Below are 56,560 nucleotides of genomic sequence, written 5' to 3'. Positions count from 1 at the left end.
CCAGGTCTTCGTAGTACAGGTCCAGCACGCACCAGGTGCAGCCGCTGTGGCAGCAGTCGTCCGGGCCGGGTTCGGCCGGCGGTTGCGGCTTGGGGTCGTCTTGCGTGTCCATGCGTATCATTCGTCCATCGCCAGCAAGGCCTGGTTGCGGCCGCGCTGCTTGGCGCGGTACAGCGCTTCGTCGGCCAGGCGCACCAGCTGTTCGGGGCGGCTGTTTTCGGTTGGTACCAGTACCGCTACGCCGATACTGATGGTCACATGGCCCAGCGGCGATGCGTCGTGCGGCAACTGCAGGCGTGCCAGTTCGCTGCAGATGGTCTGTGCCACGCCGATCGCGTCGGCGCCCGCCGTGGCCACCGACAACAGGGCGAATTCTTCACCGCCATAGCGCGCCACCAGGTCGGAGCTGCGCCGGCCATGCTCGGTAATCAGGCGCGCCACCGCGCGCAGCGTGGCATCGCCGGCCAGGTGCCCATAACGGTCATTGTATTTCTTGAAGTAGTCCACATCCAGCATCGACAGCGCCAGCGGCTGGCCGGTGCGCTGGGCGCGCCGCCATTCCGCTTCCAGCGCCAGGTCAAAGCCGCGCCGGTTGCTGACGCCGGTCAGGCCGTCGGTCTGGCTCAAGGCTTCGAGCTTGCGGTTGGAATCTTCCAGCTCGACGGTACGGGCGGCCACCTGCTGCTCCAGCACTGCCTGCAGGCGGGTCAGGCGCCGGATGCGCCAATGGTACAGGCTCCACAGCCCGCCCAGGATCATGGCTGCGGCAGCCACGCGGAACCAGGTGGTCTGCCAGAACGGTGGCGTAATCGTCACATCCAGCGAGGCCGCCTGTTCGCTCCAGCTGCCGTGATGGTTGGCGGCCCGCACCCGGAATACATAGCGGCCCGGGTCGAGGTTGGTGTAGGTGGCCACGCGGCGCTCGGCGTCGGTTTCCTGCCAGTCGGGATCGAAGCCTTCCAGTTGATAGGCGTAGCGGTTCTGCGACGGTTCGGTGAAGTGCAGGGCGGCAAACTCGATGGTGAAGGCGGTGGCCTGCGAGGACAGTACCAGGCCGGTGGGCGCCGTCAGCGGTCCTTCCAGCCAGGCCTGGTCGCGGAAGCGCCCTTCGCTCAGCGAGTGGCTGAACAGCTTGATGTCGGTGATGGCCACCTGCGGCGGCACCGAGTCGCTGCGCACCTGTTCCGGCTCGACGCCGGTCATGCCGTGCACGCCGCCGAAGTATAGCTTGCCATCGGCGCCGGGCGCCGAGGCATTGGTGGTGAAGCCATCGGTCATGCCGTCGGCCACGGTGTAGAGCTGGGTCGAACCATTGCCGGGGTTCAGGCGGAACAGGCCGGCCAGCGTGCTGACCCAGATCTTGCCCTTGGCGTCGGATTGGATCGACAGCGTTTTCAAGTGCTGCACGGCGGCGGCATGCGAGCGCAGGCGCAAGCCGCCGCGCGCCGTTTCTTCCAGCTGCACCAGGCCGCGCGAGGTGCCGATCCACAGCCGGCCTTGCGCGTCTTCATGCAGCGAGGTGACGTTGTCGTCGATCATGCCTTCCGGGCCGCCGGCGCGCAGGTGGCGGAACTTGCCGGTAGCCGGGTCCAGCAAGTCGAGCCCGCCGCCGTTGAATTCCGAACCCATCCACACGCGGCCCTTGCTGTCTTCCAGCACCACGCTGGTGCCGCCGACGCTGCGGCTGTCCGGGTTTTGCGGGTCGTGGTAGAACAGTAGCGAGCGGTCGCGCAGCGTGTCGTAGCGCACCAGGCTGTTGCCAGTGCCCAGCCACAGCACGCCATCCTTGCCCGGCGCGATGGAGTTGATGAAGTCGCTAGCGGTATTGCCGAAGCGAACCAGGGTGAACTTCCCGCCAGGCTGGTCCAGGCGGTTCAAGCCGTTGGCCGTGCCTACCCACAATGGGCCGCCGGGCTGCTGGTACAGGCTGTACACGATATTGCTGTTCATCGAACCGGGCCGGCCGTCGGCCTGGTAGCGCCGCAGCACCTCGCCTTTGGTCGGGTCGAACAGGCCCACGCCAAGGTTGCCGCCCACCCAGACCGTGGCGTTCGGGCCAGTCTCCAGACTCAGCAAGGCATTATTGGCGCGGCCGTGACGCCCATCCAGGCGGTAGGGCAGGTAGCGCGTGAAGCCGCTGCTGCTCAGGTTGACCAGGGCAATGCCGTCGGTAAACGAAGCGATCCACAGCATGCCGCCACGATCCTGCAACATGGCGCGCAGGTTGTCGCCCGGCAGCGAATACGGGTCGTCGCTATTGTGGCTGTACTGGTCGAAATGCTGCGCCGCTGCGTCCCAGCGCAGCAGGCCGGCCGACAGGGTGGTGGCCCACAGCGTGCCGTCGCGGTCGAAATAGAAACTGGTGACGCGGCTGTCGGGCACGGCCACGCTTTCGCGCGTGTCCCAAGGCTTGCTGCTGTCCCAGCGCCAGACGCCGCCTTCGGTGCCGATCCACAGCACGCCATGGCGGTCGAATTGCAGGGCGCGCACGATGTTGGCGCGCGCGTTCGGGTCCTGGCTCTTGTCCACGCGGCGGTGCTCGAATTCGCTGGCACCGGCTGGCAGGTAGTCCAGGCCGCCGGGCCAGGTGGCGGCCCAGACGCCGCCCTTGTCGTCGACCGCCAGCGCGTTCAGGTCGTTGCCGCCCAGGCTGCCCGGACGGGCCGGATCGTGCAGGTGGATGGTGAATTTGCCGCTGCCCGGGTCAAAGTGCTGCAGCCCGCCCCAGGTCGCCAGCCACATGCCGTCTTTTCCATCCGATACGATGGCGCGGATGATGCGGCCATTGTTTGGCGCATTGCTTGCCACGAAGGCGGTGAAATCATTGGTTTCGGGGTTGAAGCGCGCCAGGCCGTCCTGGGTGCCGGCCCACAGCCGTCCATGCCCATCCTCAAACAGCGCCGCCACCCGGTCATGCGGCAGCTTGCGCAGATCGCCCCCCTTGCTGCGGTATTTGGTGACGCGGTAGCCGTCGTAGCGGTACAGGCCGTTCGATTGGGTGCCGATCCACATGAAACCGCGCTTGTCTTGCAGCAGCGATAACATTGACGGTTCATCATTACCCAGCGGCCCGAGCTTGCGGAAGCGCAAGGAAGGGGCGGCAGCCTGGGCGGCAGCCGCAAACAGGCTGCCTGCCAGGACGATCAGCAAAATAAAGCGGCTCAGGTGCCAGCCGCGAGCGTTGATAGCATTCATTTAGTTACATTATAGCTTCCATCTCGGCAATAATTTCCGCTCCGGAGCCCCAATCCATGCGCTTTGCCACAGTTCTCGGGTATCATGCGGGGTTGGCCGCTGTTAATTAAAGAATTGTATGTCTGACATTGAGAATATCCCTGAGCAAGTAAAGTTCGCCGATTTCGGCTTGGCGCCGGAAATCCTGCGCGCACTGACCGACCAGGGTTACGTGCACCCGACGCCGATCCAGGCGAAAGCGATCCCGATCCTGTTGCAGGGCCGAGACGTGATGGGTGCTGCCCAGACCGGTACCGGCAAGACGGCCAGTTTTTCCCTGCCGATCATCCAGCTGCTGCTGGCCCACGCGAATTCATCGATGAGCCCTGCGCGCCACCCGGTGCGCGCCCTGGTGCTCGCGCCGACCCGCGAACTGGCCGTGCAGGTGGCGGAAAACGTCGCAGCCTATTGCAAGCACACCCCGCTGCGTTCCACCGTGGTCTTCGGCGGCATGGACATGAAGCCGCAGACCGAAAAGCTGCGCAGCGGCGTGGAAATCGTGATCGCCACTCCTGGCCGCCTGCTGGACCACGTTGAGCAGAAAAATATTTCGCTGGGCCAGGTGCAGATGCTGGTCATGGACGAAGCCGACCGCATGCTGGACATGGGCTTCCTGCCCGACCTGCAGCGCATCATCAACCTGCTGCCGAAGAAGCGCCAGAACCTGATGTTCTCGGCCACCTTCTCGCCGGAGATCAAGAAGCTGGCTTCCAGCTTCCTGACCGACCCGATCACGATCGAAGTGGCGCGCTCCAATGCCACCGCCGAACGCGTGACCCAGGTGGTGTACAAGGTCAACGAAGATCACAAGCGCGATGCCGTCGCCCATATCCTGCGCCAGCGCGAGCTGAAGCAGGTGATCGTGTTCTCCAACACCAAGATCGGCGCTTCGCGCCTGGCGCGCGGTTTGGCTGCGGAAGGCATGAAGGCCGCCGCCATCCACGGCGACAAGACGCAGCAGGAGCGCATGCAGGCGCTGGACGCTTTCAAGAAAGGCGAGATCGATGTGCTGGTCGCCACCGACGTGGCGGCGCGCGGCCTGGATATTTCGGACCTGCCGTGCGTGATCAACTTCGACCTGCCGTACAACGCGGAGGACTATGTGCACCGCATCGGCCGCACCGGTCGCGCCGGGGCTTCCGGCGACGCGATTTCGATCTACTCGGACAAGGATGAACGCCTGTTGACCGACATCGAAAAGCTGATCAAGCAGACCGTCCCGCGCGGCACACTGGAAGGTTTCGTGCCGGGCGGCTTCCGCAGCGATGAGCGCCACGGCGACCGCCGCCGCGACCGTACCCAGAGCGACCGCGCACCGCGCAGCGGCGAGCGCCGCGAAGGCGCCCCGCCGCCGCGCCGCGAAAAAGTCGACCCATGGTTCCTGAAGCCGTATGAGCCGGCCCGCAGCAATGGCGTCGCGGTTGGCGCCGCTCCTGCGGCGCCGGCCAAGCCGAAGCAGAAGGTTGCCGCCCTGCTGGGCGGACTGCCGAAAGGCTAAGACGAAAAAAGGCCCGTTGAACACGGGCCTTTTTTTCGTGGACGTTGGTGTCTGACCCTGCGGGTCGGACACCGGTTTACCGGTTCTCGCAGGTGCCGTTCACTGGCTCAATGCTTGCCGAAACAGGACGGGCACGACACTCCCGGCACATACTCAGGTGCCAGTTGCTGGCGCGGGGTCACCACGGCGCGGCAGGCGAAGCACTGCTTGGTTTCGGTCGGCTCGAGCTGCGGGTTCAGCGCAGTGCGGTAGTCGAACACGAAGCAATCGCCGGTGTAGTGGGCGCCGCCGACTTCCTCGAAGTACTTCAGGATGCCGCCTTCAAGCTGGTACACATTGTCGTAGCCGATGTTCTGCATGTGGATCGCGGCTTTCTCGCAGCGGATGCCGCCGGTGCAGAAGGTGACCACGGTCTTGCCTTCAAAGTCAGCCTTGTGCTTCTCGATGATTTCCGGGAATTCGGTGAACTTGGTCAGGCGGTAGTCGACGGTGTTGTTGAAGGTGCCCACGTCCACTTCATAGTCGTTGCGGGTTTCCACCATGACGACCGGCTTGCCGTTGTCGTCGTGGCCCTGGTCCAGCCAGCGCTTCAGGTCTTTGGCTTGCACATGCGGTGCGCGGCCGTCTTCCGGACGGATCAGCGGATGACGCATGGTGATGATTTCTTTCTTGATGCGCACCAGCATGCGGCGGTGCGACTGCTCGGCCGACAGGCTTTCCTTCACTTCCAGGTCCGCCAGGCGCGCGTCGCTGCGCACCCAGGCCAGGTACTCGTCGATATTGGCGCGGGTGCCGGACAGGAACATATTGATGCCTTCCGGGGTCAGCAGGATGGTGCCCCTCAGGCCCAGGCGGGCGCAGATGTCCTGGTATTGCGGGCGCAGTTCGTCCAGCTGCTCGAGCGTGATGAATTTGTAGGCCGCGATGTTGACGTAAACGGCTGGTGCCGCGCCGGGCGTTGCAGGCGCGTTTTCAATGGTTGCTTGCATGGGATTGGTAATCGATTGAATCCGGAACAGCCAACATTATAGCCGCACTCGGCGGAATGCCCAAATAATAGGCAGGGATTGCCAAATGGTTAAATGGTCTGGAATAATTGCTATCAAGTGATGCAAGACAGAAAGGTCGATTCAATGAAAGATAGTGGAGCACCCAATCCCGGCATCGATTTCCTGACGCGTGCCGTGGCGTATTCGAAGGGCGGTTGCGAAACCGATGGCTTGGCTGCGAAAGAAATGGTGGAGCGCGTCCATCAGAATGGCGATCACCTGATCAGCAAGAACACTTTCCGTATCCGCAAGCCTGCATGACGCCATTGCCGCTTCCTGCCGCCGGTCCCGCGATGCTGTTGCGCGCGCTGTTCAAGGGCGCGCGGGCTGCGCAGCCTTCGTCAGCGATCACATCGCGCTACCTGCTCGAACGCCTCGATGCCGGCCAACTGGCGCGCTACAACGCCTTGCTGGGATTTGCGGCGGACGCCTTGCCTGTTTCGTTCTATTACCTGCCCGCCCAGCGCGCGCATATGGCGACGATGCTGGAGGACGTCTTCCCCTTCCGCCTGGTGGGCATGATCCATGTGGCGAACGATATCCGCGAATTGCGGCAAGCTGACCGCGCGCTGCCGATGGAACTCGCAACGCAGGTGGTCATCGAGCCGGCCGCTGCGAACGGCGCACGCTATTGCGAACTGCTGACAACAGGCAGCCAATCGGGGCAGGGCGTATTTGAATGCCGCAGCCGTTACCTCGCGGTGCGCGGCAAGCGCCGCGCCGACGGTGGGCCGCAGCCTGGCGACCACGCTACCCAGGAGGCTGGGCAGCCGGCGGGTGAGTGGTCACTTGCGGCGGATGCGGGACGCCGGTATGCATCGGTATCGGGCGACTGGAACCCGATCCACTTGTGGCGATGGTCGGCCCGCCTGCTTGGCATGAAACAGCCGATCATTCACGGCATGCACACCGTCGCCAAAGCCTGTGCTTTGCTGGAACAGCGGGAAGGGCGGCGCCTGACCGCGATTTCTGCCCGCTTCAAGGCGCCGATTCCGCTCGGGGCGAAAGCTGAATTGCGGCTGATCGAGCCGGCCGGCGGCTACCAGGTTTGGGCCGCGGGCAAACTGGCGGTGGAAGGCTGCCCCGGTTAGCGCTTACTTCTGCGCCAGCACCCAGCGCACCAGCTGATGCGCTTCGGCGTCGGTCACCTGGTTAGGCGGCATCGGCACAGCGCCCCAGACGCCGGAGCCGCCCTGCAACACCTTCAGGATCAGTTTATCTTCGGCGCCCTTGTCGTTTTTGTATTTCGCCGCGACGTCCTTGAACGATGGCCCAACCAGCTTCTTGGCCATGGCGTGGCAGGCGAAGCAGCTCTTCGATTTAGCCAACTGCTCAGGTTCTTCCGCATAGGCCGCCAGCGAGGCGGTCATCAGCAGGGCAGCAGCAACAATTTTCATCTTCATCTCCAAGGGTGGATTGGTAACGCTGATTCTAGCCGCGCCATGCGGCCGTGGCAGGCTCATTTGTAAGCAATTATGGCGCGTCCTATACTGAACTAGCCAGCAATCTAGTTCACCAGGAGGCGCCTCATGTACAAAGAAGTCGGCGCATTTGACGCAAAGGCAAGATTTTCAGAGTTGTTGCGAGGCGTCAGCGAAGGCCAGCGGTATACGATTTCGGTCCGCGGCAAACCGGTGGCGGATCTTGTTCCATCGCAAGCAAGTCCCTTGGCCGATGCCAGGCTCGCCATGGAAGCATTACGCAAACTTCCAAAGGTTAAGGGCATAGCCGACGCCGAAATCGCGGCCATGATCCGTGAGGGCCGAGAGTGAACGTCGTGCTTGACGCGTCCATGGCATTGGCCTGGATTTTTGAGAGGACTTCGCCGCAAGAGCGGCTACTTGCCGACCGGCTGCTTGAACCTTCACGCGCCTGGCAGTTCCAGGTACCACCGCTTTGGCATCTGGAAGTGGCAAACGGCTTGCTTGTCGGGCTGCGGCGCGCGCTCTTGTTGGAGGCACAGGCGGTCAACTTCCTGCATCATCTTTATTGCTTGCCAATTACGACCGACAGGACTGAGCCCGGCCTGCAGGGAAGGCAGGCCTTCATGCGCGGCCAAGCCATCGGGCTCACCGCTTATGACGCCTGCTATCTTGACCTGGCCCTGCGCCAAGGGGCTGCCCTGGCGACCTTTGAGCGCCAACTGGCGCAAGCCGCGCGGCAGGCGGGCGTGCAGCTAGTGGAATAGGAGCGGAGGCAGCTCAGGCGTTAAAATAGGGGATATTCGACTCACAATCCGCCTGCCCCCATGAGCATTGAAACAATCGACCAGCCAGTCGACGCCACGCCAGCCGCCGCGCCCGCGGGACCGCAATTCGTCCACCTGCGCGTGCACACGGAATATTCGATTGTCGACGGCCTGGTGCGCTATGACGACATGATCAAGAAGGCGGTCAAGGATGGGCAGGGCGCCCTGGCCATTACCGACCTGGCCAATATGTTCGCCATGGTGCGCTTCTACAAGGCGGCGCGTGGCAAGGGCATCAAGCCTATCGTCGGCGTCGACGCCTGGATCACCAACGACGAAAACCGCGACAAGCCGCACCGGATCATGCTGTTCGCGAAGAACCGCATGGGTTACCTGCAGCTGTGCGAACTGTTGTCGGAAGCCTGGTTGAACAACCAGTGGAAGGGCCGCGCCGAAATCCGCGCCGAGTGGCTGCGCGACTTGCCGAACAAGCAGTACCCGCTGTTGCCGAACGAAGATCCGCGCAACTGCCTGATCGCCTTGTCCGGCGCCCATTTCGGCGACATCGGCCAGGCCATCGACAACGGCAACCTGGAACTGGCGGAAGCCAATGCCCGGAAATGGGCCGAGATTTTCCCGAACGGTCATTTCTACGTCGAGATCCAGCGCGCCGGCCAGGCCAACCAGGAAGTGCAGGTACGCCAGTCGGTGGCGATCGCAGCCAAGCTTGGCCTGCCGGTGGTGGCAACGCATCCGGTGCAATTCCTGTCGCAGGAAGAATATATCGCCCACGAAGCGCGCGTCTGTATCGCGGAAGGCGAAATGCTGGCCAATGCCAAGCGCGTCAAGCGCTTCAACGAGCAAATGCGCTTCCTCACGCAGGCGGAAATGGCGGAGCTGTTCCACGACTTGCCGGCCGCTCTGCAAAACTCGGTGGAAATCGCCAAGCGCTGCAACCTGACCCTGGTGCTGGGCAAGCCGCAGTTGCCGAACTTCCCGACGCCGGGCATGACCATCGATGAATTCCTGGTTGCGGAGACCACCAAGGGCCTGGAAGAGCGCCTGATCCAGCTGTTCCCCGATCCGGAGAAACGCGAAAAGGAGCGCCCGCGCTACGAGGCGCGCTTGAAGTTCGAGAACGACACCATCATCAAGATGAAGTTCCCGGGCTACTTCCTGATCGTTGCGGAATTTATCCAGTGGGGCAAGAACAACGGCGTGCCGATTGGACCGGGCCGAGGCTCCGGTGCAGGCTCGCTGGTGGCATATGCGCTGAAGATTACCGACCTCGATCCGCTGAAGTACAACCTGCTGTTCGAACGTTTCCTGAACCCGGAACGGGTATCGATGCCCGACTTCGATATTGACTTCTGCCAGGAAAAGCGAGAGCTGGTGATCCAGCACGTGAAGGACCTGTACGGGCGCGAAGCGGTGTCGCAGATCGCCACCTTCGGTACCATGGCGGCGAAAGGCGCGATCCGCGACGTCGGCCGCGTGATGGACTTCGGCTATAACTTCTGCGACGGCGTGTCCAAGCTGATCCCGTTCAAGCCGGGCAAGCCGGTCTCGATTGCCGAGGCGATCGAAGAAGAACCGTTGCTGAAAGAGCGCCAGGAAAACGAAGAGGAAGTGCGCCAGCTGCTCGACCTGGCGCAGCAGGTGGAAGGCATTACCCGTAACATCGGCATGCACGCCGGTGGCGTTTTGATCGCGCCGGGCAAGCTCACCGACTTCTGCCCGCTGTACACCCAGTCCGGCGATACCGGCGTGGTGTCGCAGTTCGACAAGGACGACGTGGAGGCGATCGGCCTGGTGAAGTTCGACTTCCTGGGCTTGACCACGCTGACCATCCTGGACCGCGCCGTCAACTACATCAAGGATCTCGATCCGGAAGGCGCCCAGGATTTCGACCTGGCCAAGCTGCCGCTGAACGACCGCCCGACCTACGAGCTGCTGACCAAGGCGAAAACCGTCGCCGTGTTCCAGCTTGAATCGCGCGGCATGCAGGGGATGCTGAAGGACGCGCGTCCCGACCGCTTCGAAGACATTATTGCGCTGGTGGCGCTGTACCGCCCGGGCCCGATGGACCTGATCCCGGACTTCTGCAAGCGTAAGCACGGCGAGAAATTCGATTACCCCGATCCGCGCACCGAGGGCATCCTGTCCGAAACCTACGGCATCATGGTTTACCAGGAACAGGTTATGCAGATGGCGCAGATCATCGGCGGCTACTCGTTGGGCGGCGCGGACATGCTGCGCCGTGCGATGGGTAAGAAAAAAGCCGAAGAGATGGCGGAGCACCGCGAGATCTTCCGCAAGGGCGCGCAGGAGGGCGGCCTGACCGTCGAGAAGGCCGACGAGATCTTCGACTTGATGGAGAAGTTCGCCGGCTACGGCTTCAACAAGTCGCACGCGGCCGCCTATGCGCTGCTGTCGTACCACACCGCCTACCTGAAGCATCACCACACCGCAGCGTTCATGGCAGCCAACATGTCGCTGGCCATGGACGATACCGAGAAGGTCAAGATCCTGGTCGAAGACTCGATCGATGTCTGCGGCCTGACCATCCTGCCGCCGGATGTCAATCAATCGGCATACCACTTCCGTCCGGACGGTGAACCGGGCAAGAAGGCGACCAGGATCCGCTACGGCCTGGGCGGCGTGAAAGGTGCTGGCCAGAACGCTATCGAGGCAATCATTGCCGCCCGCAAGGCTGGCGGCCCGTTCACCAGCCTGTTCGACTTCTGCAAGCGCGTGGACAAGAAGCAGATGAACCGCCGCACCATCGAAGCCCTGATCCGCGCCGGCGCCTTCGATGGCTTCGGGGTGGACCGCGCGGTATTGTTTGCCTCGGTCAGCTTCGCCATGGAATACGCCGACCAGGAAGCCAAGTCGGCCAACCAGGTCAGCCTGTTCGGCGGCGACGATTCCGACCTGGTGGCGCCGCCGGACTACGTGCAGGCCACCCCTTGGACCGACCGCGAGAAGCTGGCGGAAGAAAAGATCGCGCTGGGCTACTACCTGTCCGGCCACATGTTCGACTCCTACCAGCAAGAAGCGCGCCGCTTCGCGCGCACCAAGCTATCCGAACTCGAACCGTCGCGCGAACCGCGCATGATGTGCGGCGTGATTTCCGGCATCCGCACCCAGATGACCCAGCGCGGCAAGCTGCTGATCGTCACGCTGGACGACAAGACCGCCGTGGTCGAAGTCACCGTCTACAACGAGGTCTTCGAACCGAACAAGCATATGTTCAAGGAAGACGAATTCCTGTGCGTGACGGGCAAGGTGTCGGAAGACCGCTTCTCCGGCGGCCTGCGCATCTCGGCGGAAAAGGTCTACAACATCACTGCCGCGCGCATCCAGTTCGGCCGCCAGATCGGCATGGCGCTGCCAAAAGCCGTGCCGTCCGCCAAGCTGGCCGAGATCCTCGGCCCGCACCGCGACGAATACGGCTTGCCGGTGTCGATGCGGGTCAAGCCGCAAGGCATCGACTGTGTGTTGCAACTTGGCGACGACTGGCGCCTGGCGCCGTCCGATGCACTGAAAATCGCACTGGAACAGGGCTTGGGAGCGCAGGAAGTAGCGATCGAGTATTGATGTGTTATTGCATGGGTGATAACATTTTCAACCATGCTATTTAACTCATTCAGCTTCCTGCTAGGCTTCCTGCCGGTGACCCTGATCGGCTATTTCCTGCTTGCGCGGCGCCGCCCGGCGTGGGGCGTTGCGTGGCTGGCGCTGGCGTCGATCTTTTTCTACGGCTGGTGGGACGTGCGTTATGTGCCGCTGCTGCTCGGCTCCATCGTCGCCAACTACGGCTGCGCACAGGCGATTCGCCGCGCACAGGGCAGCGCGCGCAAGTGGTGGCTGGCGGCTGCGGTGGCAGCCAACCTGGTGCTGCTTGGCTACTACAAGTACGCCAACTTCTTCTACACCAGCCTGACTGGCCAGCACGCCGACATGCTGCAGGTGGTGCTGCCGATCGGCATCTCGTTCTTCACCTTCACCCAGATTGCCTTCCTGGTCGATACTGCGCGCGGCTTCGTGCAGGAGGGGCGCTTCATCCACTACCTGCTGTTCGTCACCTACTTCCCGCACCTGGTGGCCGGCCCCGTGCTGCACCACAAGGAAATGATGCCGCAGTTTGCCGACCCGCGGAATGCCTTGCCGCGGGCAGAGAATTTCTCGGTAGGGACCACCATTTTCATCATTGGCCTGGCCAAGAAAACGCTGTTGGCCGATACGCTGGCGCCGTATGCCAATGCCCTGTTCAGCGCCCCGGGCGAACCGACGCTGCTGACGGCATGGGGTGGCGTGCTGGCATATTCCTTCCAGCTTTACTTCGATTTCTCGGGCTATTCGGACATGGCGATCGGCCTGTCGCGCATGTTCGGCGTGCACCTGCCGCTGAATTTCAACTCGCCCTACAAATCGCTCAATATCGTCGAATTCTGGCGGCGCTGGCATATGACCCTGTCGCGCTTCCTGCGCGACTACCTGTACATTCCGCTGGGCGGCAATCGCCACGGTGCTGTGCGCGCCAAGGCGAACCTGATGGTGACCATGCTGCTGGGCGGCCTGTGGCACGGCGCAAGCTGGAACTTCGTGCTGTGGGGCGGCCTGCATGGCGCCTACCTGGTGATTGCGCACGCGTGGCAGATGCTCAAGGCGCGCCTCGGCTGGCAAGGCTCCGGCAAGGCCGGCTCGTTCGCGGCATGGGCGTTGACCTTCATCGCCGTGGCCTACGCCTGGGTCTTTTTCCGCGCGGCGGACCTGCCTTCGGCGCTGCGCATCGTGGCCGGCATGTCCGGCCAGTATGGCGTGGCGCTGCCGGATGCCATCGGTGCCCGCCTGGGCGGGCTGCACGATGCATTGGCCGCGCTGGGAATCAAATGGACGCTGGGCGGCGCCACCCAGTTCATCGAAACCTGGTGCTGGGTTGTGGTCGCCGCGCTGGTGGCGTTCCTGGCGCCGAATACGCAGCAAATCATGCATCGCTTCGAACCTGCGCTCGATCATGATGGCACGGCAGCGCCAGCGCGCCTGGCCTGGCTGCCGGCGCCGCGTCCTGCGCTGGTGACCGGTATGCTGGCCGTGTTCTGCCTGCTGGCCCTGTCGCGGCCGAGTGAATTCCTCTACTTCCAGTTCTGATCATGTCCAACGCTTCGCATCACCATTACTTGCGCAAACTGGGCCTGGTCATGCTGGCCGGCGTCCTGCTGGTGGCCAGCGTGGTCGTGCTGGCCGACCCCTATGGCCTGTACGGCGTGGTGCGCAAGCCCGGCCTGAACGCGGACAAGCCGGTGCCGCAGTATTTCCGTAACAGGATCAAGCTGTCCGGCGCGCAGCGCCTGGGCGCTACCCAGTTCCTGCTGGGGAATTCGCGGGTGGAGGTCGGTTTCGACCCGGACAGTCCCGTGCTCGGCGGCGGTGCCTACAACCTGGGCCTGGCGGGTACCGGCACCATGGTGGCGGTCGGGCAGTTGCAGTATTTGCGCGGCCTGGGCGTGAAGCCGTCGCGCGTGATCGCCGGCGTCGATTTTCACGATGCCTTGCTGGCGCCGGGGCAGAAGGGCGGCGTGCGCCCGGTTCCGAAGGCGGGAGTCGAGAGCCTGGGCTGGCGCGTGGAGAGCCTGTTCTCGCTGGCCGCCTTGCATGACGCCGCCACCACCTTTGCCATGCAGGGCGACCGCGAAGCCGAGACCATGACGGAGCGCGGGCTGAATCCCCTCAACCAGTACAAAAAATTTGCGCGCTATGACGGGTATTACAAGATCTTCCGCCAGCGCGCGGAAGAGAGCGCGGCGTCGCTGGTAAGGAAAGCGCCGGGCGGCCTTGACCGCGACGGGCTGCGGGCTGAATTGCGCGGCCTGTTCGATGGCGCGGCAAGCGATAATCCGGGCGTCGACGTGCGCCTGATGGTGTACGCTTACCATGCGCAGCTGCTGGCACTGTACGAGGCAAGCGGCATATGGCCGCGTTTTGAGGAGTGGAAGCGTATTGTGCTGGAGGAAGCGGAAGCTGCACGCGGCCGCTATCCGCAGGCACATATCGTGGTGCATGACTTCAGCGGCTTCGGTGAATTCAATTGCGAGACGATTCCAGGGCCGAATGAGAAAGGCAGCACGCACTGGTATTGGGAGGCTGGGCACCAGAAGCCCGCGCTGGGCGAGGAAATGTTGCGGCGCATGCTGGGCGGGGCGCCGGAAAGCGGCTTCGGCATGGCGCTGACCTTGCAAAACCTGGAGCAGGACCGCCAGCGTATTGCCGCCGAGCGCGCCACTTGCGCGGCGGCGCATCCGGCACTGTTCGCGGAAGCGCATGAGCTGGTGGCGCGCGCGGCGAGCCGACAGTAAAAAGGGGGCAATGAAATGGAAATGAAACGCATCAATGCAGGCAAGCTGCGCGCCATCGGCTATGACGAGCGCGCACGCATGCTGCGCGTCGAGTTCGACGACGGCAGCGCCATCGATTACGAGGGCGTGGGCCGGGACGTCTGGCAGCGCCTGTCCACCTCGGGCAGCGCATGGAGCTTTTACCGCGACAATATCGAGGAAGAGTTTACCGGTCGCAAAGGGCGCGCCAAGCCGCAGGCGGGAACGCGTCCCGCCGGCCTCGACGAGCTGTTCGGCGACTGAGGCCGCCGGCTTGAACTACATGTCTTTCAGCGCGGTGATGGCGTAGCCTTTGCTGCCCATCTGCTGGGTCAGGCGGTCGATGTGGTAATCAGGCAGGCCTTGCACATCATCATCGACTTCCAGCGATTGCTCGGCTGGCAGCCAGTCGGTGTTGATGGCTTCCTGTGGGATGGGTTTGCCCTCTGGCACGGCGAGGTAGGAAAAAATGCCGTCATGTTCGGCACGGCGGTAGATATCCAGGCGCATCTTCATCTCCCTTCAACTAGTCCTACGCACAGGCTGGCGTAACGCTTTGATTCTACTCCGCTTGGGGGGCTGTGGCCACGCAAGATTGCCGGCCCAGTGAACTGAGCACGGCAAAATTAAGCTGGGTCATCAAATCGTGGCGGCGGCGCGCTTCCGCGCGTTTCTTCGATGGAATTTCTTCCATATCCGGCGCCTTCAGCGGCGCGCAACCCATCTGCCAGTCGCCGTCCGGACGCCGGCTGGCGCCCAATTCCTGCCACAAGCTGTCATAGCATGCCATGACCTTGCCCTTGCGCATTGATTTGGCGCACACGGTGCGATTGTGGTTGCCGACCAGTAGCAGATGCTCGCAGCCGCAGGCATGGCCAAGCTGGCTGGCCAGGCGCACCAACAGGTTCTTGGGCCGCAAGCCGTGCAGGTCGCGCGTCGCTTCGCGCCCCAGGTCGAGACCGCTACCGCTGTGCGGGCCTTGCACGCAGCCCACGCCGACCTGGCGCAACAGGCCTTCCAGTACAAAGGAAAACGCCAGCGAATACACCAGGGTACCCTGGCACATGAGCTGCAGCACCAGTTCGCCCTCGCGCTCCATCGGGACGACCGCCCGTAGTTCGATGGTATAGTGGGCGCCCGATTTTCCCGTGAAACCGGCAAGCCGCAAACCGCCGCGCGCCGCCTGCACCACGGCCTGGCCCATGCCTTGCTGGACGATGAAGCGGTAGTGTTCGGCCAGCGCCGCCGAACGGCGCTGCGCACACAGCCGTTTGCTGAGCCAGGGGCGGTAAATCTTGTGGATCAGGCGCGGTTGCAGGGCAGCCAGTTCGCGCAGGGCAGGATCGGAGTTGAGCAATTCCAGCCAGCCGCGCGTGCGGCGCGGGGCAGCCATGGCGCGACAATGCAGTTTCAGTGCTGCGGTGATGCGGGACAGGCGGGATTTGTGTTCGAGGCCGGAGTGCAGCGTAATTGCTTGTTGATACATTGTGTTATGGGTTTGTAACATTACGTTACAATATGCTAATGCCAATTGCATAGGCTTGGTGCAACGATATTGTCGTTTTACTTATGTGGGGCTGATACATGTTGTTACATGCCAACACATATTGCTAGTTTCACGATCTCCTTATGCGCTTTTCGTTTTTGCTGCCGGCCGCCGGATTTCTCGCCACCTACCTGCTGTTTGACTGGATCACTTATGTCGAGCCGCTGCTTGGCCTGAACATCACGCCGTGGAACCCGGATACCGCGCTGGGCCTGGTGTTCTGGCTGGTATATGGGCGGCGCGCGGCGCTGCCCTGGTTCGTGGCCCTGCTTGCGGGCGATGTGCTGGTGCGGGGCATGCCCGGCGGCTTGTCCGGCACTCTGCTCACGGCCGCCTGGCTGATTTGCGGCTACGGCCTGCTGGGTGAAATCCTGCGCCGCGCGCTGGGCGGTGGCACTATCTTCAGCTCGCGCGCGAGCTTCTACCGCTGGCTGATCATTGTGGCGGCGGGCACCATGCTGAATGCCTTCGGCCATATCAGCCTGCTGGCCTGGCTTGGCCTGGTGCCGTGGGACGACTGGCTGCGTGCCGTGTGGCGTTTCGGTTTCGGCGACATGGTGGGGGTAGTGGTCAGCATGCCGCTGCTGTGGAAGCTGGCCAACCCGCAGGAACGGGCGCGCCTGCGCGAAGCAACCTGGAAGCCGGAGACCCTGGCCTACCTGGCACTGGCGATTTTCGTGCTGTGGGCGGTGTTCGGCTACATCATGACCGCCGAATTCAAGCATTTCTATTTCCTGTTCCTGCCCCTGATCTGGGCCGCCTCGCGCCAGGGCGTGCATGGCGCGGCGCTGGTGGTCTTCGTGCTGCAGCTTGCGATCGTGGCGCTGGTCAGGGCCAATAGCGCCAACAACATCACCGTGTCCGAACTGCAGATGCTCGATGCGGTGCTGGCCTTGGTGGGCTTCTTCATCGGCATCGTGGTCGACGAACGGCGCCAGGTAGCGGAGGAGTTGAAGCAGACCTTGCGCCTGGCCGCGGCAGGCGAGATGGCAGCCGCGCTGGCCCACGAACTGAACCAGCCGATGACGGCGCTGGCAGTGTACGGCAAGGCCTGCGAGCACCTGCTGGCGCGCGGCGATGCCGGCGAACTGCTGAAGAACGCGATCGGGCAGATGATCAATGAATCGGCGCGCGCGGCGGAAGTGGTGCGCCGCCTGCGCGACTTCTTCCGCACCGGCGCCATGCAGCTCGAGACGGTCGGCGCGGCGGCCCTGCAGGCCGGCATCGTGCAGCAATTTCGGCCGCAGTTTGCCGAGCATGGGGTGGCAGTCACGGTTGCGGAGGCACCGGCGCTGGCCGTGCAGGTCGATCGCCTGCAGGTTGAACTGGTGCTGCGCAACTTGCTGGCCAATGCCCTGGACGCGGTGCGCATGCGTCCCGCGGGACAGCGCAGCATCCGGCTCACAGCGGAAAATATCGGCGGCAGGCTGCGCTTCACGGTGGAAGACAGCGGCGACGGCCTGACGCAGCAGGCGGCCGGACGCCTGTTCGAGCCTTTCGTATCGACCAAGGCCAGCGGCATGGGCCTGGGACTGGTGCTGAGCCGCTCCATCGTCGAGGCGCACGGCGGAACTTTATGGGCCGAAGTTGCCGATCACGGCGTCTTTCGATTTATACTGCCGGCGCTGGACTCTGGAGAATAGCCTTGTCAAACCTTACCGTTTTCATCGTCGACGATGATCCTTCGCTGCGCGATGCCCTTGGCCTGCTGCTGGGCGTGCGCGGCTACCGCACCGCCGTTTTTGCCAGTGCCGAAGCCTTCCTGCAGGCCTGGCTGCCCGAATGGGCCGGCTGCCTGGTGGCCGACATCCGCATGTCCGGCATGGACGGACTGACCTTGCAGCGCAAGCTGAATGAGATGAACTGCCTGCTGCCGGTGATTATCGTCACCGGCCATGGCGACGTGAGCTCGGCGCGCGAAGCCTTCAAGGCGCGCGCCGTCGATTTCCTGGAAAAGCCGTTTGACGACGACAAGCTGATCGCCGCCATCGAGGAAGCGTTCTCGATGCAGTTGCGCCAGCGCCAGGACCAGGACCGCCGCCAGCAGCGCGAGCAGCTGCTGGCCGAGCTGACCCCGCGTGAACGCGAAGTGTTCGAGCTGGTGGTGATGGGGCGCCACAACCGCGAAATCGCACCGCAGTTGAACATCAGCGTGCGCACCGTGGAAGTGCACAAGGCGCGCCTGATGGCCAAGCTTGGCGTGGATAACGTAGCCGACCTGGTGCGCGTCGCGCTGCGCGATTAAGCGTTAGTGAATCAAGCGGCGCTTTCGCGCAGCTCGCGCAGGCCGGCCACGGCTTGCGTGGTCTTGTCTTCTGCCCGCTGCAGCACTACCGAGCGGTTGCTCGATTCCTGGTCGCGTTTTGCTTCGCGGTGCCACAGGTGATACACCTCGGTGGCAAAGGCGCCGCTCTTGCGCATCACGCCGGCGTTGAACAGGCGTACCACCAGGTCGGAATCTTCATGGCCCCAGCCGGTGAAGCTCTCGTCGAAGCCGTTCACCAGGTCCAGGTCGCTGCGCCATACAGCCATATTGCAGCTCTTGATGCGGCGCCAGGTAAAGCGATTGCTCTCGCGGGCCAGGTCCGGCAGGGGCAGCATCGTTTGCAGGAATTTATTGGCGTTGCCGGCCAGGTAAAGCTTGAGCTTTTCCAGTGTGCCCAGGCGCTGGATGTCGAGATGCTGTTCCAGCACGCGGCGCGTATAGCCTTCGCTCAGCAGCACCCGGCTGCCCGTCACCACATAGCCGCGTTTGGACAGGCGGCGATGGTTGGCGATGAAGTCTTTTTGCGGCACACAGTCGCCATCGATGAAGATGATGTATTCGCCCTGTGCTGCCAGGGTGCCAAGGTTGCGTGCCCGCGCGGCGCGAAAACCAATATCTTCCTGCCACACGTGCTTCATCGGCACCGGCGAGCGGGCCTGCAAGGCCGCTACGGTTTCCCGCGTGTTGTTGGTCGATCCGTCATCGGCGATAATGATCTCGAAGTTCTTGTCGTCCTGCCCAAAACAGGCTTCCACCACGGCCGACAGGGCGTCCGGACGATTGTAGGTGGTGATAATTAACGAGATGGTTGAAGCTTGTTGCATGGATGCTAAAAAATTAATAAGAAATGCCAATGTAAGAACAGTCCGTGCGCATAGCCTCGTCTCCCTCCTGCTGGCGGGCGCCAATGCGGCAGTATACCAGTGCTGGGTCGCCGGCACCGAATGCGCCGGGCAAGGGGCCTGCCGGTGAGGACCCTGGTCATTTCCCCCAACTGGATTGGCGACGCCGTGATGGCGCAGCCGCTGCTGCAGCTGCTGAAGGCTGCCCACCCTGACCGCCCGATCGACGTGCTGGCGCCGCCGGCCGTGTCGCCGGTCTGGCGCCAGATGGCGGAAGTGGCGGAGGTGCTGGAAACCCCGTTCCGCCACGGCGCCTTGCAGCTGAAGGAGCGCTGGCGCTATGCGCGCCTGCTGCGCCAGCGCGGCTATGCCGACGCTTACATCCTGCCGAATACCCTGAAATACGCCCTGATCCCCTGGCTGGCCGGCATTCCGCGCCGCGTCGGATACAAGGGCGAGAGCCGTTATGGGCTGGTCAACGTAATGCACCACGACGACACGCCGCCGCGGCCAATGGTGCCGTTCTACGCCGCGCTGGCCGATGCGCCGGGCGCAGCGCTGCGCGGCAAGCTGCCCAAGCCGCGCATGGTTGCCAGCGACGAGCAGGTGGCTGCTGCCTGCGCCAAGGTGGGACTGGACCTGGCGCGCCCGTTGGTGGTTTTTGCGCCAGGTGCCGAGTTTGGCGGCGCCAAGCGCTGGCCGCCGGCGCATTTCGGCCAGTTGGCGCAGCACATCCTGGCGCGCGACCCGCAAGCCCAGGTTGCGCTGCTCGGTTCGCCCAAGGACGGCCCGAGCTGCGACGAAGTGATTGCCGCCGCCGGTGCGCCGGCTGGCCTGGCCAGCCTGGCTGGCAAGACCAGCCTGTCCGATGCCGTGGCCTTGATTGCCCGTTCGGCGGCGGTGGTCAGCAACGACTCCGGCCTGCTGCACGTGGCTTCCGCGCTGAACCGGCCGGTCATTGCCATTTATGGCCCGACCGATCCCGATCATGCACCGCCGTTTTCCGACCTGGCTGCCTCGATTTCGCTGCGCCTGGAATGCTCGCCATGCCGCCAGCGCGAATGCCCGCTCGGCCACCAGAACTGCATGCACGGCATCAGCGCCGGCCAGGTGTGGCAAACGCTGGAGCCAATGCTCAGCCGTTGACGATAGGCTGGGCAATGATCCAGAGGCTCAGCTGGGTGTAAGCCGCCATCAGTTGCCCGGGGTTATACTCGCGGCATGACACCGCTGGTCCTGATTCCCGGCTATATGCTGGACGACGCCTTGTGGGATGGCATGCTGCCTTTCCTGCCGCCTGAACTCCCGCTGCATTTTGCCAGCCTGGCAGAAGGCGATTCCATCGCCACCATGGCGCATGCCGTGCTGGCGACGTGCCCGCCGCAATTTACCCTGCTTGGTTTTTCGATGGGCGGCTATGTAGCACGTGAAATCGTGCGCATTGCGCCGCAGCGCGTGCAGGCGCTGGCGCTGGTTGCCACTTCCAGCAGGGCCGATTTGCCGCTGCAGGTCGAGCAGCGTAGCAAGGCTGCCCGCGCCGCGCCGCTTGGCTCATTCCGAGGCCTGGGCCGCGCCGCCATAGCGCAATCGCTGCACCCCGATAATGCTGCCAACGAAGAGCTGGTGGCGCAGGTGCGCGCAATGGGTGAACGCCTGGGACGCGAGGTCTTTATGCGCCAATCGCTGATCGTGCGTGGCGCCGATACTGACCGCCTGTCCGGCATCCAATGCCCTACGCTGGTGGTCGCGGCAGCCGAAGACCAGTTGCGCAGCCCGGCCGAAGCACGCGAACTGGCCGATGGCATTCCCGGTGCAAACCTGGTGACGGTGCCCAATGCCGGGCACTTGATTCCACTCGAACAGCCGCAGGTGCTGGCGGCTGCCATCGCTGTGATTTTTCGATAGCTTATTATCGAAAACTTAACGCTATACTCGGCCCATATGGGCTATCACATTTCAATTTTGCGCACGCACGCCAATCCGATCGGGACCGGGGAGCTGATGCAGGCAATCGGCCGGATGTCCGGCCGCCTCGCCGTCGACCAAGATGCGCAGCCCGACCCGCAGGTCTACCAGCCGGCCAAAGGCGAGGAGAGCGAGATCATGCTGCTGGAGGATGGTGAACTGTGGGCCCGGAACCCCAGCCAGGAATTCCTTGGCCTGATGATTGAGCTTGCCGGCTTGCTGGGGGCCCGGGCACGCGGCGATGAACTCGAAACCTATCGCTCGCTGGACGAAACTTATCATCATCCCGACGACAGGGAATTGATTGCCGAAGCGGAGGAACGCTCGCGCAAGCTGGCCAGCGATTTGCGCCGCAAGGACTGGCTCGTCCGCTTCGCGACAGTCGGCGTATCTGCACTGATCGGATGGATCTATGCCCGCTTTATCAAGTAAGGCGCAGGCATGGATGACTGCTCTGCGATTGGCGATTGCGCTGTGTTCTATCTCGCTGACCTCCTGCGCATTGTTCGCACCAAACGATCTACGGCTCAAATCAGTCGAAGTGGCGTATCTGGGGCGCGCTAACTTCAACCCTGAGGAAGCAGATGAGGTGAACTCCGGCTCGGCGGAGGGGCAAAACGCGATCGAGGTCCTGAAGGTCAGTTTTTATTCGAGCAAGAATCTGTTCGAGCTCCGGCGAACTATGGGATTCAATATCGGGGCGCAGGCCGCATCCTGTCAGCCAATCAGGGGCAAGTCGCTAGAAATTCCGGTCGGGTATGTGTATTGGAAGGGGCGCTCGGTCAATTTGAAGCGTGAAGGGCTGGTGGAATTGGCCGGGACGCAGGACGTCACATATTCGGTGTACATGCCAGTCGGGCGCGAAGCGTCGATCGCAGCGCGAGTACGGGAGCCGGAATTTGACTTGCAGCGCGAGCCGTTTGACATGTGCTTGGCGGTACATGGAGGCAATATGCTCGGCATGGGATTCACATCGAACGTGCTGCAGATTCCGCAGGACCAGATTTCCTCCGCATTCCGCAAAAAATTACCCGGCGGTAAGGACCGCCGCTTCAACGGCTACTTCAGCGTAGGCACTGCAATCGCATCGCCGCCGGCGCGGGAGCAGTAGTCAAGCCAGCTTGAAGCGGCCGACTTGCCCGGTCAGGCGCCCCGCCTGGTCCTGCATGGCGCTGGCCGCTGCCGCCGCCTGTTCCACCAGCGCGGCATTCTGCTGCGTCACATTATCAAGCTGCACGATCGCCTGGTTGACCTGCTCGATGCCGACCGTCTGCTCGCTGCTGGCCGAGGCGATTTCCGACATGATGGAGGTGACGCGCTGGATGCTGGCCACCACTTCGTCCATGGTGCTGCCGGCCTGGTTCACCAGCTCGCTGCCGGCCTGCACCTGCTGCACCGTATTGTTGATCAGCTCCTTGATCTCGCCTGCCGCCTGGGCGCTGCGTTGCGCCAGGCTGCGCACCTCGCTTGCCACCACCGCAAAGCCGCGCCCCTGTTCACCGGCGCGCGCCGCCTCCACCGCCGCATTCAACGCCAGGATATTGGTCTGGAATGCGATGCCGTCGATGACCGCAATAATGTCGACGATCTTGGTTGAAGCGGCATTGATCGAGCCCATGGTGTGAACCACCTCGCTCACCACGCTGCCGCCGCGCGTCGCCACGTCGGAGGCGGTGGCTGCCAGCTCACGCGCCGTGCGGGCATTATCGGCGTTGGTGCGCACGGCGGAAGTCAATTCCTCCATCGACGATGCGGTTTGCTCCAGCGTGCTGGCCTGGTGCTCGGTGCGTGCCGACAGGTCGTGGTTGCCGGAGGCGATCTGCTGCGAAGCGGTGGCGATGCTCTCGGTGCCGTGCCGCACCTCGCTGACGATGCCGGCCAGGCTGTCGTTCATCGATTTCAGGGCCTTCAGGAGCTGGCCCGCCTCGTCCTCGCCTTGCGCCTCGATGCGGCGGCTCAAATCCCCGTCCGCAACGGTCTGGGCGATCTGCACTGCTTCATTGAGCGGTTTGACAATGGAGTGGGTGGTCAGCCAGGCAAAGCCCACGCCCAGCGCGACTGCCGCCACGCCCAGCAAGATCAGCAGGTTGCGGCCGCTTTGGTTGCTGGCCTGGATTTCATCGGCCAGCGCGTCGAGGTTGCGATGCTCGGCTGCCGTGACTTCATCGAGCGCGCCCAGGTAGCTCACGCGGCGCGCTTCCATATCGACGAACAGGCGCTGCGCGGTTCCCATGTCGCCGTCGGCCTTGGCCTTGTAGACCGCCTTGCGCTGGTCGACATAGGCCTTGCGGTTGTCCAGCACTTTTTCATAAGCGCTGCGGGAGGCGGGGTTGGTAAGGATCTTGGCCAGCAGGTCCTGGATTTCGGTCGCGCGGCCGGAGGCGGCCTTCATTTGCGCTTCGATGGATTTCTGCTGTTCCGGGTCGGACACCATGTACGCCGCCGTGGTACGGGCGGCGTTGACTTCGACCACCTTCTGCCACTCGGCGACCAGGCGCTCATTGCGCACGTTTTCGGCCACCAAGGCTTCGGTCTTCACGCTGGCGCTTTGCAGGCGCATGATGCCCACCACCGTCATCACTGCCAGCAGCACCAGCACGACAGCAAAAGCCAAACCAAGACGCGCCCCGATTTTCAGGTTCTTCATGATGATCTCCCCAGTTTCGTGACAGTTCGTTGCTGCCTTTATTTCACGATGGTAGCTCCAATTACTTGCTTTGAGCTAAATAGTTTTGGCGGGCCAGTACGATGGCGAGCACAAGCAAGCATTTGCTGTACAATTGGAAATACTAATATCCACAATGCAACTTTCCATATGCAAGAAGCTAGCGCCCCATCTGCATCCTCGCTTCCTCGCCAATTGATCCTGTTTGGCTCTCCCGGTACCGGCAAGAGCAATAAAGTAGACAAGGTCATTGCGCCATCCCTGCGCAAGGCATCAATGGTGAAAACGATATTTCATCCGGAATATACATACGGCGACTTTATGGGCCGGTTGATGCCGCTCAGCCAGCCGGATGGGCGCGTCAGCTATTGCTATTACCCGGGGCATTTCATGCAAGCGCTGGCAAAGGCGTTGATGTTGCACCGTCAGGCAACGCAGGCGAGTCCGCCCGAACAGGCCGACGATGTGCTTCTGGTAATTGACGAAATAAATCGCGGCAACAGTGCCGCAATTTTTGGCACTGCTTTTCAGTTGCTGGATCGTGACGAGAATGGCTGGTCCAGTTATGACGTCAACATTTCAGATATGGAGCTGGAGGGCCTGTTGCAACTGATGGGCATCCATCGGTGTACCAGGTACCCAGGACTCTACGAGACGGAGCAGGGGGGGCGGAAAGCACTCGCAGAATTGTTTGAGGGCGATCTTGATTTCCTGGCCCAACGTCGTATCAAGATCCCCCCCAATCTGCATCTGGTGGGAACGATGAATACATCGGACGAGTCAATCTACTATATGGACAGCGCGTTCAAGCGCCGCTGGTCATGGGAGTATATGCCGCTTGATGGAAGTAATCCGCCTGCTCCGCCAACCGACTTGAGCGAAAAAGATTGGCTTGCATTCGTAGCCCAGCTAAATGCGTTCATTTGCCGCCATGCAGCGTCGGTCCGCAAAGTTGAAGACAAGCTAATCGGACATTTTTTTATCAGGATACGCAATGGCGTGATTCCGGGGAGCGAGATCCAGAACAAACTGATGTTCTTCCTCTGGGATACAGTCTTTGCTCGCGACAAGCGACCTTTGGAAGACTTGCTGGCTGATGGCAGCAAGTTGTTGACGTTTGGCGATTTCAGTGCCCAAGCCAGCCGCTTCGTCGAGCGCGTTGCTTCACCGGAGGCGTAGTGATCGATTTTTCCTCGCTACACGCCCTGGCAGGAAATGACAGTGATCGAACGTTTTCGTTTGTCGGTATTCGCGACGGAATCCTGCACCTTCCAAAAGGTTGTGATGACTGGGCCGCAAGAATTAACGGTGCCGTCCCTGCGCAGCGTTATGCCTTGTCGAAGGAAGCATTTCGCCTGTTGTTTCATGCGCTAGAGGCATTTCGAGCCGCCAGCAATTCCAGGCTTAAAGGTGATCGCGACTCAGCCCAACGAGGCCCAGACGGTACTGAGTTGCTCGGCCAGTGGATTGAGGACGAACCAATCATTTATTACCGCCAGCTGGACATTCTGGACGGGATTCTCGAGCGCTTCGATGAACTGGAAATATTGACGCTTGCCCAGCGCCAAGGCCGTAGCGAACGCGTTGACGGTTCACGCCTGTACCGCGAGCTGGAACGGGCCACGTTTACCGACGATCACAGTTTCTTTGTCGACGGGATGACGCTCCCAAGCTTGCAGCTAAGTTATGAACCTGTTGAACTGGTTCAGATGTACTGCTTTGCCTTGCTGGAAGTGAAGCGCTGGCTGGGTGAGGCTGAGGACGTTCACCGTGACATTCAAGTCCTGGCTGCACAGTTTGTGGAGCTGCATCTGAAGGCCGGAGACAGCTTGTTTGAATTCGACAGCTGGAAAATAACTCGCGCCTTGATGTTGGAGCGTCTGGATGCCATTGACCGGACCACTGCCTACAAAGATCCCGACTATTTTGATTTTTATGATGCGCTGGAGCGTTTCCTGCGAGGTGGTGAGCAACTTCCTGGAGCCGGTTTGCAATGGGGGATCAGTACTTTTGCCCCGGTCTGGGAGGCGATGTGTATCGAGGATTTGATGCATAGGTATGCAGCGGAACTGGCAGCGTGCGATGTCAGTAATGTCAGGCCCTCACTTGTCGTGTCGTCGAAGCAGCTGCAAGAGGTCCAGTCCATCAGGTCTGGCGCCGACTACTTTGTCTTGCGTAGTATGCCTTTGCTAAAAGGGGCATTTGAGGCCAATGAAGATACTGGCCCCTTGTTTCCCGATGCGGTGCTGCTTTTCTCAGAAGACGCGTTCAAGCAGTCTGCTTATCTTCATTACGGGGTTAAAACGTTGGCAGATGATGTGCTTCCGTCTTCGATTCCGGCCGATTTCAGGGCATCGTTCGAGAAGCTCAGGGAAACGACGGATGGCTACATACAGAATGATGGAGCCGATCTGCTGCGGGAATTGCTGAAGCACACGCAGCCCGATGGTCTCACTGCGTTCTACATGGGACGAACGCTGTCCAACAGCTACCAGGTACAAATGTCCGAGTCCTGGTCCAGGCAGCGGCTAACCAAGGCCTTGCTTGCCCGGCCTGATGCTGCCTACTTTGCCGACTTCATTCGCGGCATGCTGTGGGAGATAGTTTTTGACAAGAGCGACGCTCGGCGCAGCGAAGACGGCTTATATCATCGAAAGCGGCTAGATTGTTGTGCGCAAGTGCTGGGGGCAGTGAAGAGCTATCGTGGGACGCTGCCTGAAATGGCCTCACTGGAGCGCTTCTACGAAGCGTGTATCGCCGGTGCCACGGAAGCGCTGGTCGTTGACATGAAATACCACACATCCGGCCATATGCTAGATGCCGGCAAGGTCGCGGAACTGCGCGAGCGATCTGTACGCAAACAATTCGTGTATGAATATCGCTTGCAGAAAACGCTCGCGCAGGGCGCATCGATCGCCAGCGAATTCTGCTTGCCTGCATATGACCCCGAGGAAAAAAAGACCGTTGTTTCAGTCGACGGGGCAAGTTTTGCGGGAGGCTTTATCTCCCTGCGCTACTTGAACGTCAGGGCGCTATTGGCTCGCTACGGAACTGAGCTCACTACATCAGGATGACGTCGTACTGTTCCTGGTGGTAGCTGGTTTCGACCTGCAGCGAAATCTTCTTGCCGATAAAGTCGCCCAGCATCGCCAGGTGCTGCGATTCCTCTTCCAGGAACAGGTCGACCACTTCCTGCGAGGCGAGGATGCGGAATTCGCGCGGGTTGAACTGCTTGGCTTCGCGCAGCAGCTCGCGCAGGATCTCGTAGCAGATGGTGCGCGAGGTCTTGACCTGGCCCTTGCCTGCACAGGCGGGGCAGGGCTCGCACAGGATGTGGGCCAGCGATTCGCGCGTGCGCTTGCGGGTCATTTCCACCAGGCCCAGGGCGGAGAAGCCGGACACCGACACCTTGGTGCGGTCGCGCGCCAGGGCTTTTTTCAGCTCCGTGAGCACGGCATTGCGGTGCTCGTTGTTCTCCATGTCGATGAAGTCGAGGATGATGATGCCGCCCAGGTTGCGCAGGCGCAGCTGGCGCGCGATGGCGTGCGCCGCTTCCAGGTTGGTCTTGAAGATGGTGTCGGCAAAATTGCGGCCGCCGACGAAACCGCCGGTGTTGACGTCGATGGTCGTCATGGCCTCGGTCTGGTCGACGATCAGGTAGCCGCCGGATTTGAGGTCGACGCGGCGGCCCAGCGCACGGTGGATTTCCTCTTCCACGCCGTACAGGTCGAACAGCGGGCGTTCGCCGGTGTAGTGCTGCAAACGCGACAGGACCGACGGCGTGTAGACGCGGCCGAACTCCGTCAGCGACAGGAAGTTTTCACGCGAGTCGACCTGGATGGTTGCGGTCTCGTCGTGCACGAAGTCGCGCAGCACGCGCTGCGCCAGGCTCAAATCCTGGTGCAGCAGGGAGGTCGGCGGGCGGGTGCGCGCGCCATGGCAGATCGCGCCCCAGGTCTTGCGCAGGTATTCGATGTCGGCCTGCAGGTCGCTGTCCGAGGCGTCTTCGGCCTGGGTGCGCACGATGTAGCCGCCTTTTTCATCTTCCGGCAGCAGGCCTTGCATGCGCGCGCGCAAGGCTTCGCGGTCGGCTTCTTTCTCGATCTTCTGCGAGATGCCGATATGGCCGTCCTGCGGCAGGTAGACCAGCATGCGGCCGGCGATCGAGATCTGGGTCGACAGCCGTGCGCCCTTGGTACCGATCGGGTCCTTGATCACCTGCACGGTCAGCACCTGGCCGTCGAACAGCAGTTTTTCGATCGGGGTCGGGGTGGCGTTCTGGGCGCCGTCATGCGGGCGGGCTTCCCAGATATCGGCCACGTGCAGGAAGGCTGCGCGCTCCAGGCCGATGTCGATGAAGGCCGACTGCATGCCGGGCAGCACCCGCACCACTTTGCCGGAATAGACATTGCCCGCCAGGCCGCGCGTCAACGTGCGCTCGATATGCAGTTCCTGCACGGCGCCCTGCATGATGAGGGCAACGCGGGTTTCCTGGGGGGTGATATTAATGAGGATATCTTCGTTCATCAGGGGAGTTTCAATCCTGCCTGGCGCAACAGTTGCGCCGTTTCGTACAGCGGCAGGCCCATGATGCCGGAGTGGCTGCCTTCGATGTGTTCAACGAACAGGGCGGCCAGGCCCTGGATGCCATAGCCGCCGGCCTTGTCGTAAGGCTCGGTGGTGGCGCAGTAAGTCTTGATCTCTGTCTCCGTCAGCTTGCCGAAGCGGACGTCGGAGACCTGGGTGATATGGCCGGAAAAGTCTTGCGAATGCACAGCGACCGAGGTCAGGACCTGGTGGGTACGGCCGGACAGCTTGTGCAGCATGTCGGTAGCCTCGCGCACATTGGCCGGCTTGCCGAGGATTTCGCCGTCGATGGTGACGGTGGTGTCGGCGGCCAGGATGGGGCGCAGGATCAGGCGGCGACGCTGGATCATGTCCCAGGCGAAATCGGCTTTTTCCTGGGCCACGCGGCCGACGTAGGCCAGCGGCTCTTCGCCGGTATGGACATCTTCGCTCACGTCCGGCCCGCGCGGGCCGTCGTTACGCAGCAATAGCAACTCGAAGTCCACGCCGATCTGGCGCAGCAATTCGCGCCGGCGCGGACTCTTGGAAGCCAGGTAGATCTTCTTTTCGACCAGTTTCATCGTTTGCCTTAAGGGTTAGACACGATGATAAGGGTGGTTTTGCGTTATTGTCCACGCCCTATACAACTGTTCGGCCAGCATGACGCGTACCATGCCATGCGGGAGGGTCAGGCTGGACAGGCGAATCAGGCCTTCCGCCTTCGCCTTCAGCCCCGGATCAAGGCCGTCGGCACCGCCGATCAGGAAGGCGGTATCGCGGCCATCCTGCTGCCAGGCTTCCAGCTGCTGGGACAAGCCCACGCTGGTCAGGTCCTTACCGCGTTCATCGAGGGCGATGATGCGCACCGCTTTCGGCAAGGCCGCCTCGATACGCTCCCGTTCCAGGGCCATGGCGGTGGCGGCGGTCTTGCTGCCGGAACGCTCAACGGGCTTGATTTCCTTCAGCACGATGCGCAATTCCGGCGGCATGCGCTTCACGTATTCGGTGAAGCCATTCTCGATCCAGGCCGGCATTTTATGGCCGACCGCAGCGATGATCAGCTGCACTGGGCTTACTCAGCCGCAGCAGCCTTCTTCAGGCGCTTGATGACGGTCTTGACCGGCGTTGCGGCTGCAGCAGCGGCTTTCTTTTCCTTGGCGGCCTTGGCGGATGCCTCGGCGGTCTTGGTGGAAGCGACCTTCACTTTCTTGCCTTCCGGCGCGACGACTTTCGGTGCAGCTTTCTTGGCGGCGGCTTTCTTGGCCACGGCGCCCGCTGCGGCGGTTGCCTTGGCGGTTCCCGGCTTCTTGGCTGCCGGCTTTTTCTCGATCACGGCTTCGGCGGCTTTGGCGGCCTTGGTGGCAGCCAGGTGGCCGGACTTCTTCGGCGCGGCTTCCTTCTCGGCCGCTGCCTTGCCTTCGGTGGTGGACTTGCGCTTGGCGGCGCCCAGTTTCACCGGCTTTTCGCCCCAGATTTCTTCCAGGCGGTAGTAAGCGCGGATCGGCGCCTGCATGATGTGGACGATCATATCGCCCAGGTCCACCAGCACCCATTCACCGGTGTCTTCACCCTCGATGCCGATCACGTCGCCGCCGGCTTCCTTGACCTTGTCGCGCACCGAGGCAGCCAGTGCCTTGGTCTGGCGGTTGGAGGTACCGGAAGCAATGGCGATGCGGTCAAAGAGGCTGGTCAAGCCGGTGGTGTCGAATACGACGATTTCCTGGCCCTTCACGTCTTCCAGGGCGTCCACGACGAGGGTTTGCAGTTTTTTGATATCCATTATTTAGTTCTTATACAAATTATGTTGTTCAATATAGTCTAGCACTACCGGTGGCAGAAGCGAGTTCGCCCCATCCCCCCGTTGTAATGCAGCACGAATGGCAGTGGCCGAGATGTCGACGGCCAAATCGGCCGCCAGCATGGTCCTGCCCGCCGGGGTGTTCCTGACCTGCTCCGGCGTGGCCAGGCGGCGCTGGAATTCAGCTGCCACCTCGGCCGGCACGTGGGCGTTGTCCAGCTCGAAGCCGGGCCTGGCCGCCACGCAAAAGTGGGCCAGGTCGAACAGGTTGCGCCATTCGTGCCAGGTATTCAGTCGCTGCAGCTGGTCGGCGCCCATCAGGAAGGCCAGCGATACATCGGGCCCCACGTCGGCGCGGATTGCCCGCAGCGTTTCGATCGTATAAGTGGCGCTGCCACGCGCCAGTTCCTGCCAGTCGATCGTGACCGGGCAGGGCAGGCCGGTAAAGGCCAATGTCAGCATGTCCACCCGCTGCTGCGGCGTTGCGACCAGCACGCCCTTTTGCCAGGGCAGGGCTGGTATCACGAGCAGTGCATCGGCATTGAGCAGTTGGACAAATTGTTTGCCAAGCGCGACGTGGCCTTTGTGCACCGGATCGAAACTGCCTCCCAGCAGTGCGATGCAGCGTTTCACTCGGCCAGCCAGTCGCGGTGCGGGAGGAAGTCGGTGGTCAGCGCCGCTTCCGCGCTGCCGTCTTCCGGATGCCAGTCATAACGCCATTTGACGACCGGCGGCATGGACATCAGGATCGCTTCCGTGCGGCCGCCGGACTGCAGGCCGAACAGGGTGCCGCGGTCGAACACCAGGTTGAATTCGACGTAACGTCCACGGCGGTAAGCCTGGAAGTCGCGCTCGCGTTCACCGTAGGGGGCGTCCTTGCGGGCTTTCACAATCGGCAGGTAGGCGGCCAGGAATGCGTCGCCTACGCTGCGGGTCATTTCAAAACTCTTTTCGAAGCCCAGCGCGTTGAAGTCATCGAAGAAGATGCCGCCCACGCCGCGCGCTTCCTTGCGGTGCTTCAGGTAGAAGTACTCGTCGCACCATTTCTTGAACTTTGGATGCAGCTCGTCGCCGAAGGGCTGCAGCGCATCGCGGCAAGTTGCGTGGAAGTGCTTTGCGTCTTCCTTGTTGCCGTAATACGGCGTCAGGTCCATGCCGCCGCCGAACCACCAAACCGCCTTGCCGTCGGCGGTGGCGGTGCTGAAGAAGCGCACGTTCATGTGCACTGTCGGCGCGTATGGGTTGCGCGGGTGCAGGACCAGGCTCACGCCCATGGCTTCCCATGGCTGGCCGCCCAGCTCCGGGCGGTGCGCCGAGGCCGATGGCGGCAGCTTGGCGCCGGTTACGTGGCTGAAGTTGCAGCCGCCGCGCTCGAAGACATTGCCTTCTTCGATCAGGCGCGAAATGCCGCCGCCGCCTTCCGGGCGCTCCCACGCATCGCGCAGGAATGGCTTGCCGTCCACATCCTCCAAGGCGGAGATGATGCGGTCCTGCAGGCCAAGCAGCCAGGCTTTGACGTCTTGTGGGGCGGGGGCGGTCATTTCTTTTTCTTGCTCTCTACTTTAAACCGGTAAACCAGTGTCTGACCCGCAGGGTCAGACACTGATACGCGGCGGTCGCAGGCCAAGGTGTCTGACCCTGCGGGTCAGACACCGGTTTACCGGTTTTAGTGCTTCAACCCGCGCCAGCCGATATCGCGGCGGAACTGCACGCCTTCGAAGCCGATCCGCTCGACCACTTCGTAAGCCTGCTTCTGCGCCATCTTCACACTGTCGCCCAAGCCAACCACGCACAGCACGCGGCCGCCGGAGGTCACCAGCTTGCCTTCCGCATCGTCGGCTGTGCCGGCGTGGAAGGTTACCGAATCAGGCGTTTCAGCCGGGATGCCGTGGATATGGTCGCCCTTGCGCGGCGCGTCCGGGTAGCCGGCGGCTGCCAGCACCACGCCAACGGCGGTGCGGCGGTCCCATTCCAGCTCCACCTGGTCCAGGGTGCCGTTGACAGCGTGCTCCATCACGCCCAGCAGGTCGGTCTTCAGGCGCGACATGATCGGCTGGGTTTCCGGATCGCCCATGCGGCAATTGAATTCCAGCGTCTTCGGATTGCCGGCAGCGTCGATCATCAGGCCCGCGTACAGGAAGCCGGTGAACTGGATGCCGTCTTTCGCCATGCCCTGGATGGTAGGCATGATGATCTCGCGCATCACGCGCGCATGCATGGCCGGAGTCACGATCGGGGCCGGGGAGTAGGCACCCATGCCGCCGGTGTTCGGGCCCTGGTCGTTGTCCAGCAGGCGCTTGTGGTCTTGTGAGGTAGCCAGCGGCAGCACGTTCTTGCCGTCGCACATGACGATGAAGGAGGCTTCTTCGCCGGCCAGGAACTCTTCGATCACGATGCGTGCGCCGGCGTCGCCGAAGGCGTTATCGGACAGCATGTGGTCCACGGCGCCATGCGCCTCTTCCAGGGTCATGGCAACCACCACGCCCTTGCCGGCGGCCAGGCCGTCGGCCTTGATCACGATCGGCGCGCCCTTGGCGTCCACATAAGCGTGGGCAGCCTTGGCATCGGCGAAGGTTTCGTATTCGGCGGTTGGAATGCCGTGGCGCTTCATGAAGGCCTTGGCGAAATCCTTGGACGACTCGAGCTGCGCCGCTTCCTTTGTCGGGCCGAAGACTTTCAGGCCGCGCGCGCGGAACAGGTTGACGATGCCGGCAGCCAGCGGCACTTCCGGGCCAACCACGGTCATGCCGATATGCTCTTGCTCGACGAACGCAGCGAGTTGCTCCAGGTCGGTGATCGGCACGTTTTCCAGGCGCACGTCGCGTGCGGTGCCGCCGTTGCCAGGCGCAACATAGACCATCTGTACGCGTTCCGATTGCGCCAGCTTCCAAGCCAAAGCGTGTTCACGGCCACCCGAGCCGACTACCAGGATCTTCATAAGGATTATTCTTCGATGACAGCGTTGGTATAGATTTCCTGGACGTCGTCCAGGTTTTCCAGTGCATCCAGCAGCTTTTGCATCTTGGCCGCGTCTTCACCGGTGAATACGGTCTCGGTGGCCGGCTTCATGATCACTTCCGCCACTTCGGCCTTGAAGCCGGCCGCTTCCAGCGCATCTTTCACGCCCGGGAAGTCATGCGGGCCGCACAGCACTTCGATGCCGCCTTCTTCGTCGGTCACCACGTCTTCGGCGCCGGCTTCCAGCGCGGCATCCATCAGCCTGGCTTCATCGGTGCCCGGTGCGAACAGGAACTGGCCGGTATGCTGGAACATGAAGGCCACCGAGCCTTCGGTGCCCATATTGCCGCCGTATTTGTTGAATGCATGGCGCACTTCAGCCACGGTACGCACGCGGTTGTCGGTCATGCAGTCCACGATGATGGCTGCGCCGCCGATGCCGTAGCCTTCGTAGCGAACTTCTTCATAGTTGGCGCCGTCACCGCCGCCGGTGCCGCGCGTAATGGCGCGGTTCACGTTGTCCTTCGGCATGTTGGCGTCAGCGGCCTTGTCGACTGCCAGGCGCAGGCGCGGATTGGAGTTCAGGTCGCCGCCGCCCATGCGTGCAGCCACCGTGATCTCCTTGATCAGGCGCGTCCAGATTTTGCCGCGTTTCGCGTCCGTTGCAGCCTTTTTGTGCTTAATATTGGCCCATTTGCTGTGTCCAGCCATGTTCAATCTTCCTTAGACGGTATGCAATCGAGGGCGACATTCTAGCATACCGGTACCTCTCTGAAATTGTCGCGCCGACGCGACCAAATGGGCATCCGCAAGCCCTGTACACATGTTTAGTAGCTTTCCTCAGGGTTATTTCATCTGCTTGTAAAGTTAATATCGTAAAACAATAAACTTTAATCATGAAGGAGACCTATGGATCGTCGGCAATTTATCAAATTGGGCGGCTTTATCACTGTATCGGCCGCTACCGGCGGCCTGGCAGGCTGCGGCGGCGGCAGCGATTCCCCCGCGCCGGCCCCTGGCGTGCCGCCCGCGACCGGCGCCAACTGGAAATTCCCGCAAAGCGTCGCCTCCGGCGATCCGCGCTCCGACAGCATCATGCTGTGGACCCGTGTGGTGCCGACTTCCCTGGACGACGTGGCCACTGTCACCGTCAAGAGCGGCGTGACCGTGCGCGTGCAAGTCACCGCGGCCGACAATACAGCCTCCCTGGGCAGCAACAAGGCGCTCGATGGCAGCACGGTGGTCGATGTCCAGCTCGAACTGAATGCCGATTTCGATAACACGATCCGCCACAAGGTCACCGGCCTGCAGCCGAACACCGTTTACTTCTACCAGTTCACTGCCGGCGAGGTGCGTTCCAACGTGGCCCGCTTCAAGACTGCACCGGCAGCCGAGGCCAGCGTGTCGCAACTGCAGTTCGCCTACCTGACATGCCAGGACTGGAGCATCAACCACTGGGGCGCGCTGGATCATATTGCCAAAAATGAAAAACTGGACTTCATCGTCCACCTTGGCGATTACATTTACGAGACCGTGGGCGAAACTTTCCAGGTCGGCTCGGTCGAAACCCGCCACGGCGCCCTGACCCTGCCGGATGGCACCTTCAAGAACGGCAGTTCGGGCGCGAAATACGCGACCACCCTGGCCGACTACCGCTACCTGTACAAGAAATACCGCACCGATACCCGCCTGCAGGCCGTGCACGAGCGCTTCGCCTTCATCGCGATCTGGGACGACCACGAATTCAGTGACGACTGCTGGGGCGATACCCAGACCTACGCCGAAGGCGAGAAGCACGATACCCCGCGCCGTCGCAGCGCCAACCAGGCCTGGTTCGAATTCATGCCGGCCGACGTCGCCCTCGACAGCGCAGCCACGGGCTTCCAGAACATCAAGATCTACCGCGATTTCCAGTTCGGCAAACTGATGCAACTGGTGATGACCGACGAGCGCCTGTACCGCGCCGACCACGTGGTGCCGGAACAGATGGCCAACCCGGCTACCGGCCTGCCGCTGGGCAGCATCGGCGCGCGCTACCTGGTGGCGCAGGACTTGTACAGCGGCGTCGAAGCACAGAAAGTGGCAGCCGTTGGCGGCACCGACCCGCTGGCGGCCATCAGCATGCTGGGCGCCACCCAGCGCGACTGGTGGAAGTCCACCATGAAGGCTTCGACTTCCACCTGGAAGCTGTGGGGCAATGAAGTGTCGCTGCTGCGCATGGGCCTGGGCGGCACCGATGCCATCGCCACCCTGGTGGCGCTGCAGGCGGTAGCCAAGCTGGCCACCGATATCGGCACCACGGCAGTCAACTCGACCGGCGGCAACGTGCCGGTCGCCAGTGCGATTGTCGGCGCCATGACCGCCGGCGCCTCGGTGTCGGTGGCGGCGGCTGCCGCGACTGCCATTGCCGCTTCCGCAGCCGGCGGCGGCGATACCAGTGCGCGCTTGACGGCTGCCGTCGGCGCCGGCCTGACCTCGGTCCAGGCTGGTGTAGCGGTGCTGGCATTCGGCCAGGCGGAAAACGCGGCCAAGTCGGGCGGCAACGCACTGGCCCAGGCTACCTCGGCGGCCCAGGGCATCGCCATCGGTTATATCAAGCCGGACGTGCAGGCCAATAAAGCGGCATCGGTGTTCGTGGTGGCTTCGGGCCAGGCTGCCGCGCTGGCGCCTTACTTCCGCAAATTCCTGATCAACTGCGACCAGTGGGACGGCTACAACGCCGAGCGCAAGGCCCTGATGTCGCACCTCAAGTCCAACAGCATCGGCAACGTGGTGGCCCTGACCGGCGACATCCACTCCTTCTTCGCCGGCACTGTCAACGACGATTACGACGCAGCCGGCGGCGGTACGCCGGTGATGGTGGACCTGGTATCGGCCGGCGTCAGCTCCGATTCCTTCTTCACCTACCTGCGCGAAGCCTCGGCCAGCCTGGGCAGCCTGGGCACGCTGGTGTCCCTGCCGTTGTCGGTGCCGGTGCCGAACGTGGGCACCCTCGCGCTGAACGTCAACCTGCTGGACTACACCATGGGCAAGGTGTCGCCGACCGCCGATTCGCTGGCGACCTCGCTGATGATCCAGTTGCGCGGCGCCCTGGGCGCGAAAGGCGTGCCGGAAGCCTTGCTGGACGCCACCATGGATGCTGTGCTGTCGGCCATCAAGGCCGATGCCAATTTCGCCACCCTGGTCGGGCTGGCGCAGCAATTGGCTAGCCTGAACAGCAATCCATGGCTGCGTCACGTGAACACCGATGCGCAGGGCTTCACCGTGGTGACGCTGACCCCGGGTTCGCTGGTTGCCCAGTTCAAGCAGGTCAACAAGCTGGTGGGCGGCAATGCGCCGGCGACCGTGATCGCCAGGGTCACCACTGCCACGGTGACTGCTGGCCAGGCCGCCGTAGTCGTCTCGTAAAGCAAAACCGGCACCCGGCACGCGGCCGCCGCAGACCAGTGCCTGACCCTGTGGGTCAGGCACTGCATTACCGGTTTTAAGGGGGCCGCCAGCAAACCTGGCGGCTTGCCGCTACAATGGTGGCATGGAGATAGCCACACCGGACCCGCAAGGCAAACGCGCCGCCTACCTTGGAGGGCTGGCCATCGCTATTGGCGGGGCTGTCCTGTTTTCCACCAAGGCCATCGTGGCCAAGCTGCTGTACCGGTATCACCTGGACGCCGTGACGGTGATCGCCTTCCGCATGTTGTTCTCCTTGCCCGTCTTCGCTGCCATCGCACTGTGGAAGATGCGCACCGAACCGCCCTTGAGCCGTGCCGACGCCTGGCGCCTGATAGGACTGGGCCTGGTTGGCTACTACCTGTCGTCCTACCTCGATTTCCTCGGGCTGCAATTCATTACTGTCGGCCTGGAGCGCCTGATCCTGTTCCTGACGCCCACTTTCGTGCTGCTGGCCTCCGCGCTGTGGCTGAAGAAGCATATCGGGCGCAGCCAGTGGCTCTCGCTGCTGACCGCTTACGCCGGCATCGTGCTGGTGTTCTTCCACGACCTGCGCGACGGCGGCAGCAACGTCGCCCTGGGTTCGCTGCTGGTGCTGGGCTCCGCGATGGCATACGCCCTGTACCTGCTGGCTTCCGGCGAAATGGTCAAGCGCCTTGGCTCGTTGCGCCTGGTGTCGTATGCCATGTGCGTGTCGAGCGCGGCCTGCATTGGCCAGTTCTTTATCCTGCGGCCCGCCGCGCTGCTGGTGCAGCCGATGGAGGTCTACGGCCTGTCGCTGGTGAATGGCATCCTGTGTACGGTGATGCCGGTTTTCATGACCATGATCGCTGTGCAGCGCATTGGTGCCGGACCCGCTTCGCTGGCGGGTATGATCGGTCCTGTTTCCACGCTGTTTTTTGGCGCCGTCATCCTGTCCGAACCCGTCACCAGTTGGCAACTGGCGGGAACGGCCCTGGTGCTGGCTGGTATCTACCTGCTGTCGAAAGTGAAAGGTAAAGAGAAATGACGCCCCGCATTGCCCTGATTGCCCACGACAAGAAAAAAGACGACATGATCGCGCTGGCACGCGAGTACGCTGCCTTCCTGCGTACCTGCAAACTGTGCGCGACTGGTACCACGGGCGGCCGCCTGATCGCGGAAGTGGGACTGACGGTGGAGCGCAAGCACTCCGGACCGCTGGGTGGCGACCTCCAGATCGGCGCCCTGTTGGTGGATGGGCATATCGACGCCATCATCTTCCTGCGCGACCCGATGACGCCGCAGCCGCACGAACCGGATATCAATGCACTGGTGCGCGCCTGCGACGTGCACAACGTTGCTTGCGCTACCAACCTGGCCAGCGCCCACCTGGTGCTGTCCCAATTGCAGGCTGATGCCGCAAAATCGCAGCCTGTCGCATGAATCTTGGCCGGCGCGCCTTGCGCTGGCAATGTAGCGCCCTCATAAGAAATAGGGGAGAGCCTGCATGAAGAACATCCTGGGCGGCGTCGCCGCCATCGCGATCATTGCTGCCGCTAATGCAGCCAGTGCCAAACCAGCCGCTCCCGACCTGGCCGGCCATTGGGTCGGCACCTACGGCGTCGGGAACGACGTCAACTTCCTGCGGCCGCATTTTGGCGCCGATGGCAAAGCCACCGTCGACATGCCGGCCTTCGAAAAAAAGGGCCTGCCGCTCGATGCCGTTACGCAGCAGGGCGCCCAAGTGCGCTTCTCCCTGCCCGGCCCGGAAGGCGTCCTGCAATTTGACGGCAAGCTGCAAGGCGGCCTGCTGGCAGGTACGGTAAGCCTGAATGGCAAGGACGGCAAGTTCGCCTTCCGGCGCACCCTGGCCGATGATCCCGCACGGCACCAGCCGCTGCTGGGCGCTTACGAATTCCCCGGCAAGCGCGTGGTCGTGCTGTCCGAATGGGGCGACTTTCCGCAAATGTTTTACAGCGACATGAGCACTGGCCGCTACGCTTCCATGTTCGCCGAAAGCGGGAACGTGTATTACGCCGGCGCCGGCAACCTGAATCCCGCCGTGCGCCAGAGCACGATGCGCTTCGAAGGCAACAAGATGGTTTGGCAGCAAGCCGGCAGGAAGGAAACCGGGCGCCGCCTGCAATTCCGCTCCGAAGAAGTGACGTTCAGGAACGGCGACGTGACCTTGTCCGGCACGCTGGTGCTGCCGGAAGGGAAGGGGCCATTTCCCGCCATTGTCCTGACGCAGATGTCCAGTCCCGCGCCGCGCGGCGCCTACGCGCTGCAAGCCTATTATTTCGCCGCCTACGGCATGGCCGCGCTGATGTACGACAAGCGCGGTGTCGGCAAATCCAGCGGCGAATTCAACAAGGCCACCATGGAGCAGTTAGCCGACGATGCCGTTGCCGGCATCGAGCTGCTCGGCAAGCGCAGCGACATCAAGGCCGATGCCATCGGCACCTGGGGCCATAGCCAGGGTGGCTGGCTGGCGCCGCTGGCGGCGGTCCGTTCGCAAAAGGTCGCTTTCGTGATCGCGCAAGCCGCATCGGCCGTGCCGCCGGCCGAGCAGGAGGTGTACCGCATCGAAAATGCCTTGCGCGCGCAAGGCTTGAGCGAAGGCGAGGTGCAGGCGGGCACGGCCTACCAAGAAAAACTGATGCGCTGGGTGACCAGCCGCGGCGCCAACCGCGCCGAATTGCTGGCTGCCGCGCGCGCCGGCGAGAATACGCGTTGGGCCAGCCAGGTTGAAATCGTGCCCGATACGCTGAAGGAACAGCCGAGCGAAACCAGCACCGCCTTTTACAGCTACGACCCGCTGCCGGACCTGAAGAAGCTGAAGGCGCCGGTGCTCTATATCCTTGGCGAGAAGGATGCTTTCGTGCCGGTGCATAAAAGCGCCGCGCTGTTCCGGCAAACGCTGGATGCGAGCGGCCACCAGGACCACCAGGTGTGGATGCTGCCGCATGCGGCGCACGGCTTGTGGGAGACCGATCTCGATGGCGGCAGCGCCTACATCAACTCCACGCACTGGGCGCGCGAACATTATCCACGCATGACACAATGGCTGCGCGAGCGCGGCTTCATCACACACTAAAGGAGTATGCAATGGTCAAGGCGATACGCATGTCCCGCACCGGCGGGCCGGAAGTGATGGAATACGTCGATGTTGACGTCGGGGCGCCCGGCCCTGGTGAAGCGACGGTGCGGCATGAGGCGATCGGCCTTAACTTTATCGACGTGTATTTCCGCACCGGCCTGTATCCGCAACCGCTGCCGGGAGGCCTGGGCCAGGAAGGCGCGGGCGTGGTGGAGGCGGTGGGCGAGGGCGTCAGCCATGTGCGCGTGGGCGACCGCGTGGCCTATGCAGGGCGTCCTAACGGCGCCTATGCGCAGGCGCGCAATATGCCGGCCGGCTTGCTGGTGAAGCTGCCGGACGCCATCGGCAGCGACACCGCAGCCGCCATGATGCTGCAGGGAATGACGGTGCAGTACCTGTTCCACAGCGCGGCGCCGCTCAAGGCTGGCGATACCGTCTTGTTCCATGCGGCGGCCGGCGGTGTTGGCCTGATTGCCTGCCAATGGGCGCGAGCCCTTGGCGTCAACCTGATCGGCACCGCCGGTTCGGACGAGAAGGTGGCGCTGGCGCTGCGGCATGGCGCCGCCCATGCGATCAACTACAACACGGAGAATTTCACGGAGCGGGTGCGCGAGATCACGGGCGGCAAGGGCGTCTCCACGGTGTTCGATTCGATCGGCAAGGACACCTTCACCGGTTCGCTCGATTGCCTGCAGCCGCGCGGCATGATGGTCAGCTTCGGCAATGCTTCCGGCCCTGTGGCCAACTTCTCGCTGGGCGAACTGGCCTCGCGCGGCTCGCTGTTCCTGACCCGCCCTGCGCTGGGCAACTACACGGCGACGCGCGCCGACCTTGAGTCTTGCGCGCAGTCGCTGTTCGACGTGGTGGCGCGCGGCGCCGTGAAGATCGAAATCAGGCAGCGGTATAATCTGGCCGACGTGGCGCAGGCGCATCGCGACCTCGAGGCGCGCCGCACTACCGGCTCCACCATCCTCTTGCCCTGAATCCGCATATGACCGACCAGAACCGCCCTGCCGAAGACGATGACGGCACCCCGAAATTTGGACGCCTGCTGATCGTCCTGCTGAGTGCCGTGGCACTGATCGGCCTCATCACCTTCGCCAGCGAAGCCTATTACCGCTGAACTATCAATAGTGGGTGTCGAATTTCTTTACACTAAAAGGATTTGGCATTCACTCAATAGGCATTTCCGCAAAGAAACCACGATTGCGCTCAATAGTTTACAGCTGAGTTATTGAATCTGGCATATTTCTTGCTAATGTTCCGCCGGGACATTTGAATTTCAAGGAAGAACTATGACGATCTCGGTGTTGAGCAAAGCTTTGCAAGGTTTCGCGGCAGTTGCCGCCATCGTGCTGGCGTCGTCGGCCCAGGCCGGTCCGGTCAACCTGGTACAGAACGGCGGCTTTGAACTGACCACCAGCGGCAACGGCCAGGTGGACTTCAACACCTCCGTGGCCGGCTGGTCTGCACCTGGCGGCTACAATTTTGTCTTCGCTGCCGGCACAGCCGACACCAGCGGCGCCGCGACCTGGTTTGGCGGCCAGGACGACATTGCCCTGACGCTGTGGGGTGCCAATAACGGCGGCGCCAACGCGCTGGCAAACAGCGCCAACGGCGGCAACTTCATCGCTGCTGATGGCGCCTATGGGGTTGTCCCGATCCAGCAGGCGATCAACAACCTGGTGATCGGCACCACCTATATGCTGAAGTTTGAATGGGCAGCAGCCCAGCAGTGGAACTTTCACGGCGAAACCAGTGAAAAGTGGAGCGTGAGCATCGACGGCAATACTTTTGAAACCGCCACTTACGTTAACCCGAGCCAGGCCTCGAGCAGCTGGATGCAGGAGGCGTTCACGTTTACCGCCAAGTCCAGCGGCAGCCTGCTGTCCTTCCTGGCGGCCGGCACGCCGGAAGGCCATCCGCCGTTTTCCCTGCTTGACGGCGTTTCGCTGTTCGCCATCGGCACGCCGGACGGCGCCCCGCCGGCGGAAGTGCCGGAGCCTGCCAGCCTGCCGCTGATGCTGGCCGGGCTCGGCCTGCTGGCAGTTGCGCTGCGCCGTTGCCGCCAGCCCTGAGCTGAAACCCTGCCGTGACCGCCATGGCCGGACAGGTCCTGCGTCTCATAGTATGGCTGTGCGTGCTGTGCGCCATCTTCCTGCCGCTGGAACGCTATTTCGCAGTGCGCCAGGCGCAGCCGGGCGAGCGCCAGCGCTGGCCGGACCTGTTCTATTACTTTGCCAACAGCTTGCTGCCGATGCTGGTGCTGGCCGTGCCGTTGGCGCTCGTGACGCAGTTGTCGCGCAAGCTGATTCCTGCGGCCGTGCCTGAGACGCTGGCTGCCTTGCCGCTGGCGCAACGCCTGCTGCTGGCCTTGCTGGTTGGCGACATCGGCGCCTATTGGTCGCACCGCCTGGCCCACCATTGGCCGCCGTTGTGGCGCTTCCACGCGGTGCACCACAGCGCGGCCCACGTCTATTTCCTGACCAATACGCGCGCCCATCCGGTCGACCTGTTGTTCACGCGGCTGTGCAGCCTGGCGCCCTTGTACGCGCTCGGCCTGGCCGGCCCGGGCCTTGCCGGCAGTGCCACGCCGGTGGCGGTGATTCTGGTGGGCAGCGTGTGGGGCTTTTTCATCCATTCGAATCTCCGCCTGCGCCTGGGGCCCCTGGAGTGGCTGTTGTCGACACCGGCCTTTCACCATTGGCACCATACGCGGCATGACCACGTCGACCGCAATTTTGCAGCCATGCTGCCGATGCTGGACCGGGTTTTCGGCACCCATTACCTGCCGCGCGCCTGGCCGGCTGAATATGGTAGCGATACCGTGGTCCCGAGCGAACTCGCAGGCCAACTGGCCGCACCGTTCTCGCCGGCAGCGCCGGCCGCCAACATTAAGCGAACTGAAAATTGATCTGCCAGAATGTCGCATCCACCAATTCTACTGAACCGGCAAGGGGCGGGCCGATGATGGCGCGCCACCGTTTCACCCTGCAAATTCTTGTGCTGATTGGCGGCTGCTGGCTGTCCCTGGCGCTGGCATTGGCGGCTCCCGCCCCGGCAGCGCCAGCGGCTGCCGCCGCGGCGCCGGCCTTCAGCCTCGATCCGGCTGCAGCCTTCCACAAGAAAGCCGAAAGCAGCAACTGGCTGGGCATCCACGACCAGGTCCAGTCGCGCCACCAGGACTTGCTGGCGTCGCGCACGCTGACCATCATGCTCTACCTGCTGTGGGCCGTGATCGCGCTGGTACTGGTGTACACCGTGCGGCACTATTACTTCACCTTCAACCGCCTGTACGGCGCCCAGCGCCATCCCTACCTGGATGTCGACAGCGGCAACTGGCCCAGCGTGACGGTGCTGGTGGCCGCGCACAACGAACAGGCCGTGATAGCCGATTCGCTGCGCGCCCTGATGGAGGTGGACTACCCGCGCGACCGGCTGCGCATCATGCCGGTCAACGACCGCTCGACCGACGATACGCGCCGCATCATCGACGAGATCTGCGCTGCGCATCCGGGACGCATCACGCCGTTCCACCGCAGCGGCGGCAAGCCGGGAAAGGCGGCCGCGCTGAAAGATGCGACGGCACAGGTGGATAGCGACATCCTGATCGTGTTCGATGCCGATTATGTGCCGGGACGCGGCCTGCTGCGCCAGCTGGTGGCGCCATTCTTCGATCCGGAAGTGGGCGCCGTGATGGGCCGCGTGGTACCGCTGAATACCGGCAGCAACCTGCTGACCCGCCTGCTGGACATGGAGCGCTCCGGCGGCTACCAGGTCGACCAGCAAGCGCGCATGAACCTGTCGCTGGTGCCCCAATACGGCGGCACCGTTGGCGGCGTGCGGCGCAGCGCGCTGGAGGCGATCGGCGGCTGGCACGACGACGCGCTGGCCGAAGACACCGACCTGACCTACCGATTGCTGCTGAGCGGCTGGAAGACCGCCTACCAGAACCGCTCCGAATGTTACGAGGAAGTGCCGGAAACCTGGCCGGTACGGGTGCGCCAGATCATGCGCTGGTCGAAAGGTCACAACCAGGCCGCGTTCCGCTATGCCGGCGCGCTGCTGGCCAGCGACAAGGTATCGCTGCGCGAAAAACTCGACGGCATGCTGCTGCTGGGCGTGTTCGCCATGTCGCCGATCCTGCTGGCCGGCTGGATACTGGCCATCATCCTGTTCTATTTCGACGCCAACCACTGGCTGACGGGCGTGCTGGCCCTGTTCTGCCTGATGTCATACAGCGCACTGGGCAACTTCGCCGCGTTCTTCGAGATCGGCGCCGCTGTTTACCTGGATGGGAGCCGTGAACGCATCCGCCTGATGCCGCTGAATTATTTCGGCTTTCTGGTCAGCCTGCTTTCCATCACCATTGCCAGCTTCCGGCAGCTGCTGTTCGACGGCCTGTTCCGGCGCGGCCTGGAGTGGGACAAGACCACGCGCTACCGTCAGCCGGAGGCCAGGCCATGAGCTGGATCGTACTGTTCTTTGCCGTGCAGGCGCTGCTGTTCCTGTTGCCCTTGCTGCCGGCGCTGGTCGAATGGCGCGCCAGGCGCGACGCTCAGCCGTTAAAAGTCGTGCGCGACTACGATGGAAATATCAAGCATTTTGCCAATCGCTTCCGCCAGTTCCTCAATGACCAGTTTGCCGAGCTGGCGCTGGCCGCCGGCGCGACCGCCGTCGCGCGCAACGGCCGGCTGGCGACGGGCGACCGCTACCAGTTGGTCGGCGCCGACGGCAAGCCCGCGGTCACGCAGCAGGAGCTTGCCGCGCAGGCAATCGACCAGTTGATACTGGGCACGGGCGCGCTGGAACTGGGCCAGGGATTGCTTTACGAGAAGGAAGTGTTTGCCGCAGGCGCGATTCGCACCGGCAGCGGGAATTCCTTCCGCGCCTTGCTGGCGCGTGGCGATATCGAGCTCGGTGAGCAATGCGACGTGCTGCGCTGGGCGCATAGCGATACCCGCTTGACCGCAAGCCGCCGTGCACGCCTGTTCGGCCGGGTGTCGGCCAACCAGGAACTGGTGCTGCATGGCGAGAGCCGCTTCGGCCGCATGCACGCGCCGACCATCCGCTTCGGCGATGCGATGCCGGTGCCGCTTGCGCCACCGGTCAGCCGCAAAGTGCTGGAGCGGCCGGCGGCCCTGCTGGACGATGCCGCAGGACGCTGGCTCGCTGGCGGCGATCTGGAATTGCCGCCAGCCTGCTTCCACCAGGGCAGCCTGGTGGCGCGCGGGGGGATGACAGTGGGTGCGCACGCCATGATCGAGGGCAGCATCAAGTGCCACGGCGACCTGCACGTAGGAGCCGGGGCGCGCATCGACGGCGCACTGGTTTGCGGCGGCAATATGTTCATCGGTCCCGGCTGCGTGATCCGCGGCCCGCTGGTTTGCGAAAAAACCATCGAGATCGATACCGGCACAGTACTGGGGTCGGACTGCGCGGAAACGACCGCGAGCGCCGTTGAGATCCGCGTGCATGAAGGCGCCGTAGCGCATGGCACCGTGTGGGCGAGGGAGCTCGGCTACGTCGTTCCCGCCGCAATCAATAGCTGAAACAGGGAGAGCCACATGGGCGCAAACAGCATCCTGCTTTGCATGGGCACCAGGCCGGAAATCATCAAGATGGCGCCGGTCTACTACGCGCTGAAACACGACGGCCTGGAGCCCTTGCTGCTGCATACGGGACAGCACGAAGACATGGCCGACCCGATGTACCGCTTCTTCCAGATCCTGCCCGATTACAGCTTGCCGCTGCAGCGCACTTCCGACGCGCTGCACCACCTGTCGGCCATGTTGCTGGAGAAGCTGGGCGCGGCGTTCGAGGCCGTCAAGCCCGCAGCTGTGCTGGTGCACGGCGATACTTCCAGCGCGGCGATGGCGGCGCTGGCGGCGTTCTACCAGCATATCCCGGTCGGCCATGTCGAAGCAGGCCTGCGCTCGCACAACCGCCTCAATCCGTTCCCGGAGGAGCAGAATCGCGAGTTGATCGGCAGGCTGGCAGACTGGCATTTCGCGCCGACGGAAAACGCGCGCCTGAACCTGTTGCGCGAAAACGTGGGGGGCGACCGTATCCACATGGTCGGCAATACCATTGTCGATGCGGTGCGCCTGGCAACCACCGACCCGGAACTGGCGGGCAAGCCGGACGAATTGTCGCCGCCCCAACTGAGTGGCCTGCAGCACGCCCTGGCCGGGCGGCGCCTGGTGTTCATCACGGCGCACCGCCGCGAAAACCTGGGGCGCCCCCTGATGTCGATTTCCGCCGCAGTGCGCCAACTGCTGCTGGCCGAGCAGGACCTGGTATTCGTCTGGCCGGTGCACAGCAATCCCAAGGTCCGCGCCACGGTGGACGAAGTCTTCACCGACCTGCCGGAAGAAGTATCGGAGCGTCTCTTCCTGACGCCGCCACTGAATTATTCGACTACGCTGAACTTGCTGCGCCAGTCCTGGCTGGTGTTGACCGACTCCGGCGGCATCCAGGAGGAGGCCGCCTGCATGCAGGTGCCGGTGCTGATCCTGCGCGAGACCACGGAGCGGCAGGAGCTGGTGGCCAACGGCGGCGGGCGCCTGGTCGGCACCGACGGCGATGCCATTATCGGCGCTGTCGAGGCCTTGCGCGACGACGGCCAGGCCTACGCGGCGATGCAAGCCGCCCCCAATCCATTCGGCGACGGCTTTGCCGCCGCGCGCATCAAGGAAATCCTGATACGGAGCATGCATGATTCGTAAGTTACACCTGTCTTTCACCTGCCTGGCAGCTTTGCTGGTGGCGGGCAGCGCCGCGGCCCAGGCGGTCCCCACCGGTATGGTCGAAGCAGGCCTGTTGCATCACTCCCTGAGCGACGGATTTGGCAGCTGGGACCAGCAATTCGTGCGCGGCACGCTGCGCACTTCCGGCTCCACGGTCTGGAATGCCGACCTGGTGAATGCGCGCCAGTTCGGTGCCCACGGCACGCTGGTGGCGGCTGGCGTCACCCACGACTTCGATCAAGACTGGTACGGCAGCCTGGCCGGAAGCTATGGCAGCAGCTTCTTCTACCCGCAGGCACGCGGCGACGTGGTGATCAACCGCAAGCTGGGCGAAACCCGCAACGTGGTCGCCACCGTCGGTGCGACGGCGGTGAATGCGCGCGATGGGCACCGCGACCGCAACCTGCTGCTTGGCTTGTCGTGGTACCTGCCGAATGCCTGGGTGCTGCAAGGCGGAACGCGCATCAACCGCAGCAACCCGGGCGGCGTGATGGCCAACGTCAAATATGTCGCCGCGACCTGGGGCTACAATAAACAGCAGTATGTCGCCCTGCGCTACGATATGGGACAAGAGGCGTACCAATACATCGGCGCCGGCTCGGCGGACCTGCTGGTCAATTTCCGCAGCAACGTCTTCAGCGGCACCTGGCGCAAGTGGCTGGCCCCGAGCTACGGCTTCCAGCTGCGCGCCGAGGCCTACCATAACCCGTTTTACGATCGCCGCGGCCTGGAAGTGGCGTTGTTCAAGGAATTCTAAGCGTGAAGCAATTGCATGCATTGCAGCGCAAGATCGACGACTTGCGCTTCCGCGGCTTTGGCGGCAGCGCGATCCAGCTGCACCGATCGATGTACCAGATCAAGTTAAGCCGCATTAACCTCCTGGGTTCCCTGGCATTGCCGGCGCTGTTTACCATTGTGCTGCTTTGCCTGCTGTCGCCGATTCTCGCGTTGTGGCGCGGCCTGTTCGAATTCTGGCTGCCGCGCATCGCCCCGCTGGGCAGCGTGGCGCTGCGCCAGGTCGACCTGGGCGCCTACTACCTGGAGCTGCCATTCCCCCTGATTCCTGCCGGAGAACCTGGAAACCAGCTATGGTGGATAACGCTGGCCGGCTGCCTGGTTGCCTTGCTGGCGACTTTCCTGGTATCGCGCGACCGCTTCCTGCCATTGCAGTACATCGTGCGTGCCTGCCTGCTGGTGCAGGCCACGGCGCTGATTTTCTTCCACTACCTGCCGGGTGAATTCCCTTACGACTCGGCGCGCTACTTGGGCGATGCGCTGACGATGGCGCTGATCTTCCTGTTCATGATGCCGTGGGGACTGGGGGCGACTTACTACGTGTTTGGCTTTTCGCTGTGGCGCAAAGTGGGCTTGACTGTTTGCACGCTGGCCTACTTCGTTGTGGCCTTCCCGATGCAGTACCTGCTGCATGCGTATGTGCTGCACCACCTGACGCTGCTGTTCCTGCCATTGTTGTACCTGGTGTTCGGTATCTTCATGGACGTGATGATGTTCGTCGCCCTGTACTCCTGGGGCATGAGCTGGGGTCGCGCAGATGCGCGCGCGTAACAGGGGGACGCGCATGTTCGTGACGCTGCTGCTGACCGTGCTGGCTATCTACGCGGCGGTATGCACGCTGGTGTTTTTCCGCCAGCGCAGCATGATTTATTACCCCCAGGCGTTTGAAGGCGGCACCGTGCTGGCGTTGATCGGCGGCGCGCGCGTTGGCGTCACGCTGCATGAGCAGCCGGGGCCGTCCGCTGTGATTTACTTTGGCGGCAATGCCGAAGCGGTGGGCTACAGCCTGCCCGAACTGCAGGCAGCCTTTCCCGGCCAGTCCCTGTACCTGATGCATTACCGGGGGTATGGCGCTACCCCGGGCGAGCCAACCGAAGACGGCTTGTTTGCCGATGCCCAGGCGCTTTACGAGCATGTGCGGGCCGGGCACCCGCAAATAACGTTGGTCGGCCGCAGCCTGGGCAGCGGCATCGCAACCCGGCTCGCCAGCGTGAAGCCGGTCGACCGCCTGGTGCTGGTCACGCCCTACGACAGCATGGCTGGCGCAGCTTCGCACCATTTCCCGTGGTTGCCGGTGCGCTTGCTGCTGCGCGACCGCTATGACTCGGCCAGCTACGCCGCCAGGGTCAATGCTCCCACCACCATCTTCGCCGCAGAGCGCGACGAAGTCATTCCCCGTGCCAGCAGCGCAGCCCTGTACCGCAGCTTCCGCCCCGGGCTGGCGACTTTCCATGTCGTCCCCGGCGTCGGCCACAACGATATTTCCCTGCGCCAGTTGGCGCTACATTGAACTTTTCCCTCAGTCGACGGTCGAAGCTTCTTTTGCCGTCCAAACTGGGAGCAAGATGAATGCCACAGCCAGGCAGGCCCCTCGTGATGAGGCTGCTATTCGCGCTACAAGCGAATGCATTTCAGCACTCGCGATGCTGGTCGCTGCAATCAATAAGCTGATCGACGATCATCCGGAATTCAAGGAGCAATTGCTGCCGTCAGTAACGCACCTGGGGCAAGCCCTGGCGTGTGCTGCGACCTTTGCGAGCATCGATTTCGGCGCCATTGAGTCGCGACTATGCGCGGTTGAGGCGGCGGTGGCGCAGTTGCAGCTTGACGTTGCCCAGCTAAAAACGGACGTGGCCCAGCTGAAAGCAGACGTGGCCCAGTTAAAAGCAGACGTGGCCCAGTTAAAAGCAGACGTTGCGCAAATAAAGGCCGACATCTCGCAACTAAAGATCGACATGGCTTTGGTTAAAGCAACGCTGACCGAGCACAAGGAGCTCTTCCTGACCAAGGAAGAGTTCCACAAGGAGATGCACAAGATGACTTGGCGAGTGTATAGCTGGATGGCGGGCTTAACGGCGGCAGTCTATTTCATCGCCCGCTACGTTCACTGAAATGTAGCGAGCTTGGCGCGGATGGCGCTGCCGACGGAAATTTGCGGGTTCGAGTAGCCGTCGTCCTTGCCCGCTTCGACTTCGCGTTTGCGGATCACTTCGCGTGCGGCAGCGTGGGCTTGTTCGAAAGAGAGCGTGTGGCTGCGTATCTGTTCGTCGAACATGGCGCGGCCGAAGAAAGTCAGCTCCGATTTGTAGCCGCAGCCGTAGGAAGTGTGATTGGCGTCGGCCGCGGTCAGCACCATGGTGGCATCGTCCTTCAACGATGGTATCCAGCTACCCGAGAAGCAGGCCGACACTGCGATCACGCGGTTCCTGATGCCCGCTTCATCGAGCCATTTGCGCAGCATGGAAGGAGTCAGTTCGGTCAGTTCGAACGGCCAGAAGTCCGCCGCCAACTGGCCTTCGCGTGCACCATGCGAAGTCAGGTAGATGAACAGCACGTCTTCTTCCTTGTCCATGGTGCGCGCCACGCTGCGGATTGCCTTCTGCAGGTTCAGTGTCGTGGCCCACGGCAGTTTTTCCGCAGTCTGGAAGTGGTTCACCAACTGCAGCGTGCGGCCGGCAGTGCCGAAGCGCTGTGACATCACGTCCGCCACCATCTGGCTCTCTCGCCGGAAAACTTCATCGCCGTAAGGCGCGAATGTCAGCGCATACATATCGACCTTGCCCGGACGCTGCGGCGCCAGCGCCGCCAATTGGCGCGACAGCAGCACCGGCTGCGATTCCATCAATTCCGCCGTCAGCTTCAGGTAGCGCGAAGATTCCTCATTATTGGCTTCCTGCTTTTTGGGGTACCAGAATTCCGGCTGCCGGGTGGCCACGCCCAGCGCCACCACGCCGATCATCATGCCCGCCATGAGCGCCTGCGGCCAACGCCTTCCGCGCCCGCCGCGCGCCAGCAGCACGAGCTGCGACAGGATCATTACGGCGACCGGAATGCCCCACAAAATCCATGCGCCCCATTGCCCCAGGTAGCGCGTAGACCAGGCTTCGGACCCGCTGTACAGCAGGGCGCTAAAACACAGGCTGGCAAACAGCTCCAGCCAGACATTTTGCGCCAGCAGCATGGTGGTCAGCAATGCCAGGTCGGGCGCTGCGCCGGGACGCCCGCTCGGTCCCGTGCCGCGTGCCACCAGGGCATAGAAGGGCAGCAGGGCGAAAGGCAGCCAGCCGAAGGCGATGGCCTTCCAATAGAAGATTGCCGGCCCGTGGATATACAAGCGCTGGAACAATGCCGACACGCCCAGCACCAGCAGCACCAGGACTGCAACGACACCCGGCCCGGCGGCCAGGCCCTCCCAGCGTGGAGAACGGAAAAAGGCGGTGGATGCGCCTTCGCGCAACCACCGCCCGAGCGATTGAATAGGTTTATTGGAGCTCAAGATCTACGCGCTTGGCCTTTCCGCTTTCGCCAGGGAAGCCGGTAAAGGCGCTTTGCACCAGGGCCGGCATGACCAGCGGCGTCGATTGCTTGCGGCTGGTGTTCTGCACCGTTACGTCAAACAGCTTCTTGCCCTGCAGGTTGTTGATGGTGACGCGCAGGTTGCGGTCGTAGTTATGCTGGATGGTTTCGCGGAATTCCATCGGACCCCACATCCACGGATCGTAATACGGGCGGTAGAAACCGTAGTAGCGGTAACGGTAAGGATAGTAGCCCCAGCGCGGGTAATAACCCCATGGGCCGGGCCCGTACATCCACGGGTCGGTCGCGGTCAGGACCTTGACGGGGCGGTCGATGGTGCTGAACTGCATGCCAACGCGCAGCTTGGCGTCCTTGGTACTGGCAGCCTGGGAGAAGCCCAGTTTGGCCAGTTCACCGCTCACCAGGTTCTGGTAGCTGCGGAATTCCAGCGTGTCTTCGCCCGGGGCGGGCGTTTCAAACGTATATGATTTGTCCTGCAGGTCGCTCGGCCACTCATGGAAGACCGTAACGTTGCTGCGCAGGGTAGTGGCACAGCCGCTCAGCAACATACTGGTGGCTGCCACCAAAATGGCTAGCGCTTTCATGGCGAGACTCCTTTTTGTCCTCATAAGGCAGTTTAATCCGGCAACATGCGTTTCACCTAATTATTACAGAATGTTACCCCCACGGGGATACCGGAAAAGAATCGGGCGTACCGCTCGCCCGGTATTGGTAAAATAGCCTTCTTTGTCCTCGCTCGCTCAAACTATGCGTACCGACAGCCCGCAAACGATTTATCGTAAAGACTACACCCCGCCCAGCTACCTGGTGGAGACAGTGGAACTGGGCTTCGACCTTGATCCCGACTGCACCATCGTCGCCAACCGTGTGCAACTGCGCCATAACCCCGACAGCAAGAGCCATGACCTGGTGCTGCACGGCGAAGCTATTGAGCTGGCCGCCCTGCGCATGAACGGGGTGGAACTGAATCCAGACCAATATATTATTGGCAACAACACCCTGACCATCCGCAACGCCCCGGTCAATCTGCTGCTGGAGATCGAGACCACCTGCGCCCCGGTCGAAAACACCACGCTTTCGGGCCTGTACACCTCGGGCAGCGGTTTTTATACCCAGTGCGAAGCGGAAGGTTTCCGCCGCATTACCTATTTCCCGGACCGTCCGGACGTGATGGCGCGCTACACCGTGATGCTGCGCGCCGACAAGGAGCAATACCCGGTACTGCTCTCCAACGGCAACCTGCTGGAAGAGGGCGACCTGGGCGACGGCCGCCACTACGCCAAGTGGGAAGACCCGTTCAAGAAGCCGTCCTACCTGTTTGCCCTGGTGGCAGCGCGCCTGGTGTGCCAGGAAGAGAAATACACGCTGAAGTCCGGCCGCGAAGTGTTGCTGCAGGTGTGGGTGGAAGAGGGCAACCTCGACAAAACCGACTACGCCATGCAGTCGCTGAAAAACTCCATCCGCTGGGACGAGGAACGCTGGGGACTGGAACTGGACCTGGACCGCTTCATGATTGTCGCCGTCAGCGACTTCAATATGGGCGCAATGGAAAACAAGGGCCTGAACATCTTCAACACCAAATTCGTGCTGGCCAATCCGCGCACTGCAACCGATATCGACTACTCCGGCATTGAAGCGGTGGTGGGCCACGAATACTTCCACAACTGGACCGGCAACCGCGTCACGTGTCGCGACTGGTTCCAGTTGTCGCTGAAGGAAGGCCTGACCGTTTTCCGCGACCAGGAATTCAGCGCCGACATGATCGGCACCGACAGCGGCCGCGCCGTGACCCGCATCGACCAGGTGCGCACGCTGCGCCAGGCCCAGTTCCCGGAAGACGCGGGCCCGATGGCGCACCCGGTGCGCCCCGATTCCTTCGTCGAGATCAACAACTTCTACACCGTCACCGTGTACGAGAAGGGTGCGGAAGTGGTGCGCATGTACCAAACCTTGCTGGGCCGCGAAGGCTTCCGCAAGGGCATGGACCTGTACTTCGAACGCCATGACGGCCAGGCCGTGCAATGCGACGACTTCCGCGCCGCGATGGCCGATGCCAACCGGCGCGATTTGAAGCAGTTCGAGCGCTGGTACAGCCAGGCCGGTACGCCGATCGTCAGTGCCAGCGGCCATTACGATGGCGCCAAACAGGTGTACGAGCTGACGCTGCGCCAATCCTGTCCGGCCACGCCGGGCCAGGCCGAGAAGCAGCCATTCCATATTCCGGTGGCCGTCGGCCTGCTGGACCGCAATGGCAAGGACCTGATCCCGACCAAGGTACTGGAATTGACCAAGGCCGAGCAGGTCTTCCGCTTCGAAGGCATCGCCGAAGCGCCGGTGCCGTCGATCCTGCGCGACTTCTCCGCGCCGGTGGTACTGGAATATCCGTACACCGATGAAGAACTGCTGCACCTGTTCCGCTACGACAGCGACCCGGTGAACCGCTGGGAAGCCGGCCAGCGCCTGGCCATGGAACGCCTGCTGTCGCTGACCGCCTCCGTGCAAAAGGGCGAAGAGCTGGTACTCGATCACACCTATATCGTCGCGCTGCGCGAACTGCTGGTTGATACGTCGCTGGATCCTGCTTTCCGTGAGATGGCGTTGATCCTGCCGTCGGAGACCATAATCGGCGAGCGGATGGATGTGGTCGATCCGCAAGCAATCCACATTGCACGCCAGTTTGTACGTTCCGTCATCGGCGATGCGCTGGAAAATGAGCTGCTGGAGGTGTATCACGCCAATGGCACGCCGGGGCCATACAGCCCGGATGCACTCTCGGCCGGCAAGCGTGGCCTGAAGAATTTGGCGCTGGCCTATATGCTGGTAGAGCCTCATCCCAAAGCGGTCAAGCTGGCCGGCGAGCAGTTCTCTGCCGCCACCAATATGACCGACCGCGCCGCCGCCTTGTCCGCCCTGATCCACAGTGGCGCCGACGCCGGCAAGCAGCTCGACGCCTTCTACAAGGACTTCAAGGCTGAAGCGCTGGTGGTGGACAAGTGGTTCGCCATGCAAGGCTCCGCCCCGCACACCAACGTGGCCAAGGTGCGCGAACTGATGAAGCACCCGGCGTTCACGCTGAAGAACCCGAATCGCGCGCGCAGCCTGCTGTTCAGCTTCTGCAACCAGAACCCATCGCAATTCCACGCCGCCGACGGCAGCGCCTATGAATTCTGGGCCGAGCACGTCATCAAGCTCGACGCCCTGAACCCGCAAGTCGCCGCCCGCCTGGCACGTAGCATGGACCGCTGGCGCCGCTACGCGCCGGCGCTGCAGGTCCACATGCGCCACGCGCTGGAAAAGGTCGCCGCCACCACGCCGCTGTCGAATGACGTGTTGGAAGTGGTCAGCAAAGCACTCGCAAACTAATTAAGCACAAACCTAGGGAAACAATGAAACGTATCAGCCTGACCCAATACCTCGTTGAAGAACAACGCCAGCACCACAGCATTCCAGCCGAACTGCGCCTCCTGATCGAGGTGGTAGGCCGTGCCTGCAAAACCATTTCCCATAGTGTCGGCAAGGGCGCACTGGGTGAAGTGCTGGGTGCGCTGGAATCTGAAAACGTGCAGGGCGAAGTCCAGAAGAAGCTGGACGTGATCTCCAACGAAATCCTGCTGGAAGCGAATGAATGGGGCGGCCACCTGGCGGCAATGGCTTCGGAAGAAATGGAAGACATCCACCCGATCCCTAACCGCTACCCGAAAGGCGAATACCTGCTGGTGTTCGATCCGCTGGACGGCTCCTCCAACATCGACGTCAATGTATCGATCGGCACCATCTTCTCCGTGCTGAAAGCGCCGGAAGGCATGTCTGAACCGACCGAGAAGGACTTCCTGCAGCCAGGCGCCAAGCAAGTGGCCGCCGGCTACGCGGTGTACGGTCCGCAGACCCTGCTGGTGCTCACCACCGGCAATGGCGTGAATTGCTTCACCCTGGACCGCGAGATGGGTTCGTGGGTGCTGACCCAGCGCAATATGCAGATTCCTGCCAAGACCAAGGAATTCGCGATCAACTCGTCCAACATGCGCCACTGGCACGCGCCGGTGCAACGCTACATCGGTGAACTGCTGGCCGGCTCCACCGGCCCGCGCGGCACCGACTTCAATATGCGCTGGATCGCCTCCATGGTGGCCGACGTGCATCGCATCCTGAACCGCGGCGGCATCTTCATGTACCCGGCCGACAATAAGGACCCATCCAAGCCAGGCCGCCTGCGCCTGATGTACGAAGCGAACCCGATGGCCTTCATCGTCGAACAGGCGGGCGGCATGGCCACCGACGGCAAGCGCCGCATCCTCGACATCCAGCCAGAGAAACTGCACCAGCGCGTGCCGGTCTTCCTCGGTTCCCGCGATGAAGTGGCCCTGGTCACTAGCTACCATCAGGAAGTCGTGTAACTTTTGCAATGATGGCGCCTTGATACTAGCAAACGCTCAAGTTTGTTTGCTATAATCCGGGCTCTTTGCCGGTGTAGCTCAGTTGGTAGAGCAGCTCATTCGTAATGAGAAGGTCGGGAGTTCGATTCTCTTCTCCGGCACCAGGACGTACAAAAACCCTGCTAGTTCATTGAATTAGCAGGGTTTTTTCGTTTTTTGCTGTGGCCGCTGCATTCCCATGCGAGCGGCGCTGGGTTACTTCACGTTATGCGCGAGGAACGTGCGCATCAGCTTGCCGATTTGTTCGCCGTCTTCTTCCAGCGCGAAATGGCCGGTGTCGAGCAGGTGCAGCTCGGCTTTCGGCAGGTCGCGCAGGTAGGGCGTGGCGCCGGCGGCGGGGAAGATCTTGTCGTTCTTGCCCCAGGTGATCAGCATTGGCGGCTGGTGCTTGCGGAAATAGGCTTGCCATTCCGGATAGCGGGCCGGATTGCTGCCGTAGCTGTAGAACAGTTCGAGCTGGATGTCCTTATTGCCGGGGCGGTCCATGTAAGCCTGGTCTACCGTCCATGCATCGGGGCTGATCCTGCTGGCGTCGCGCGCGCCATGCGTGTACTGCCATTTGGTCGCGCCGATTTCGAAGAAGGGTTTCAGCTTGGATGCATTCGCCTCGGTCCTGTCAGCCCAGTAAACCTTGAAGGGTGCCCAGAATTCATTATCGATGCCTTCGTTGTAGGCGTTGCCGTTCTGGACCACGATAGCGGACACGCGCTCCGGGTGTGCGGCAGCAAGGCGGAAGCCGATCGGAGCGCCGTAATCCTGTACGTACAAGGCGTACTTCGACGCGCCCACCGCGGTGGTGAACTTGTCGACCACGTTCGCCAGGTTGTCGAAGCTGTAGGTAAATTTATCTACTGCCGGTGCATCGCTTTGGCCGAAGCCGGGATAATCCGGGGCGATCACGTGATAGCGGTCGGCTAATTGCGGGATCAGGTTGCGGAACATCTGTGACGAGGTGGGAAAGCCGTGCAGCAGGAGTATGACCGGCGCGTCTTTCGGGCCGGCTTCGCGATAGAAGATGTTGACGCCATCCACTTTGACGGTACGGTAGCTGACGCCGGTCGGCGCAGCGGTGGCAGCGGCGCTTGCGACAGCGAGGAGCAGGGATGCAGCGATGCGGGCGGTTTTCATGTTTGCTTCCTTCAAGATTGGTTGGAATGGACCGATTGTAGGAAGCGGGCGTCGGCGCTGGAACTACGCGCAGCGAAACAATCCATTTCGCTGCGCGACGTTCTGCCCGGCCCAGCATGCCGATAAAGTAGGGCCATCGACTAACCACTGGAGAACAATATGAAATCTCTTGCCGCTGCCGTCACCTTCGCATTTGCCGGGGCCACACACGCTGCTCCTGTTGCCTATCGCACCGTCGACGTGGACGGCATCAATATCGCCTACCGCGAAGCCGGCGATGCCAGCAAGCCGACCGTGTTGCTGCTGCACGGGGTGCCCAGCTCCTCACGCATGTACGACGGCCTGCTGCGCAAGCTGGGCGACCGCTACCATCTGGTGGCGCCAGACTATCCGGGCTTCGGCAACAGCGATGCGCCCGACCCCGTGAAGTTCGCCTACACCTTCGACAACCTGGCGAA

Annotated in this window: 54 protein-coding genes and 1 tRNA gene (2 of these 55 cut by a window edge); 36 read left to right on the top strand and 19 right to left on the bottom strand. The window is 62.5% G+C overall.

Going from position 1 to position 56,560, the window contains the following annotated elements; translation table 11 throughout:
• Positions 1-112, bottom strand: the 5' portion of a protein-coding gene (locus tag ASD58_RS04210) for an oxidoreductase-like domain-containing protein (protein ID WP_229209891.1). Its footprint begins 80 nt before the window's first position; the window shows 112 of its 192 coding nt (coding positions 1-112); the start codon lies at positions 110-112; its stop codon lies off the left edge, out of view.
• A 5-nt stretch (positions 113-117) separates the two neighbouring features.
• Positions 118-3,195 (bottom strand): diguanylate cyclase, encoded by a 3,078-nt coding sequence (locus tag ASD58_RS04205; protein ID WP_057259849.1) that lies wholly within the window; start codon positions 3,193-3,195, stop codon positions 118-120.
• A 118-nt stretch (positions 3,196-3,313) separates the two neighbouring features.
• Here ASD58_RS04205 and ASD58_RS04200 point away from each other — a divergent pair, with 118 nt between their 5' ends.
• Positions 3,314-4,732, top strand: coding sequence for a DEAD/DEAH box helicase (locus tag ASD58_RS04200; RefSeq protein WP_057259848.1), 1,419 nt, complete (start codon positions 3,314-3,316; stop codon positions 4,730-4,732).
• A gap of 107 nt (positions 4,733-4,839) precedes the next feature.
• Here ASD58_RS04200 and ASD58_RS04195 read toward each other — a convergent pair whose 3' ends face one another.
• The gene (locus ASD58_RS04195; RefSeq protein ID WP_057259847.1) at positions 4,840-5,721 is read right to left on the bottom strand and encodes a sulfurtransferase; all 882 of its coding nucleotides are present in this window, start codon (positions 5,719-5,721) and stop codon (positions 4,840-4,842) included.
• A 144-nt stretch (positions 5,722-5,865) separates the two neighbouring features.
• Between ASD58_RS04195 and ASD58_RS31040 the strand changes: the two genes are divergently transcribed.
• Together ASD58_RS31040 and ASD58_RS04190 are read left to right on the top strand one after the other, a co-directional pair.
• On the top strand, positions 5,866-6,042 hold the full coding sequence (locus ASD58_RS31040; protein WP_156401146.1) for a hypothetical protein: 177 nt from the start codon (positions 5,866-5,868) through the stop codon (positions 6,040-6,042).
• The gene (locus ASD58_RS04190; protein ID WP_057259846.1) at positions 6,039-6,872 is read left to right on the top strand and encodes a MaoC/PaaZ C-terminal domain-containing protein; all 834 of its coding nucleotides are present in this window, start codon (positions 6,039-6,041) and stop codon (positions 6,870-6,872) included. Before ASD58_RS31040 ends, ASD58_RS04190 begins: the two co-directional genes overlap by 4 nt.
• Positions 6,873-6,875: 3 nt before the next feature.
• Here the strand turns inward: ASD58_RS04190 and ASD58_RS04185 are convergent, their stop codons facing one another.
• The gene (locus ASD58_RS04185; protein WP_055929792.1) at positions 6,876-7,178 is read right to left on the bottom strand and encodes a c-type cytochrome; all 303 of its coding nucleotides are present in this window, start codon (positions 7,176-7,178) and stop codon (positions 6,876-6,878) included.
• A 132-nt stretch (positions 7,179-7,310) separates the two neighbouring features.
• Here ASD58_RS04185 and ASD58_RS04180 point away from each other — a divergent pair, with 132 nt between their 5' ends.
• The 6 genes from ASD58_RS04180 to ASD58_RS04155 are packed head-to-tail and all read left to right on the top strand — an operon-like array spanning position 7,311 to position 14,610.
• Positions 7,311-7,553, top strand: coding sequence for a type II toxin-antitoxin system Phd/YefM family antitoxin (locus tag ASD58_RS04180; RefSeq protein ID WP_057259845.1), 243 nt, complete (start codon positions 7,311-7,313; stop codon positions 7,551-7,553).
• Entirely contained in the window at positions 7,550-7,969 is a 420-nt protein-coding gene (locus ASD58_RS04175; RefSeq protein ID WP_229209890.1) for a type II toxin-antitoxin system VapC family toxin, read from the top strand. Before ASD58_RS04180 ends, ASD58_RS04175 begins: the two co-directional genes overlap by 4 nt.
• Positions 7,970-8,029: 60 nt before the next feature.
• Positions 8,030-11,569, top strand: a complete 3,540-nt coding sequence (gene dnaE, locus ASD58_RS04170; RefSeq protein ID WP_057259844.1) for a DNA polymerase III subunit alpha — start codon at positions 8,030-8,032, stop codon at positions 11,567-11,569.
• Positions 11,570-11,602: 33 nt separating this feature from the next.
• Entirely contained in the window at positions 11,603-13,123 is a 1,521-nt protein-coding gene (locus tag ASD58_RS04165; protein ID WP_057259843.1) for an MBOAT family protein, read from the top strand.
• A gap of 2 nt (positions 13,124-13,125) precedes the next feature.
• On the top strand, positions 13,126-14,328 hold the full coding sequence (locus tag ASD58_RS04160) for a hypothetical protein (protein WP_057259842.1): 1,203 nt from the start codon (positions 13,126-13,128) through the stop codon (positions 14,326-14,328).
• Between the two features lie 21 nt (positions 14,329-14,349).
• Positions 14,350-14,610, top strand: a complete 261-nt coding sequence (locus ASD58_RS04155; protein ID WP_229209889.1) for a KTSC domain-containing protein — start codon at positions 14,350-14,352, stop codon at positions 14,608-14,610.
• A 15-nt stretch (positions 14,611-14,625) separates the two neighbouring features.
• Here the strand turns inward: ASD58_RS04155 and ASD58_RS04150 are convergent, their stop codons facing one another.
• Positions 14,626-14,856 carry a DUF6139 family protein gene (locus tag ASD58_RS04150; RefSeq protein ID WP_057259929.1) on the bottom strand — a complete coding sequence of 77 codons (231 nt, stop codon included), beginning with the start codon at positions 14,854-14,856 and terminating at the stop codon, positions 14,626-14,628.
• A gap of 52 nt (positions 14,857-14,908) precedes the next feature.
• Complete coding sequence (locus ASD58_RS04145; protein ID WP_057259840.1) at positions 14,909-15,832, bottom strand: DUF535 family protein; 924 nt, start codon at positions 15,830-15,832, stop codon at positions 14,909-14,911.
• Between the two features lie 143 nt (positions 15,833-15,975).
• Between ASD58_RS04145 and ASD58_RS04140 the strand changes: the two genes are divergently transcribed.
• Together ASD58_RS04140 and ASD58_RS04135 are read left to right on the top strand one after the other, a co-directional pair.
• The gene (locus ASD58_RS04140; protein ID WP_057259839.1) at positions 15,976-17,535 is read left to right on the top strand and encodes an ATP-binding protein; all 1,560 of its coding nucleotides are present in this window, start codon (positions 15,976-15,978) and stop codon (positions 17,533-17,535) included.
• 2 nt (positions 17,536-17,537) lie between these two features.
• On the top strand, positions 17,538-18,137 hold the full coding sequence (locus ASD58_RS04135; RefSeq protein ID WP_057259838.1) for a response regulator transcription factor: 600 nt from the start codon (positions 17,538-17,540) through the stop codon (positions 18,135-18,137).
• Positions 18,138-18,148: 11 nt separating this feature from the next.
• Here the strand turns inward: ASD58_RS04135 and ASD58_RS04130 are convergent, their stop codons facing one another.
• Positions 18,149-18,982, bottom strand: coding sequence for a glycosyltransferase family 2 protein (locus ASD58_RS04130; RefSeq protein ID WP_057259837.1), 834 nt, complete (start codon positions 18,980-18,982; stop codon positions 18,149-18,151).
• Positions 18,983-19,102: 120 nt separating this feature from the next.
• Here ASD58_RS04130 and waaF point away from each other — a divergent pair, with 120 nt between their 5' ends.
• The 4 genes from waaF to ASD58_RS04110 all read left to right on the top strand — a co-directional run bounded on the left by waaF (position 19,103) and on the right by ASD58_RS04110 (position 22,076).
• Positions 19,103-20,146 (top strand): lipopolysaccharide heptosyltransferase II, encoded by a 1,044-nt coding sequence (gene waaF / locus ASD58_RS04125; protein WP_057259836.1) that lies wholly within the window; start codon positions 19,103-19,105, stop codon positions 20,144-20,146.
• A gap of 75 nt (positions 20,147-20,221) precedes the next feature.
• Positions 20,222-20,905 carry an alpha/beta fold hydrolase gene (locus tag ASD58_RS04120; protein WP_057259835.1) on the top strand — a complete coding sequence of 228 codons (684 nt, stop codon included), beginning with the start codon at positions 20,222-20,224 and terminating at the stop codon, positions 20,903-20,905.
• Positions 20,906-20,941: 36 nt separating this feature from the next.
• On the top strand, positions 20,942-21,397 hold the full coding sequence (locus ASD58_RS04115; protein WP_057259834.1) for a hypothetical protein: 456 nt from the start codon (positions 20,942-20,944) through the stop codon (positions 21,395-21,397).
• A gap of 13 nt (positions 21,398-21,410) precedes the next feature.
• A complete protein-coding gene (locus tag ASD58_RS04110; RefSeq protein ID WP_057259833.1) occupies positions 21,411-22,076 on the top strand; it encodes a hypothetical protein in 666 nt (221 codons plus the stop codon).
• On the opposite strand, the gene ASD58_RS04105 is transcribed toward ASD58_RS04110, so the two are convergent.
• Entirely contained in the window at positions 22,077-23,612 is a 1,536-nt protein-coding gene (locus ASD58_RS04105) for a methyl-accepting chemotaxis protein (protein ID WP_057259832.1), read from the bottom strand. It lies immediately after the preceding gene.
• Between the two features lie 168 nt (positions 23,613-23,780).
• Between ASD58_RS04105 and ASD58_RS04100 the strand changes: the two genes are divergently transcribed.
• Together ASD58_RS04100 and ASD58_RS04095 are read left to right on the top strand one after the other, a co-directional pair.
• Complete coding sequence (locus ASD58_RS04100) at positions 23,781-24,809, top strand: AAA family ATPase (RefSeq protein ID WP_057259831.1); 1,029 nt, start codon at positions 23,781-23,783, stop codon at positions 24,807-24,809.
• The gene (locus ASD58_RS04095) at positions 24,809-26,704 is read left to right on the top strand and encodes a hypothetical protein (RefSeq protein WP_057259830.1); all 1,896 of its coding nucleotides are present in this window, start codon (positions 24,809-24,811) and stop codon (positions 26,702-26,704) included. The genes ASD58_RS04100 and ASD58_RS04095 overlap by 1 nt, the downstream gene beginning before the upstream one ends.
• Here the strand turns inward: ASD58_RS04095 and rng are convergent.
• The 8 genes from rng to ASD58_RS04055 form a co-directional block, all read right to left on the bottom strand.
• Positions 26,691-28,157: a ribonuclease G gene (gene rng, locus ASD58_RS04090; protein WP_057259829.1), complete on the bottom strand. Its 1,467-nt coding sequence runs from the start codon at positions 28,155-28,157 to the stop codon at positions 26,691-26,693. The genes ASD58_RS04095 and rng overlap by 14 nt on opposite strands.
• On the bottom strand, positions 28,157-28,777 hold the full coding sequence (locus tag ASD58_RS04085; protein ID WP_057259828.1) for a nucleoside triphosphate pyrophosphatase: 621 nt from the start codon (positions 28,775-28,777) through the stop codon (positions 28,157-28,159). Before ASD58_RS04085 ends, rng begins: the two co-directional genes overlap by 1 nt.
• 15 nt (positions 28,778-28,792) lie before the next feature.
• Complete coding sequence (rlmH, locus tag ASD58_RS04080) at positions 28,793-29,263, bottom strand: 23S rRNA (pseudouridine(1915)-N(3))-methyltransferase RlmH (protein WP_057259827.1); 471 nt, start codon at positions 29,261-29,263, stop codon at positions 28,793-28,795.
• Between the two features lie 5 nt (positions 29,264-29,268).
• On the bottom strand, positions 29,269-29,976 hold the full coding sequence (gene rsfS, locus ASD58_RS04075; protein ID WP_057259826.1) for a ribosome silencing factor: 708 nt from the start codon (positions 29,974-29,976) through the stop codon (positions 29,269-29,271).
• A gap of 3 nt (positions 29,977-29,979) precedes the next feature.
• Positions 29,980-30,627, bottom strand: coding sequence for a nicotinate-nucleotide adenylyltransferase (locus ASD58_RS04070; protein ID WP_156401145.1), 648 nt, complete (start codon positions 30,625-30,627; stop codon positions 29,980-29,982).
• On the bottom strand, positions 30,624-31,535 hold the full coding sequence (hemF, locus tag ASD58_RS04065) for an oxygen-dependent coproporphyrinogen oxidase (RefSeq protein ID WP_057259824.1): 912 nt from the start codon (positions 31,533-31,535) through the stop codon (positions 30,624-30,626). The genes ASD58_RS04070 and hemF overlap by 4 nt, the downstream gene beginning before the upstream one ends.
• Positions 31,536-31,660: 125 nt before the next feature.
• The gene (gene purD, locus ASD58_RS04060; protein ID WP_057259823.1) at positions 31,661-32,932 is read right to left on the bottom strand and encodes a phosphoribosylamine--glycine ligase; all 1,272 of its coding nucleotides are present in this window, start codon (positions 32,930-32,932) and stop codon (positions 31,661-31,663) included.
• A 5-nt stretch (positions 32,933-32,937) separates the two neighbouring features.
• Complete coding sequence (locus ASD58_RS04055; RefSeq protein ID WP_057259822.1) at positions 32,938-33,663, bottom strand: YebC/PmpR family DNA-binding transcriptional regulator; 726 nt, start codon at positions 33,661-33,663, stop codon at positions 32,938-32,940.
• Between the two features lie 198 nt (positions 33,664-33,861).
• On the opposite strand from ASD58_RS04055, the gene ASD58_RS04050 reads away from it, so the two are divergent.
• The 15 genes from ASD58_RS04050 to ASD58_RS03985 all read left to right on the top strand — a co-directional run bounded on the left by ASD58_RS04050 (position 33,862) and on the right by ASD58_RS03985 (position 49,115).
• Positions 33,862-36,360 carry an alkaline phosphatase gene (locus tag ASD58_RS04050; protein WP_057259821.1) on the top strand — a complete coding sequence of 833 codons (2,499 nt, stop codon included), beginning with the start codon at positions 33,862-33,864 and terminating at the stop codon, positions 36,358-36,360.
• Between the two features lie 124 nt (positions 36,361-36,484).
• Positions 36,485-37,408, top strand: coding sequence for a DMT family transporter (locus tag ASD58_RS04045; protein ID WP_057259820.1), 924 nt, complete (start codon positions 36,485-36,487; stop codon positions 37,406-37,408).
• Positions 37,405-37,803, top strand: a complete 399-nt coding sequence (locus tag ASD58_RS04040; protein ID WP_057259819.1) for a methylglyoxal synthase — start codon at positions 37,405-37,407, stop codon at positions 37,801-37,803. The genes ASD58_RS04045 and ASD58_RS04040 overlap by 4 nt, the downstream gene beginning before the upstream one ends.
• 64 nt (positions 37,804-37,867) lie before the next feature.
• Positions 37,868-39,457 carry a S9 family peptidase gene (locus ASD58_RS04035; RefSeq protein ID WP_057259818.1) on the top strand — a complete coding sequence of 530 codons (1,590 nt, stop codon included), beginning with the start codon at positions 37,868-37,870 and terminating at the stop codon, positions 39,455-39,457.
• Positions 39,458-39,468: 11 nt separating this feature from the next.
• Positions 39,469-40,443, top strand: a complete 975-nt coding sequence (locus ASD58_RS04030; RefSeq protein WP_057259817.1) for a quinone oxidoreductase — start codon at positions 39,469-39,471, stop codon at positions 40,441-40,443.
• Positions 40,444-40,451: 8 nt separating this feature from the next.
• Positions 40,452-40,583 (top strand): hypothetical protein, encoded by a 132-nt coding sequence (locus ASD58_RS32490; protein ID WP_255357315.1) that lies wholly within the window; start codon positions 40,452-40,454, stop codon positions 40,581-40,583.
• Between the two features lie 172 nt (positions 40,584-40,755).
• Positions 40,756-41,538: a PEP-CTERM sorting domain-containing protein gene (locus ASD58_RS04025; protein ID WP_057259816.1), complete on the top strand. Its 783-nt coding sequence runs from the start codon at positions 40,756-40,758 to the stop codon at positions 41,536-41,538.
• A 23-nt stretch (positions 41,539-41,561) separates the two neighbouring features.
• Positions 41,562-42,374, top strand: coding sequence for a sterol desaturase family protein (locus ASD58_RS04020; RefSeq protein WP_057259815.1), 813 nt, complete (start codon positions 41,562-41,564; stop codon positions 42,372-42,374).
• A 53-nt stretch (positions 42,375-42,427) separates the two neighbouring features.
• The gene (locus tag ASD58_RS04015) at positions 42,428-43,927 is read left to right on the top strand and encodes a glycosyltransferase family 2 protein (protein WP_373994439.1); all 1,500 of its coding nucleotides are present in this window, start codon (positions 42,428-42,430) and stop codon (positions 43,925-43,927) included.
• Positions 43,924-45,012: a polymer-forming cytoskeletal protein gene (locus ASD58_RS04010; RefSeq protein WP_057259814.1), complete on the top strand. Its 1,089-nt coding sequence runs from the start codon at positions 43,924-43,926 to the stop codon at positions 45,010-45,012. Before ASD58_RS04015 ends, ASD58_RS04010 begins: the two co-directional genes overlap by 4 nt.
• A gap of 15 nt (positions 45,013-45,027) precedes the next feature.
• Complete coding sequence (gene wecB, locus ASD58_RS04005) at positions 45,028-46,188, top strand: non-hydrolyzing UDP-N-acetylglucosamine 2-epimerase (RefSeq protein ID WP_156401144.1); 1,161 nt, start codon at positions 45,028-45,030, stop codon at positions 46,186-46,188.
• Complete coding sequence (locus ASD58_RS04000) at positions 46,178-46,966, top strand: YaiO family outer membrane beta-barrel protein (protein WP_057259813.1); 789 nt, start codon at positions 46,178-46,180, stop codon at positions 46,964-46,966. Before wecB ends, ASD58_RS04000 begins: the two co-directional genes overlap by 11 nt.
• 2 nt (positions 46,967-46,968) lie before the next feature.
• Positions 46,969-47,775: a hypothetical protein gene (locus ASD58_RS03995; RefSeq protein ID WP_057259812.1), complete on the top strand. Its 807-nt coding sequence runs from the start codon at positions 46,969-46,971 to the stop codon at positions 47,773-47,775.
• 13 nt (positions 47,776-47,788) lie between these two features.
• Positions 47,789-48,514, top strand: a complete 726-nt coding sequence (locus ASD58_RS03990) for an alpha/beta hydrolase (protein WP_200951563.1) — start codon at positions 47,789-47,791, stop codon at positions 48,512-48,514.
• Positions 48,515-48,569: 55 nt separating this feature from the next.
• Positions 48,570-49,115, top strand: coding sequence for a hypothetical protein (locus tag ASD58_RS03985; RefSeq protein ID WP_156401143.1), 546 nt, complete (start codon positions 48,570-48,572; stop codon positions 49,113-49,115).
• Here ASD58_RS03985 and ASD58_RS03980 read toward each other — a convergent pair.
• Together ASD58_RS03980 and ASD58_RS03975 are read right to left on the bottom strand one after the other, a co-directional pair.
• A complete protein-coding gene (locus ASD58_RS03980; protein ID WP_156401142.1) occupies positions 49,109-50,500 on the bottom strand; it encodes a C13 family peptidase in 1,392 nt (463 codons plus the stop codon). The genes ASD58_RS03985 and ASD58_RS03980 overlap by 7 nt on opposite strands.
• Positions 50,487-51,125: a DUF4136 domain-containing protein gene (locus ASD58_RS03975; RefSeq protein ID WP_057259808.1), complete on the bottom strand. Its 639-nt coding sequence runs from the start codon at positions 51,123-51,125 to the stop codon at positions 50,487-50,489. The genes ASD58_RS03980 and ASD58_RS03975 overlap by 14 nt, the downstream gene beginning before the upstream one ends.
• 163 nt (positions 51,126-51,288) lie before the next feature.
• On the opposite strand from ASD58_RS03975, the gene pepN reads away from it, so the two are divergent.
• The 3 genes from pepN (at position 51,289) to ASD58_RS03960 (ending at position 55,078) form a co-directional block, all read left to right on the top strand.
• A complete protein-coding gene (gene pepN, locus ASD58_RS03970) occupies positions 51,289-53,904 on the top strand; it encodes an aminopeptidase N (RefSeq protein WP_057259807.1) in 2,616 nt (871 codons plus the stop codon).
• A gap of 23 nt (positions 53,905-53,927) precedes the next feature.
• Entirely contained in the window at positions 53,928-54,935 is a 1,008-nt protein-coding gene (locus ASD58_RS03965) for a class 1 fructose-bisphosphatase (RefSeq protein ID WP_057259806.1), read from the top strand.
• 67 nt (positions 54,936-55,002) lie between these two features.
• A tRNA-Thr gene (locus ASD58_RS03960) sits at positions 55,003-55,078 on the top strand.
• 91 nt (positions 55,079-55,169) lie between these two features.
• On the opposite strand, the gene ASD58_RS03955 is transcribed toward ASD58_RS03960, so the two are convergent.
• Positions 55,170-56,102: an alpha/beta fold hydrolase gene (locus ASD58_RS03955; RefSeq protein ID WP_082565206.1), complete on the bottom strand. Its 933-nt coding sequence runs from the start codon at positions 56,100-56,102 to the stop codon at positions 55,170-55,172.
• Positions 56,103-56,261: 159 nt separating this feature from the next.
• Between ASD58_RS03955 and ASD58_RS03950 the strand changes: the two genes are divergently transcribed.
• A protein-coding gene (locus ASD58_RS03950) for an alpha/beta fold hydrolase (protein ID WP_057259805.1) crosses the window boundary here: on the top strand, positions 56,262-56,560 show its beginning. The gene runs 655 nt beyond the window's last position; only the first 299 of its 954 coding nucleotides appear in the window; the start codon lies at positions 56,262-56,264; its stop codon lies beyond the right edge, outside the window.

It is taken from the genome of Duganella sp. Root1480D1, assembly GCF_001427305.1.
Classification (GTDB): domain Bacteria; phylum Pseudomonadota; class Gammaproteobacteria; order Burkholderiales; family Burkholderiaceae_D; genus Rugamonas.
Note: the sequence above shows the minus strand (reverse complement) of the source record. Positions and strands in the feature narration are given on the sequence as shown.

Coding starts and splice junctions, on each gene's coding strand:
- ASD58_RS04205 (WP_057259849.1), bottom strand. CDS start 3,195: ATGAATGCTATCAACGCTCGCGGCTGGCACCTGAGCCGCTTTATTTTG.
- ASD58_RS04200 (WP_057259848.1), top strand. CDS start 3,314: ATGTCTGACATTGAGAATATCCCTGAGCAAGTAAAGTTCGCCGATTTC.
- ASD58_RS04195 (WP_057259847.1), bottom strand. CDS start 5,721: ATGCAAGCAACCATTGAAAACGCGCCTGCAACGCCCGGCGCGGCACCA.
- ASD58_RS31040 (WP_156401146.1), top strand. CDS start 5,866: ATGAAAGATAGTGGAGCACCCAATCCCGGCATCGATTTCCTGACGCGT.
- ASD58_RS04190 (WP_057259846.1), top strand. CDS start 6,039: ATGACGCCATTGCCGCTTCCTGCCGCCGGTCCCGCGATGCTGTTGCGC.
- ASD58_RS04185 (WP_055929792.1), bottom strand. CDS start 7,178: ATGAAAATTGTTGCTGCTGCCCTGCTGATGACCGCCTCGCTGGCGGCC.
- ASD58_RS04180 (WP_057259845.1), top strand. CDS start 7,311: ATGTACAAAGAAGTCGGCGCATTTGACGCAAAGGCAAGATTTTCAGAG.
- dnaE (WP_057259844.1), top strand. CDS start 8,030: ATGAGCATTGAAACAATCGACCAGCCAGTCGACGCCACGCCAGCCGCC.
- ASD58_RS04165 (WP_057259843.1), top strand. CDS start 11,603: ATGCTATTTAACTCATTCAGCTTCCTGCTAGGCTTCCTGCCGGTGACC.
- ASD58_RS04160 (WP_057259842.1), top strand. CDS start 13,126: ATGTCCAACGCTTCGCATCACCATTACTTGCGCAAACTGGGCCTGGTC.
- ASD58_RS04155 (WP_229209889.1), top strand. CDS start 14,350: ATGAAACGCATCAATGCAGGCAAGCTGCGCGCCATCGGCTATGACGAG.
- ASD58_RS04150 (WP_057259929.1), bottom strand. CDS start 14,856: ATGCGCCTGGATATCTACCGCCGTGCCGAACATGACGGCATTTTTTCC.
- ASD58_RS04145 (WP_057259840.1), bottom strand. CDS start 15,832: ATGTATCAACAAGCAATTACGCTGCACTCCGGCCTCGAACACAAATCC.
- ASD58_RS04140 (WP_057259839.1), top strand. CDS start 15,976: ATGCGCTTTTCGTTTTTGCTGCCGGCCGCCGGATTTCTCGCCACCTAC.
- ASD58_RS04130 (WP_057259837.1), bottom strand. CDS start 18,982: ATGCAACAAGCTTCAACCATCTCGTTAATTATCACCACCTACAATCGT.
- waaF (WP_057259836.1), top strand. CDS start 19,103: ATGCGCCGGGCAAGGGGCCTGCCGGTGAGGACCCTGGTCATTTCCCCC.
- ASD58_RS04120 (WP_057259835.1), top strand. CDS start 20,222: ATGACACCGCTGGTCCTGATTCCCGGCTATATGCTGGACGACGCCTTG.
- ASD58_RS04115 (WP_057259834.1), top strand. CDS start 20,942: ATGGGCTATCACATTTCAATTTTGCGCACGCACGCCAATCCGATCGGG.
- ASD58_RS04110 (WP_057259833.1), top strand. CDS start 21,411: ATGACTGCTCTGCGATTGGCGATTGCGCTGTGTTCTATCTCGCTGACC.
- ASD58_RS04105 (WP_057259832.1), bottom strand. CDS start 23,612: ATGAAGAACCTGAAAATCGGGGCGCGTCTTGGTTTGGCTTTTGCTGTC.
- ASD58_RS04100 (WP_057259831.1), top strand. CDS start 23,781: ATGCAAGAAGCTAGCGCCCCATCTGCATCCTCGCTTCCTCGCCAATTG.
- rng (WP_057259829.1), bottom strand. CDS start 28,157: ATGAACGAAGATATCCTCATTAATATCACCCCCCAGGAAACCCGCGTT.
- ASD58_RS04085 (WP_057259828.1), bottom strand. CDS start 28,777: ATGAAACTGGTCGAAAAGAAGATCTACCTGGCTTCCAAGAGTCCGCGC.
- rsfS (WP_057259826.1), bottom strand. CDS start 29,976: ATGGATATCAAAAAACTGCAAACCCTCGTCGTGGACGCCCTGGAAGAC.
- hemF (WP_057259824.1), bottom strand. CDS start 31,535: ATGACCGCCCCCGCCCCACAAGACGTCAAAGCCTGGCTGCTTGGCCTG.
- purD (WP_057259823.1), bottom strand. CDS start 32,932: ATGAAGATCCTGGTAGTCGGCTCGGGTGGCCGTGAACACGCTTTGGCT.
- ASD58_RS04055 (WP_057259822.1), bottom strand. CDS start 33,663: ATGGCTGGACACAGCAAATGGGCCAATATTAAGCACAAAAAGGCTGCA.
- ASD58_RS04050 (WP_057259821.1), top strand. CDS start 33,862: ATGGATCGTCGGCAATTTATCAAATTGGGCGGCTTTATCACTGTATCG.
- ASD58_RS04045 (WP_057259820.1), top strand. CDS start 36,485: ATGGAGATAGCCACACCGGACCCGCAAGGCAAACGCGCCGCCTACCTT.
- ASD58_RS04040 (WP_057259819.1), top strand. CDS start 37,405: ATGACGCCCCGCATTGCCCTGATTGCCCACGACAAGAAAAAAGACGAC.
- ASD58_RS04035 (WP_057259818.1), top strand. CDS start 37,868: ATGAAGAACATCCTGGGCGGCGTCGCCGCCATCGCGATCATTGCTGCC.
- ASD58_RS04030 (WP_057259817.1), top strand. CDS start 39,469: ATGGTCAAGGCGATACGCATGTCCCGCACCGGCGGGCCGGAAGTGATG.
- ASD58_RS32490 (WP_255357315.1), top strand. CDS start 40,452: ATGACCGACCAGAACCGCCCTGCCGAAGACGATGACGGCACCCCGAAA.
- ASD58_RS04025 (WP_057259816.1), top strand. CDS start 40,756: ATGACGATCTCGGTGTTGAGCAAAGCTTTGCAAGGTTTCGCGGCAGTT.
- ASD58_RS04020 (WP_057259815.1), top strand. CDS start 41,562: ATGGCCGGACAGGTCCTGCGTCTCATAGTATGGCTGTGCGTGCTGTGC.
- ASD58_RS04015 (WP_373994439.1), top strand. CDS start 42,428: ATGATGGCGCGCCACCGTTTCACCCTGCAAATTCTTGTGCTGATTGGC.
- ASD58_RS04010 (WP_057259814.1), top strand. CDS start 43,924: ATGAGCTGGATCGTACTGTTCTTTGCCGTGCAGGCGCTGCTGTTCCTG.
- wecB (WP_156401144.1), top strand. CDS start 45,028: ATGGGCGCAAACAGCATCCTGCTTTGCATGGGCACCAGGCCGGAAATC.
- ASD58_RS04000 (WP_057259813.1), top strand. CDS start 46,178: ATGATTCGTAAGTTACACCTGTCTTTCACCTGCCTGGCAGCTTTGCTG.
- ASD58_RS03990 (WP_200951563.1), top strand. CDS start 47,789: ATGTTCGTGACGCTGCTGCTGACCGTGCTGGCTATCTACGCGGCGGTA.
- ASD58_RS03985 (WP_156401143.1), top strand. CDS start 48,570: ATGAATGCCACAGCCAGGCAGGCCCCTCGTGATGAGGCTGCTATTCGC.
- ASD58_RS03975 (WP_057259808.1), bottom strand. CDS start 51,125: ATGAAAGCGCTAGCCATTTTGGTGGCAGCCACCAGTATGTTGCTGAGC.
- pepN (WP_057259807.1), top strand. CDS start 51,289: ATGCGTACCGACAGCCCGCAAACGATTTATCGTAAAGACTACACCCCG.
- ASD58_RS03965 (WP_057259806.1), top strand. CDS start 53,928: ATGAAACGTATCAGCCTGACCCAATACCTCGTTGAAGAACAACGCCAG.
- ASD58_RS03955 (WP_082565206.1), bottom strand. CDS start 56,102: ATGAAAACCGCCCGCATCGCTGCATCCCTGCTCCTCGCTGTCGCAAGC.